Consider the following 57,671-nt stretch of genomic DNA (forward strand, 5'->3'; position numbering starts at 1 on the left):
CGTCTCTCTGATGACCGCAACGAGGAGCGATCGCGAGATCCCCGCCGGATCTCGAGCGACGATTCAGGGGTGGATGTGCTGGTCATCCCCACCAACGAAGAGCTTGAGATCGCACGCCAGACCCTCGCCGTTTTGTGATGAGGCCCGGCGCTCGCTGAGCTCGTGGTGCCGGGGTCAGGCGCCGAGGTAGCGACGTCGGGGGCACGATGGCGGAGACGCAGCTGACCGGTGCCTTGACATGAGGAATCCTCAGGGGTTAACTTGTGCGCAAATTTCGACGAAGGAGTCGTGCTCCATGTCAAAACTCACGAAGGTTCTGCTGACTTTTTTCGCGGCGTTCGCCCTGCTTTTTGCGGGCGCAGCCCCGGCGCTCGCCGACCACAACGCGGGGGCGGACCTCGATGAGGGCGGTGACTGTTATTACGGCCAGTTGCTGCCGGGCCCGCCCAAGGACATCCGCACGACGACGTACAAGCTGATCCGGCACGGGGAGTCCTTGCTCGTCGTCTGCTATTTCCCGTTGCCCCGTGAGATTCCCGCTGAGGATGACTGCATGGGCTGTGATGAAGAGGACTGGGTTGCCCCGACCCGGCCGCTCTACTACAACGTCCCGGGTGCCTGTGTGCCACCGGGTGCGATGAGCCCGGGCGGCGATTGGCCGAGCGGCGAGCCCACCGCGCGGTCGACGGATGCCAAGATCGTGTTCTACAAGACCCACGCGGTGATGACCTGCTTCTGGGCGGACGACCCGACGAACGACCCCGGCGCGCCCGGTGGCCCGCCGGTGACGCCGGTGCCGTAGGGGAGTGGTGCTCCGTGTCACGGCTCACGAAAGTTCTGCTGACGTTTTTCGCGGCGTTCGCTCTGCTCTTTGCGGGCGCAGCCCCGGCGCTCGCCGACCACAACGCGGGGGCGGACCTCGATGAGGGCGGCTCTTGTTACTACGGTCAGTTGCTGCCCGGCCCGCCCAAGGACATCCGCACGACGACGTACAAGCTGATCCGGAACGGGGACTCGCTGCTCGTCGCGTGCTATTTCCAGCTGCCCCGCGTCATACCGGCTGATGAGGACTGCCTGGGTTGCGGCAGCGATGTCGAAGACGACTGGGTTGCCCCGAGCCGGCCGGTCCAGTACATCGCACAACGTGCATGCGTGCCGCCGGGGGCCATGAGCCCTGGCGGAGAGTGGCCGAGCGGCGAGTCGGCGCGGTCCACTGACGCTCGGATTATCTTCTATCGGACCCATGCCGTTCTCACCTGCTACTGGGCGGACGATCCGACCAACGACCCCGGTGCGCCCGGCGGCCCTCCCGTCACGCCGGTGCCGTAGCGGCCTTCATTAAAGGGGAAATGCTGTGTCCAGAATGACCAAAGTTCTTGTGACGTTTTTCGCAGCTCTCGCGCTGGTCTTTGTGGGAGCTGCCCCGGCGCTCGCGGATCACAACGCGGGCGCTGACCTCGACGAGGGTGGTGACTGCTACTACGGGACCTACCTGCCCGCGGGCCCACCGGTCGACATTCACACGACGACCTACACGGTGGTGCGACACGGCGGGTCACTTCTCGTCGCCTGCTACTTCTCGCTGCCGGCGTTCATTCCTGTGCCCGACCCCTGCAGCGGGTGTCCCGGCGACCAGGAAGGGGACTGGACCGCCCCGAAGCGACCGGTGTTCGCGGTCGCTTCCAATGGGTGTCTTCCGCCCGGCACCCAGAGCGCGGGCGGAGATTGGCCGGGTGGAGACATGGCACGCACGACCGATGCGAAAATCGTGTTCTACCGCACCTCAGCAGTCCTGACCTGTTTCTGGGCGGACGATCCGACAGACGATCCGGGCGCGCCCGGCGGGCCGCCGCTCTAGCGCGTCGGCCTGGAGCGGATGCCGCCCCGCCCAGCGTGGGCGGCAATCCGCTCGATCGCGTCCGGGTGGCTGTGGCCGCACTTCGGTGGGTGCTGGTGTTTCGGGAGGTAAATCGAGGGTGCCAGCGCCCATACCGGCCAGAACCCGCGCATCCTCCGCCCGAAACACACGTGCTACGCACGCCGTTCCGATGGTTTGAGGGGTCGACGGGCTGACGTGTCGGCGGCCCGACCTGCCAGTCCGCCGTCTCAGCGCGCCAACCCCGCGCGGACGTGGCGCGCGGCCCACAGGTGCTCACGGCGGGAAACGTACTCGCCGATCACCGACTCGACCTCCGCCCATCGATACATCACCATGGCGTAGGTCACGCGAATGACGATGTAACCCAGTCGATGGAGCACCAAGTCGCGCTCGCGGTCTTTCGTCGCCGACTCGCCGGTGTGGAATTCCATGCCGTCGGTCTCGATGATGAGCCGATCTCCGACCAGGATGTCGACCCGGCCTACTCCGCGGATCCACACCTGCGTGCTGTAACGGATGCCGCGGCGTCGGAGTCTCAGCCGGACCTTCGTTTCGAGTCCTGACTCACACCTGCCATCGGCGCACTCGATCAGCGGCCAGTACCTCCGGGGTACCCGGGACCGCAGTTCGGGCAGGTCGGATCGTCCAATCAAGCGCCGATTGAGTGCTGAGTCGATCGCGACGATGGCGTTCTCGCTGCTCTGGCATCCGAACTGGTCGATGAGTGCGTCGAGGACCGAGACCATCGGCAGCCCGGCGGTCTGAGTGGCCGGGAGCGAGTAGTGGGTGACCAGCCCGTCGGCTCGATGGGGCCCGTGACCCGCGTTGACTGGAACAGCAAGATGAAGGGCATGGTCGTTTTCACACCACACCCCGAGCCTTCTGAGTGCACTGACGCAGGTGATCATGCCGCCGAGTGTGCTGGCCCGGAGGAGTAGTGGGTCGATGTCGGGGACCGCGTACCACCCGCGCCGCGGGCGGAGCAGTATCCCGGCGGTTACCATGCGCTGCAGATGCACGCGGCGGGCGCCGTCAGACTCCAGGACTGAGAGGTGCGCGAGTCCGCCCCGCCGGGCAAGGATGCTGAATTCGTCGGTCATGACCCGAGGGTGGCCCTTGCTCGCGGCTGGCCGCCGTCCCGCGACCAAACCGGTGGGGAACTTTCTCAGCGTCTGAGGGCTGTGGATAACGGATGCCGTCGTTTCGGGAGGAGAACCCTGGGGTGTGGGGCCGATTCGTCGACGGGGGCTGTGTTTCTCCTCCCGGGGCACGAGCGCCGGGCCCGGGGCGTCAAGCACGGCCACGGCGGCGGCGCCGCGTCGTGGGGTACGAGCGCCGGGCGCAGGCTCGAGCTCGGGGGACCGCGGACAACCGGGTGTCGTTGTTTCGGGAGGTGAACCCGGGGGTGGGGGGCCGATACGTCGACGGGGGCTGTGTTTCTCCTCCCGGGGCACGAGCGCCGGGCCTGAGGCCCGAGCCGCGGGGCCTGGGGGCGACCGGGTGCGATTGTTTCGGGAGGAGAACCCTGGGGTGTGGGGCCGATACGTCGACGGGGGCTGTGTTTCTCCTCCCGGGGCACGAGCGCCGGGCCTGAGGCCCGAGCCGCGGGGCCTGGGGGCGACCGGGTGCGATTGTTTCGGGAGGAGAACCCGGGGGTGTGGGGCCGATACGTCGACGGGGGCTGTGTTTCTCCTCCCGGGGCACGAGCGCCGGGCCCGGGGCCCGGGGCCCGGGGCATGAGGCATGGGGCGTTAGGCATGGGGCGTGAGGCATGGGGCGCGAGGCGTGCGCGGGTGGTGAGGCGCGCGCAAGGGTGCGGCCCACCGGATCGGGACGGCCACTGTGGAGAAGCTCGGCTTGTTGTCGGCGGCGGCGACTACGATAAGGGGGTGGTTACCGCCCTGTATCGCCGTTACCGGCCAGAGTCCTTTGCCGAGTTGATCGGTCAGTCTCAGGTGACCGATCCGCTCATGACTGCACTTCGCACCAACCGGGTCAACCACGCCTATCTCTTCAGCGGCCCGCGCGGCTGCGGCAAGACGACCTCGGCCCGGATCCTCGCTCGCTGCCTCAACTGCGTTGAGGGCCCGACCGATACCCCGTGCGGTGTCTGCCCGAGCTGTGTCGAACTCAGCCGTGATGGCGGTGGCTCGCTCGACGTCGTAGAGATTGACGCGGCAAGCCACAACGGCGTCGACGATGCCCGCGACCTTCGCGAGCGTGCGGTCTTCGCTCCGGCCCGCGACCGGTACAAGATCTTCATCCTCGACGAGGCGCACATGGTTACGCCGCAGGGCTTCAACGCCCTGCTCAAGATCGTCGAAGAGCCGCCGGAGCACATCAAGTTCATCTTCGCGACGACCGAGCCCGACAAAGTCATCGGCACCATCCGTTCGCGCACCCACCACTACCCGTTCCGCCTCATTCCGCCCGCGCAAATGCTCGAGTACGTGCAGTCCCTGTGCGAGAGCGAGGGGGTCAAGGTCGAAGCTGGCGTGCTGCCGTTGGTGGTTCGCGCCGGTGGCGGTTCAGCCCGAGACACGCTCTCGCTGCTCGACCAGCTCATGGCCGGCTCCGAGGGCGACACCGTCGGTTACGAGCGGGCCGTCGCGCTGCTCGGCTACACCCACTCGGCCCTGCTCGACGAGGTCATCGACGCACTGGCCATCCGTGACTCTGGCGCGGCGTTCACCGCCGTCGACCGGGTCATCCAGACCGGCCAGGATCCCCGGCGCTTCGTCGACGACCTGCTCGAGCGACTCCGTGACCTCATCGTCGTCGGCGCGACCGGAGCCGACGCATCTGCCGTGCTCCGCGGCATCCCGCAAGACGAACTCGACCACATGTCTGTGCAGGCGACGGGCTTCGGCCAGGCGGAACTCAGCAGGACAGCCGACATCGTCAACACCGCGCTGAGCGAGATGACGGGCGCCACCTCGCCCCGGCTCCACCTTGAGCTCATGGTGGCGCGCGTGCTCGTGCCGTCGATGGACGACACGGCGCGGGGCGCCCTCGCCCGAGTCGAGAGGCTCGAGCGTCGCGTCGGCATGGGTGACAGCGTTCTCGCTCCGCCCGCGCAACCGGCAGCGGTGGCCGCGGCGCCCGCGCCTCCCACGGCAACGCCAGCGGCACAGCGCCCGGTCGAAACAGCCGCCGAGCCGGCCGGGTCCGCGCCATCACGTCAGGCCCCTGCGGCGGAGGCCGCGACGCCCGCTCCGGCCGAACCGGTGACCGTCCGCCCCATCGGACCTGTCTCACTGCAGCAGCTCAAAGACGCCTGGCCGGAGATCCTGGATCGCGTGGCCAAGACCAAGCGCTCCTCCTGGCTCGTTGCGACAACGGCATCCATCCGCGGTTTCGGCGACGACCTCGTCCTGCGGCTGGCCTTCCCGAGCCAGACCGACGTCGATGACTTCAAGAAGCTCAACGCCGGCGAGGGCGTTTCGTCGCACGTGCGGCAAGCGATTCTCGACGTGCTCGGCGTCAGTGTGAAATTCATTGCCCAGGTGGCGCCTCCGGGCGATGGTCACGGTGGATCGTCAACAACGGATGCTCCGCCCGCGTCGCCCGCCGCACCCGGCATGTCGCCGACCGAAGATCGCCCAACCGACGCAGCACAGGCAAACGCAGCACAGGCAGATGCCGACTCGGCCAACGTCACCCAGGGGGTAGCCGCCGATCGCGAGACCGAGGGTGCGCCGGCTGCAGGTACGGGCCAGCAGGTCGCAGGGATGGTGTCCGCCACTGAGGCTTCGCAAGGAGGTTCAGTGCCCGCCGGTACAGCAGTCGCCGGTACAGCAGGTACCGGCACCGCAGTCGCCGAAGCCCGCGATGGGGCGTCGACCGATGCGTCCGGTGGAACGGACACTGTTCCTGCCGTTGCGTCGACCACGGCCGAGAGCGACGTCGCGCCGAAGACTCCACCAGCACCTCCGGCCTGGCCGACCGTCGTCGTCGGTCAGGTGGTCGGTGCAGACGCCGAGTCCCGCGCCGCCCGCGATGCGATCCCCACGGAGTGGGTGGTTCCGGGAGTTCCGCAGCGCTCGGCCGAGTCCGCCGCGCCAACGGCCCCCGCTGTGCCTGCAACCCCACCGGCACCACCGGCTTCGACGTCAGCTCCGGCAGCTCCGGCAGCTCCGGCCGCTCCGCCAACTCCGGCAGCACCGGCAACTCCGCCAGCTACACCGGGCCCCGTCCAGACCGACGCACCGGAACCGCAGGCAGCGCCGCTCAACGCTGATGGCGGCTGGGCCGTTGTCGCGATTCCTGGCTCAGGTGCTCCCGTCGAAGCACCCGCCGCGCCCGCACCCGCCGCTCAGCGCACCGCAGCGCCGTCCGTCCCAGCGCCGTCCACCGCAGCCCCGGCCACACGTCAGGCGCCAGCGCGCCCCGTCAGCACCGATCCGTCACTCCCCAGCGACGACGATGCACCTCCCGCAGACGACGAGCCGCCGTACCCGGACGGATATGGCGATCCATACGCGGAGCCGGTCGCGATCGGCGACGTCACGGCACGGATCGCCCCGACTGTCACGCGCCCGGCACCAGCTACGCCCGCGCCACAGCAAAAACCGCAGCAACGGGCAACGCAGCAGCAGACGGAGCCACAGTCGAGGGTCTTCACACCAGCGCACCCCAAAGCATCCACTCGCTACGGCGAATCGGTTGTGCGGGAAATCCTCGGGGCCAGTTTCATCGAGGAACAACCACACACCCCACCCACACGTTTCAACAGGGACTAAACACACATGTACGAAGGCATAGTCCAGGAACTCATCGATGAATTCGGCCGTCTCCCGGGAATCGGCCCGAAGTCCGCGCAGCGCATCGCGTTCCACATCCTGCAAACGGAGACATTCGACGTGTCGCGCCTGGCCGAACTCCTCGTCGAGGTGAGGGAGAAGGTCCACTTCTGCGAAATCTGCGGCAACGTCGCCGAACAGCCCACCTGTTCGATCTGCCGTGACCCCCGTCGCAACCCGGCGAGCATTTGCGTCGTCGAAGAGGCCAAAGATGTCGTCGCCATCGAGCGCACCCGCGAGTTCCGCGGCCTCTACCACGTGCTCGGCGGCGCCATCAGCCCCATCGACGGCATCGGTCCCGATGACCTCCGCATCCGCCAGCTCATGCAGCGCCTCGCAGACGGCGTCGTGCAGGAAGTAATCATCGCCACAGACCCCAACCTCGAGGGCGAAGCGACGGCGACCTACCTGAGCCGGCTGCTCACCGTCCTCGAGATTCGCGTCACGCGACTCGCGTCGGGCCTGCCCGTCGGCGGCGACCTCGAGTACGCGGACGAAGTCACCCTCGGCCGTGCGTTCGAGGGCCGCACTGTCGTCTCTCGCTGACCCTCGAGATGTCGCCCGCCCTGCCGTTGCAGAGGCGGTCTAGCGCGGTGAGGCACCAGCGCACGTACGCCGAGTGGATGCTGCACGGATTCCGTGAGGATTGCACCGGGGCATCCGTCACATAGCAAACCCGGCATGCGAGCGCCTTTAGGATGAGATATCGGTCTTGTCCGATCCACCCCCCAGGAGTACACGTGAGCCTTATCGTGCAAAAGTTCGGCGGATCATCCGTCGCGGATGCCGAGAGCATCAAGCGTGTCGCGAAGCGCGTCGTCGAGACGCACAAGGCCGGCAATGAAGTGGTCGTCGTCGTGAGCGCCATGGGCGACACGACGGATGAACTCCTCGACCTGGCCAGCGCCGTCTCTCCGCTCCCACCCGAGCCGCGCGAGATGGACATGCTGCTCTCGAGCGGCGAACGCATCTCGATGTCGCTGCTCGCCATGGCCATCAAAAACCTTGGCGTTGACTCGCGCTCGTTCACGGGCCTTCAGGCGGGCATGCGCACGGACAAGCACTACGGCTCTGCCCGCATCGTCGACGTCAACCCGGTCCGGGTCCGCCAGGCCCTCGACACGGGGGCAATTGTGATCGTCGCCGGCTTCCAGGGCTTCAACGACGAGACCGAAGACATCACCACCCTCGGCAGGGGCGGGTCAGACACCACAGCTGTCGCCCTCGCTGCCGCGCTTCACGCCGAGGTGTGCGAGATTTTCACGGATGTCGACGGCATCTTCACCTCGGACCCCCGCGTCGTTCCGCTGGCAAAGAAGATCGACACAATCACGAGTGAAGAAATGCTCGAACTCGCCGCAAACGGCGCGAAAGTGCTCTACATTCGCGCCGTCGAATACGCGCGTCGGCACGGCGTGAAACTGCACGTGCGATCATCGTTCAACAACAACGAGGGAACCCTCGTCATCAACCCGAAAGAGGGCGAAGAGATGGAACAGCCCATCGTCACCGGCGTCGCGATCGACCTCACGGAAGCCAAGATCACCGTTGTCGGGGTGCCCGACGTACCGGGCAAGGCCGCGCAGATCTTCAAGATCATCGCCTCGACCGAAGCCAACGTCGACATCATCGTGCAGAACGTCTCTGCCGCAGCGACCGGCCTGACCGATATCTCCTTCACGCTGCCGCAGGACGAAGCGCCACAGGTGATCGCCGCGCTGCTCGAGCGTAAGGACGACGTCGGATTCGAGTCGCTCCAGCACGACGACCAGATCGGCAAGCTCGTGCTCGTCGGAGCCGGCATGAAGGCGAACACCGGCGTGTCAGCTCGACTGTTCGAAGCGCTGCACCTCGCCGGCATCAACATCGAAATGATCTCGACCAGTGAGATCCGCATCTCGGTGATCACCCGCGCCGACAACGTCAAGGAGGCCGCTCGCGTCGTCCACGCGGCGTTCGGGCTCGACAGCGCCACTGAGGCGGTCGTCCACGGCGGAACCGGTCGCTGACCGTTCCCTGCACCCACCAGGCATCGCTCTTTCCGGCGCGGTTTGGGAGAATTGTCCTTTCGTCACACCCGGCTGAAGAAGCCGGCACGCACAGGAGAGAGAACCATGGCCAACGGAGTGAACCTCGGGATCGTCGGAGCCACCGGGCAGGTTGGCGCCGTGATGCGCAGGCTGCTTGAGGAGCGGGAGTTCCCGATTGCCAGCATCCGGTTCTTTGCGTCCGCGCGATCGGCCGGGAGCACGATAACGTTCCGTGGCGAAGACATCACGGTCGAGGATGCCGCAACCGCGGATCCGACCGGGCTCGATATCGCCCTCTTCTCGGCGGGAGCGACAGGCAGCCGCGCCCAGGCCCCGAGGTTCGCGGCCGCTGGCGCTACGGTGATCGATAACTCCAGTGCCTGGCGGATGGACCCGGATGTTCCGCTCGTGGTCTCCGAGGTGAACCCGCACGCCATCGATGAAGCGACCAAGGGAATCATCGCCAACCCGAACTGCACAACGATGGCAGCGATGCCCGTGCTCAAGGTGCTGCACGATGAGGCGGGACTCGAGCGTCTCATCGTGAGCACCTACCAGGCCGTCTCCGGTTCAGGCCTCGCCGGGGCACGCGAGCTCGCCACCCAGGTACGCACCGCGGTACAGGACGAAAACCTGCTCCAGCTCGTGCACGATGGCTCAGCGGTCACGATGCCCGCTCCGACGATCTATCAGCGCCCGATCGCATTCGACGTCGTCCCGCTCGCCGGCTCGATCGTCGATGACGGCAGCAACGAGACCGACGAGGAGAAGAAGCTCCGCAACGAGAGCCGCAAGATCCTCGAGCTGCCCGACCTGCTGGTCTCGGGCACCTGCGTTCGTGTGCCCGTCTTCACCGGCCACTCGCTGTCGATCAACGCCGAGTTCGCGCGCGAGATCACCCCGGAACGTGCGACCGAATTGTTGACGGATGCCGCGGGCGTCGAGCTCGCAGACATCCCGACGCCCCTCGAAGCAGCGGGCAAGGACCCCTCGTTCGTCGGCAGGATCCGCGCCGACCTCAGCGCACCGAAGAACAAGGGCATCGCCCTGTTCATCTCGAACGACAACCTCCGCAAGGGCGCCGCGCTCAACGCTGTGCAGATCGCCGAACTCGTCGCAGCAAAACTCGGGGATGCTGCCCGGGCCTGACCAACGCTGGTCGGCAGCCCAGACCAATGGCGGGGGCGCACCAGGGGTTCCGCATGTTCGTGTCGGGGAGCACCGCGGGAGCTTGCTAGTCTCAGAGCCATGTCACTGCCCCTGACGAAGGCTTCGCCGTCGAGCCGATGGCACCTCGAGCGTTCCGTTTTCCTGTGGCAACTCCTCCTCGCCGGCGCAGTCCTCCTGCTCGTCGGCATTGCTCTGACAATCCCCAGCACCGTTTCGAATCCCGAATTGTTCTTTCTCGGGGTCGCGTTTGTCTTCGTCACGACAGCGGGGGCGGGGGTGGTTCCGTGGGGCAGACTGGGCAAGAAGTGGACCGTCCTCGTGCCCCTGCTCGACATCGTTGCCATCGTCGTGCTGCGGGTGGCGGAACCCGCGCTCGGTGCAGGGCTTTTCCTGGTTTTCCCCGTGCTCTGGATGGCGACATACTTCGGCCTGGCCGGTGCGATCGCCGGACCGGCGATGTCCACGGTCCTGCTCATCGCCGGTCTTTTCGTCGTGCAGGACCCGTCGTCCGGCACGAGAGTGATCGGCGCTCTGATCATCCCTGTCGTGCTGATCTTCGTCTCAACGGCGACCTATATCGGCACGCGAAAGACCCAGGCGCAGCGGGTTCTTCTCCGGCAGCAGGCCGAACTCCTCGAGAGCGCGTTCGATCGGGCACGGCGCGACGAGCGGACCCTCGACCAGGTTATGAATACCGTGTCTTTCGGTGTTGTCGCAACCAACAGGTTCGGGCGTCACACCATAGTCAACCGGACCTACCGGCGCTGGCTCGATGATTTCGGGACGCCATCGTCGTCGTACTTCCCCGCCGTCGGCTATCGCGAGGACGGCGTCACACCACTCCCGGTCGGAGAGCGCCCCCTCGAACGGATGCTGCGTGGCGAGAGTTTTGAGAACCTGATCGTTTGGTACGGCGAGCCGGGGGAGAAGCGACTCGCGCTGGGGATGACCAGTCGCCCGTTCACCAACGCCGAGGGAAAACGCGAGGGCGCGGTGATGGTCTCCCGCGATCTCACCGCAGAGCTCGCCGCGATCCGCGCCCGAGACGACCTCGTTGCATCCGTCTCTCACGAATTGCGCACCCCGCTCACCTCGATCCTCGGCTATCTCGAGCTTGTGCTCGACGGTGATTCGCTGAAGGGGCAGGACAGGGAATACGTGGATGTCGCGCTCAACAACGCGGATCGGCTGCTGTCGATCGTGAGCGACCTTTTGCGCGCCTCACAGAACGAGAACGCCGGGTTCCTCCTGAACTTCGCGCCGACCGACCTGGCGGTTCTCGCCAAGCAGTCAATCCAATCGCTCAAGCCGATGGCGGACGAGCGGCGGATTTCGCTGCTGCTCACCTCCATCGGCTCACCGATCGTCTACGCCGACGAGTTCCGCGTCCGCCAGGTCATCGACAACCTGCTGTCGAACGCCGTCAAGTACAACCACCCGGGAGGCCGCGTGAGCGTGGCGGTCATCGGGGATGACGACGAGGTGGAGATCTTCGTGTCTGACACAGGCAGCGGGATGACGGCCGAGGAGCAGAAGAGTCTGTTCCAGCGGTTCTACCGCGCGGAGTCGGTGCGTAACTCGAGTATTCATGGAACCGGGCTCGGGCTGGCCATCAGCCAGGAAATCGTTGAGGCACACGACGGGAACATACGGATGTCTGCGTCGAGCCCTGCCGGAACCACGATGGTCATCACGCTTCCCCGCGTACCGTCGGAGGCCGAGTGATGCGCGCGTTCATGGGCGGTCCGGTCTCCCTCGACCTGCCGACGCTCCTGTTGGCGACTGGCCTCGTCGTCACACTGTGCGGCACGATCTTCATCCTCAGCACGGTGATGCAGCACAACGATGTTGCCAGCCGGTTATGGTCCGCGGCGTTCATTCTGGGCGTCACGACGATGACGTCCTACGCCGTCTGGGCGGTGGTCCCCGATGCGATGATTTCGGTCGGTATCGGAAACGGTGCCCTGGCCATGTCCATGGGGTTCGTCTGGTCGGGGAGCAGAGCTTTCAACGGCCGAAGGCCCCTGTACGTTGTGAGCATCGCCGGCGGCCTCGTCGTTGTCATCGCTGCCTGGGTCGACGCGGCCGCGGGCGGCTGGGCCGGCGGTCTGGTGTTCCTTCTCGGCGTCACGGTATTTGCCCTGCTCGCCGCTGTCGAGTCGTTCTCGGGCCGGATGCGACGGAGCCTCAACGCACGGATGCTCGCGGTGGTCATGTCGGTGGTTGGCGGTTTTTATGCCGTCCGCGCCGTCGTGTTTGCCTCGAGCGGGCCAGACAGTTTCGTGTTCCGCACGTATCTCGACTCTGATGTGACGACTTTCGTGACTATTCTCTTCGTCATCACGGCGTCGACCTCCATGGCTGTGCTCCGGACCGAAGGCACTCAAACGCGGCGAGCACACCCCGACGCCCCCCGCGAGTTGGGCAGCTTCGCGTCCCCTGACCAGTTTGCCAGCGTCGCTGATGACCGCCTCGAGCGTCTCGAGAGTCCGGGTGAAACCTGCGTGCTCGTGCGGATCGAGATCGACAACCTGGCGGAGATGAACACGGCGTTCGGGCACTCATTCACCGCCACAGCCGCACGTCTGGTCGGCTCGACGCTCCGGGCCGTCGCCCCGGCATCCGCTCTTCTCGGCCACACAACCCGTGCGGGCTTCGACGGTCTCCTGTTTGACGACCTCGACCGTTCCCTGGAGCGAGCACAGCAGATCCGTTCGTTGCTCGTCGATACTCCCATCGATGAATCCCAGGGCCTCAGAGCGAGCGTGACGATCGCGCTCGCTGTTCCGGAGCCAGGTGAGCGGTTCGCCAGTCTGGCCCGGCGAGTGTCGCTGCTCATCGACGAAGGGCGCGCGGCGGGCGGCAACGTGATCGTCGGTCACCCCGAGGAGTACTCCCGTGCATGATGCAGTAATCGTGGTCAGCGTTGCCGTTGTGCTGGCGATTGGTGCCGCGGCCATGCTCAACGTGGCTATGACCTCCAAGGTGAGGCTCATGCAGGCGTGGAGCATGATGTATGTCTTCGCCGCGTTGTGCGTTGTCGCCGCCGCGTTCGCCCCGTGGCTCAGCCCGGAGTCCGCGCTCAACATCGTGCCGAACGTGGCCGCGGTCGGTGCCGTCGGCGGACTCTGGAGCGGGTGCATGGCCTTCAACGCGCGTCGCCCCCGACTTCTCGTCGTCGGCGTGTTCTTCCTGGCGACCGGGGTCGTCACCGCCATTGAGGTCCCCGAGCTCGGCGAATGGGCCGGCGCCTCTGTGACGATGGCGGCCATCATCCTGCTGGCCATCGCCAGCGGCATCGAGAGCCTCAGGGGAGACCTGGCGAAGCGGGTGAACGGCCGTGTCATCACCATCGTGTGCTCGATCGGGGCTGCCTGGACCGCGGCGAGGCTCGCAACATTTGCGATCGCCGGCCCTGATCACCCCGTGTTCGTTGAGTACTTCAACGCGACGACGACGGCGCTCGTCTGCCTCGTCACCTACACGATCGTCGCGTTCACGACGGCCATGCTGGCGGCGGCGCGGATGGGGAATGCGGCTCTTCGAAGCGCAGTCACGACCTTCGCGATGGGGGTCCTGGACTGGCGAGCGTTCGTCCCCGGCGCTCGTGACCGCGTCGCCCGCGTGAAAAACTACGGCGAGAACTCAGCGGTGCTCGTGGTGGAGATCAACGGCCTCGAGGAGATCAACATCACCTATGGCGCCGCGTTCGGGGATGACGTCATCAGGGCACTCGCCGATTTCCTCCGAGAGCAGCTCTATCCAACGACGCTCATCGGGTACCGGGGGGCCGGACGCTTTGCGCTCGTCGGAATCTCTCCCAAGCCACAGGACGGCGAGCGACGTGCACTCGAACTGCTCGACGCTCTCGTCGGTGTGACCGTGGCGGGCAAGAAGGGATTTCGGCTTGGCGTCAGCATCGGCACGAGCGACTCCTTCTCCGAGGAGCACAATTTCGATGCGCTGCTCGAGGCTGCGACCGCTGCCTGCGCTCGAGCGCGTGCTGCCGCGGGCTCGCGGGTCGCGACCTCCGCCGCGAGCAGCGCCTCGTCGTAGCCAGCTGAGGGGGAGGCTGCTCACAAGGAAACCCGAGTGAGGATCAACCGACGTTTGCGACCCCCTCCATGATCAGGCCGGCCCCTCCGAGTATGAGGCCAGCGGCGAGAACAGCCGCCCCGATGAAGAGAAGCACGACAAACCGGTTCGGCTTCTTCGGATCATCGCCGATCGCGGAGAGGAAGAATCCGGCGGGCATCAGGATGGCCGCGGAAAGCACGAGGGTCGGGGCCCACACCACAGGTCCGCTTGCGCCGCTTCCGTCGACGAGGAGGAGCGTGACGAGCCCGAGGATCACGAGAACGCCGGCGTGAGCGTGGCCGGCCCGGTAAAAGCTCTTCTGCAGGTCGTTCGCGCGTTGTCGTCCTCCCACCACCCTGAGGAGGAACACGCCTCCGGATTCGATGGCAACCACGGTGAGGAGGACGATTCCGGCGTTAATGAGGTTTGCTGCGTGCACGGTAGACTCCAAGAGGGATAGTAGGGGTATCCATTTTTGGATACTGAAGCAATCCAACACAAGGGGGAACGTGAAAATTTCTGCTCTCGTTGAGCGAACCGGTGTGCCACGCGCGACAGTGAAGTTCTACCTCCGCGAGGGACTCCTGCCCGCCGGAATCTCCACCGGTGCTACGCAGGCTCAGTACACCGAGGACCATGTGCGGCGCCTGCGGGTGATCAAGGCACTGACCTCGGTTGCGGGTCTTCCCCTGTCCAAAGTGAAAATAGTTCTGGACCTCATCGACAACCCGGGCGACGACCTCTTTTCGTCCCTCGGTCGCGCGGTTGGCAGCCTGCCTCCCTACCGCGATCAGACGGGTCCCGATTATCCCCGGGCACGGGCCGTGCTTGAGCGCCTCGGCCAGGTCTACGACCCGGAGTACGCCGCGACGGCGCAGCTTGAGTACGCGCTCGAGGCTGCGGAAGAGGCCGGGGTAGGGCTGAGCGATGAGCGGCTCGACCTGTACGCCCGGCAGGTCAGGGGTATTGCCGAGTTCGACATGGCGGGTATGGGCGGGAGCGACCTGAGTCCGATCGAGTACGCGGTGCTCGGCACGGCGCTCCACGAACCGGTGATTATTGCCATGCGGCGGCTCGCCCACCAGGACATCGCTGCGAAGCGGTTCGGTCAGGCGCCGGAAGAATCGGGGTAAAGCGCATTCGTCGCATCCGTTCGCGTGTGCCGCGCGTGGCCAGTGGGCCCGCGCTGCCGCCTAAACTAGAAGCATGACTTCCTCCGCCTCGGTCGATGTCGCCCTCATCGGTGGCGGCATCATGAGCGCTACTCTCGCTTCCCTCATTCAGCAGATCCAGCCGGACTGGAAGGTCGTGATTTTCGAGCGACTCGGCGAGGTCGCCCAGGAGAGCTCGAACCCGTGGAACAACGCCGGTACCGGCCACGCCGCGCTGTGCGAGCTCAACTACATGCCGGAGTCGAAAGACGGCTCGATCGACCCGTCCAAGGCGATCAGCATCAACGAGCAGTTCCAGCTGAGCCGGCAGTTCTGGTCTTCGCTCGTCAGGAAGGGCGTGCTCCGGGAGCCGAAGACCTTCATCAACTCCACCCCGCACATGACCTTCGTGCGCGGTGAGAAGGACGTGAACTTCCTCCGCCGCCGCTACGAGGTACTCAAGAAGCAGCCGCTTTTCGAGGACATCGAGTACTCCGAAGACTCGCGGGTCATCCACCAGTGGGCACCCCTGCTCATGAAGAAGCGGCTCAAGGGTGAGCCGTTCGCGGCAACGCGCACGGTGTCAGGGACCGACGTCGACTTCGGAGCGCTCACGTCCCAGCTCTTCGAGTCGGTGACGGATGCCGGGGCGAGACTTCGGCTCAATACCGAGGTGCGCTCTCTGAAGAAGCAGAAGGACGGAACGTGGCTGATCCGTCACCGCGAACTCGTCGGCCGAACCCCCGGACAAACGAGCGCCCGCTTCGTCTTCGTCGGTGCCGGTGGCTGGGCGCTCAAGCTTCTGCAGAAGTCGGGGATCCCGGAAATCAAGGGCTACGGCGTCTTCCCGATCTCGGGCCAGTTCCTGCGCACGGACAACCCTGCGATCGTCGCTGAGCACAAGGCAAAGGTCTACAGCCAGGCCGCCGTCGGCGCGCCGCCGATGTCCGTGCCCCACCTCGACACGCGGGTTGTCGACGGAGACGCCAGCCTCCTCTTCGGCCCATACGCGGGATTCAGCCCGAAGTTCCTCAAGAACGGGTCCATCCTCGACATCGTCACGCAGGTTCGCCCGTCGAACCTCATCCCGATGCTCGCCGTCGCCAAAGACAACCCCAGCCTCATCAGCTACCTCGTCGGCGAGCTCGTCGCGAGCAAGTCGAAGAAGTTCCAGGCGCTGCGTACCTTCATGCCGACCGCGAACCCGAAGGACTGGTACCTCATCACGGCGGGCCAGCGGGCCCAGGTGATGAAAAAGGACGCGAAAAAGGGTGGCGTCCTCCAGTTCGGCACCGAGGTCATCGCCTCGAAAGACGGCACCATCGCCGGACTCCTCGGTGCGTCCCCCGGTGCGTCGACAGCGGTCCCGATCATGCTCGATGTGCTCAAGACCTGCTTCCCCGATGACTTCGAACGGTGGGAGCCGCAGCTCAGGTCGATGATCCCGAGCTACGGTGTCACTCTCAACGACAAGCCTGAGCGCGCGGAAGAAGTCCTCGCCGCAACGGCAGCGGTTCTCGAGCTGACCCGCTAGCCGCAGCCGGGGATCGCTTCGATGTCCTCGAGCGCGCCGGCGTAGCGCGCGTTCGCGGCGACGATGGCCTGCCTGGTCACGTCGATCGACGCACCCGCGTCATATGCGCCGAGTGCGCTGTCCATATCGTTGCGGGCGGCCGCAATCTCGGTGACGGCATCCGTTATCGCCTGCCGTGAACCCTGGCAGTCCTCGAGGGTCTGCGCCGCGGCGGCCAACTGCACGGTGAGCGCCTCGATCTCTTGTTCGAGGGCGTCCTCCCTGCTGCTGGCAGTGAAGACGGATGCCGTCACGACGCTCGCCACGATGGCCGTCGCGAGGCCAGTGACAAGGAGTGTGCCAAGGGAGAACCGCCGTGTGGTTCGGCTGCCCTCTGCGCCGCCGCGCTCCGTCGGCGCTGGCGTTGGCGTTGTCTGGCCGAGCGCATTGCGCGCGTGCGTATCTGGAGCCACCATTCGAGTTCCCCCTCTGACACCTGACAATACCGCGCAACACCGGCGACCTCACGTACCCCGGATGTTTCGGTCAGGTGAAGTTCCGACCGGAGAATGTGACAAATCCTCACTGCGCGCTATGTTGGTAGCGGGCGTGAGTTCTCATCGCCATCAGGCATTCAGAGGAGGATTGTGAACGGGTTGACTGCGCTCACGGCACTGCAGCGAATACGCGACGCTCTGTTCAGCCTCACCGTCCGCTCCGGGTTCCACAGCTTTGGGCGCCGGAGCCGTATTCTCCTGCCGTTCCGGGTGGCGCACGGTGAGAAGATCGCGATCGGTGATGGCTGCCTGATCGGCTCCAACTCGTGGTTCATGATCCCCGTCGAGGACTCGCCGTCCCCGACGATCGTCATCGGCGACAGGGTCCGCATGAACCAGACGCAGATCTCTGCCGTGTCGAGCGTCGTCATCGAGGATGGTGTGGCGATCGCGCGCGGGGTGTATATCTCCGACCACAGCCACGGCTTCGAGCTGCCCGACGTCTTCATCCGTGACCAGCCGCTCGACCGGGTCGCCCCCGTCCGCATCAAGCGGGGCGCCTGGATCGGTCAGAACGCGATAATCATGCCTGGCGTCACCATCGGAGAAGGGGCCGTCGTCGGTGCCCTCAGCGTTGTGCGCACCGACGTTCCAGCGCGAACCGTTGTCGCAGGCATCCCCGCCCGCATCATCCGCTCCCTGCCGGGGGCCGTCACGGCGACGGAGTACAGCTCGTGAGCACAGCGCCGCACGACGTCGTCTTCACCTTCAGCTATGAGACCTGGACGGATGCCGTCAGTCGCGGCATGATGCGTCCCCCCGACCGGCTGCTGTCCCGGTTGCTCGAGAGCCCGGCGGTCGACAGGCTTCTCGTAGCCAACCCGTACCGATGGTTGCCATCGCACGCGGTGAGGGCTCTGTCGCGCTCGCAGTCTCCGTTTCCCGCGACACCGAAGCGCATGCTGCAGTCCCCCGTGCGACTGCGGCGCGCCGATGGGATCTCGATCCCCAGCCTCGAGCGCGACTACCGCGCCTACGACCGGGTGCTGCGGCGTGCTTCCGCCCAGCTCGGCCAGTCGGCGCCCGTGACCATTTCAGCGAACCCCATCATCGCCGGTTTCGCGCCGCTCGAGTGGGCGTCCGGCGTCACCTTCTACGCCAGGGATGACTGGCTGAGCTCGCCGGCACGCCAGGAGTACTGGCCCGCGTACCGGGAGGCCTACCGCCGGATCGCCGAGCGCGGTCTGGGGGTGGCGGCCGTGTCGGAAGAGGTGCTCGAGCGGATCAACCCCCGAGGCCCTGGCGTCGTCGTCCCCAACGCGGTCGAGCCGGCTGAGTGGGAGGGGCCTGTTCCCCCGGAGCCGGAGTGGCTGTCCGGGATCCCCGGGCCGCGTGCACTGTACGTCGGAACGCTCGACACGCGCCTCGATGTCGAGGGTCTGGCCGCGCTGGCTCGCCGCCGCCCTGACCTGTCGATCATCCTCCTCGGGCCGTTGCCCGATCCGGGGTACCTGGCCGCGATCGATGGCATCCGTTCGATTACCGTGCGTCCGAAGGTGGGCAGAACCGAGCTCGTTGCCACCATGCGCAACGTTGACGTGTGCCTGCTCGCTCACCGCGTGACGAGGCTCACTGAAGCGATGAGCCCGCTCAAGGTGTACGAGTATTTGGCGGCAGGCAGTCCGGTGCTGGCCGTTGACTTGCCGCCGGTGCGTCACATCGACGAGCGTGTGCTGCTCACCAGCTCGGTCGCCGATTTCGCCGATCGGCTTGATGAGGCGCTGGCGCTCGGGGCCGCGTCAGCGACAGAGCGACAGCGGTTCCTCAGCGAGAACTCGTGGCAGTCGAGGCACGAAACCATCCTTACGACGGCGTGGGCGGCGGCGGGGCTGACGTACCCGGCGATCCATTTCGGCAGGTCGGGGTCTGCCTCCGCAGCGCCAAGGGGACAGCGGTGACGGTCGAGGTCGTTCACTGGAACCCGCGCCGTCCTGTCTTCCGCGGACGTTTGGGCAGGCTTGTGCCCGTGAAGCGGGCCGTGGGTAACTTTGGTGACCTGCTCGGCCCGATGGTCGTGGAACGGATGCGGGAACGCCTCGGTCTCGATATCCATGCCGGGCTTCCCGACCGCCGGTTGCTGACGGTGGGTTCGATCCTGCACTACGCGAGGAATTCCGACGTCGTGTGGGGGAGTGGGATCAACGGCAAGGTCGACCCGTCGTGGGCGACCCTCCACTCCCTCGACATCCGGGCGGTCCGTGGGCCGCGCACTCGCGCCCGGCTGCTCGAGCACGGGTTCGCCGTGCCGGAGGTGTACGGCGACCCTGCGCTGCTTCTGCCGACTCTCTTTCCCGAGTTGTCCGACTGGGCAAGCGAGCCCAGGCGGTACGGCGTCACCGTCATTCCCAACCTGCATGACCTCCGCGATCTGGCGGGGCGGGCGAACGTCGTGTCGCCCCGGGCACCCGCCTGGCGCGTTCTGGAGCGGATAGCCCGCAGCGAACTTGTTGTCGGTTCGAGCCTGCACGGCATCATCGTCGCTGAATCGCTCGGTATTCCGGCGCGGCTCGTGGCCCCGGCGAAGGAGAACCTCTTCAAGTACCGGGATTACTTCGAGGCGACGGGCCGCACTGAGCTGCCCCTGGCGCCGACGGTGGACGTCGCGATCGAAGCCGGCGGCGCCCCGGGGGCGACCTGGGACCCGCTGCCGTTGATGAACTCGTTCCCCGCCGAATTGTGGCCTCGCGTGCTCTGACGCTGCTTGATGTGCGACCCCAGATGTCGGGTTCGTAAACACGAAAGAACGTTGGGTTACACCTCCCCGAAAAAACCTGACGAAACCTCACTTTTGCGCTAGCGTGAGAAACAGTTCTCGATGCGGCCCTGAACCGCGTCATCTTTGCCCACGATGATTGGTTCTCACTCATGCGCAGTACGTTTGCGACGACTCGGAAAAGTGCGCTGGTCGCGCCGGAACGGTCGATCGACGCTGTCGCAGAAGAGGTGCGCCCCGCCGACCGGACACGGGGGGAAGTCCGGCCGGATGGGGGACCGGCTGAGGACACGGCCCCGCGCGTTTTGCCACAGCCGCTCAAGCTTCGCTGGCCGACCCGGTATCTCCTCGCGACCACTCTCACCGACGCCGTTGCGGTCCTCGCGGCACTCCTGCTCGCCCAGCTCGTGAGGTTCGGCCCCGACAGTCTCCGGATCTCCGAGGGCGGGATCGAGTACGGCGTGATCGCCGTCGTTGTGGCCCTGGTGTGGCTCATCGCCCTGTCGGCGACTCGCTCACGCGCCCCGCGCCTCATCGGTGTCGGGCTCGCTGAATACCAGCGCGTCGCCAACGCCACTCTCATCACGCTCGCCCTTCTTGCCACTGTCGCGTTCCTGTTCCAGATCGACCTGGCCCGCGGCTACCTGGCGGTCGCCCTGCCCGCTGGCCTCGTCCTGCTCCTCGCCGGGCGAAAGTTCTGGCGGGTGCGGTTGACGAAGCTGAGGCGCAGAGGCCGCTGCCTGACCGGCGCTCTCGTTGTGGGGTCGACGAGGGACGTACGCGAGGTGATCGACCAGCTCCGCGCTACCCTCACGGCTGGGTATCGACCAATCGGAGTTGTGATCACCGACAGGACGGCATCCGTTTTTGAGGGATTGCCCGTCATCCCGCTCGACGCTCTTGCGGAAACGTCCCGCTCGTCGCGCACCAAGGCGGTGATGGTCGCCGGGAACCTGCCGGGCGGCAGCGACCAGTTGCGACGGATCGGGTGGTCACTCGAGAACTCGCGCACCGAACTGATCCTCGTCTCAAGCCTCACCGACGTCGCCGGCCCGCGCATCCACATGCGCCGCGTCGAGGGACTGCCGATGGTGCACGTGCAGCTGCCCAGGTACACGGGCTTCAACCACTGGATGAAGCGCCTGATCGATGTCGTCGTTGCGGGTATCGCCACGGTGCTTCTGCTGCCGGTGTTCGCCGCAATCGCGCTCGCCGTGTACCTCGAGGACGGCGCTCCTGTGCTCTTCCGCCAGCGTCGCGTCGGTGTGGGCGGGTCGTCGTTCACAATGCTGAAGTTCCGGTCGATGGTGCCGGATGCTGACGCCAGGCGTGCCGAGATCTCGCACCTCGACGAGGGCAACGGTGTGCTCTTCAAGGTGCGAAGCGACCCGCGCGTCACCCGGGTCGGGTCGTTCATCCGACGATTTTCACTCGACGAGCTGCCCCAACTGGTCAACGTGCTGCGCGGGGAGATGAGCCTCATCGGGCCCCGCCCACCGTTGCCGGCCGAGGTGGACCGGTACGAAGACGCCGCCGCGCGTCGCCTGCTCATCAAGCCAGGGATCACTGGGCTGTGGCAGGTATCCGGGCGCTCGAACCTGAGCTGGGAGGAGAGCGTGAAGCTCGACCTCTATTACGTGGAGAACTGGTCAGTGACCGGGGATTTGATGATCCTGCTCCGCACCGTCCGTGCCGTTTTGAGGAGGGAGGGCGCGTACTAGCAATGTCCGTTTTCAGTTGTGCTCATTCGGGAGGTCGCAATGTCTCAATATCTGTTCGTCTGTTCGGGCGGAGGGCACCTTAAACAGCTCCACACCCTTGCCCGCCGTATCGGTATCCCACCGGAGGACCAGTTCTGGTTCACCTTCGATAATGGGCTCAGCCGTACTCTCACCGACGGCACCGACCGGGTCTTCGCCAGGTTCGCTGCCCCGCGTGACGGATTCAACATCCTGAGGAACGCTGTGCTCGCCGCGAAGGTCATGGCGCAGAGGGACTTCGCCGCGGTGATCAGCACCGGCTCGTCGCCCGCGGTCTCAACGTTCCCCGTTGCCCTTGCCCGCGGCATCCCGTGCCACTACATCGAGAGCGCGGCGCGAGCGGAGGGGCCATCGCTCAGTGGACGGATTGTGGCCAGGATGCCAGGGGTCAAGACGTATTCGCAGTACCCCGTCTGGGCGAGCGACAGTGAATGGGCGTACCGCGGCAGCATCTTTGACGAGTTTGCGCCTGGCCCTAACCGTCCGGAACGGCCCATCCGGAGGGCGGTGGTGTCGCTCGGCACCCAGGAGTCATACGGGTTCGACCGGTTGTTCCAGAAGCTGGTGCCGCTCCTCGACGGGTGTGAGGTGCTGTGGCAGGTCGGCGCAGCGGATGTCTCGGCGTACGGAATCGACGGGCGGGCGAGCGTGCTGCACTCGGAGCTCGCTAGGGCGGTCGCCGAGGCCGATGTAGTCGTTGCCCACGCCGGAACCGGCGCGGCGCTGACCGCTATTGAGGCGGGCAAGGTCCCGGTGCTTGTGCCGCGGCTGGCGCGCTTCGGGGAGCACGTGGACGACCACCAGATTCAGATCGCGGCCGAACTCTCGCGGCGTGGCCTCGCTATCGATTGCCCGCCCGAGCGACTTGACTTCGCGACGCTGGTCGCGGCATCCGTGCGCACGGCGCAGCGGGTGGAACCGCCGAGCTTCGACCTCGATGGACTGGTGCCGGCGGCGATGGCAGTTCTGTAGGACCAATCCTGCCGGTCGGGCGTCGTGTGCGTTCCGGCCGGAGGGGCAGGCGGCCCGGACCATCCCGAAGGCCGGGCCGCCGTCCACCCCCTCGTCCATCCTCCTTCGTCCCCCGCGCCGCGGGAGGCGGTGCCGCCTTGCCGCGCGCCGTGCTGCGGCCCGCCGACGCGATTCTGGCGCTCGGGTGACACGTGATGTGGGTGTCGCGACGGCGCACCCGCACAAACTGTCACTCCACCCAGCTCGCCGTCCGTCTGGCGGCCCTGCCGTTGCCGGTGTCGGCACTTGGGTGACACGTGATGTGGGTGTTGCGACCGCGCACCCACACGAACTGTCACTCCAACCGGCCCGTGCTTCCGGTGGCGGCACTTGGGCGACACTTGATGTGGGTGTCGCGGCCGCGCACCCACACAAACTGTCACTCCAACCGGGTTGCCCGTCCACAGCGGTGTCGGCGCTCGGGTGACACTTGACGTGGGTGTCGCGGCCGCGCACCCACAGCATCCGTCACTCCAACGGTCAGGAGCGGGACAAGCCCGAAGAGGCCGCCGCGTCCGCGGCTGTTTCTCGCCTGTGGATAACCCTCACGCGGCTGTCGCGAGTGCGCGACCATCGACGCATGACGAGAAGGCAACCACTTCCGGCGGCCGCGAGCACCGGCCCTGTCAGCGTGAAGGCGGCCCGGGAGCTCGGGGTCTCGCCAGGCAGGCTGAGGGCTTCGGACCTTGAGTCTCCCTTTCGGGGAGTGCGGGTGCCAGCGCCCATGGTCGCCGAGCCACTGGCGCGGGCGAAAGCACTAGCCACTGTCCTCGAGAACGGCCAGTTCTTCAGCCATCAGACGGCCGCTCTCATTTGGGGGATGCCGTTGCCGTGGGCTCTCGGCGCGGCTCCGGTAGTGCACGTCTCCGCGTTCAAACCGAATCGACCGACACGGCGCGCGGGCACCGTCGGGCACCACCTCAAACCAGGAACCGCAACGACGAGAGAGTGGCTCGGCCTGCCGGTGGCCTCGCCGGCAACGACCTGGACGCAACTGGCGAGCGCCTTAACCACTTACGAACTTGTCGCGGTCGGCGATTTCATCCTCCGCGGTGTGGATCCGCTCGAGAAGTACGGGTACCGACCCGTGTACACCCCGCTCGCCACCCGGGCGGAGCTCGAGACAGCCACCAGTTGGTGCCGTCGCCGCGGGGCCGCGAAGCTTCGGGAGGCACTGGATCGCATCAGAGACGGAGTCGAGTCACCGAAGGAGACGGTACTGCGCCTCACGCTCGTGGATGCCGGCCTCCCGGAGCCGGAGATCAACGCGAACATCTATACGGCCGGCGGGACGTTCCTCGGACGGGCGGACCTCGCCTATCCCGAGTACAAGGTCATCGTCGAGTTCGACGGTGAGCAGCATAGGGAGAGTCGGTACCAGTTCGATCGGGACATCGACCGCATCGACCGGTTCGTGGAGCACGGATGGCGCTTCATTCGCGTTCGGGATTCGTTGCTCGGCTCGAATCCGACAGAGGTCGTGCGCCGCGTGAGAGTCGCGCTCATCGCGCGCGGCTGGTCGCCGGATGCCTGAACCCGCCTGAGACTATCGGGCCGGCACGGATGCGTGTGGCGCGCGCTCCTGCTGTCACGCGGGCGCCGCGACGTTCGGGTGACAGTTGTGGTGGGTGCTGGGGCGGCCCACCCGCGGGAAGTGTCACTTGGGCGGCCGGCTCGGGGCGGCGGGGAGGCGGTGTCGACGTTCGAGTGACAGTTGTGGTGGGTGTCGGGGTGGCGCACCCACAGGAAGTGTCACTCGAGCGGGCGGCTCGGGGCGGAGTGGAGGCGGTGTCGCCGTTCGAGTGACAGTTGTGGTGGGTGCTGGGGCGGCGCACCCACAGGAAGTGTCACTCGAGCGGGCGGCCCGGGGTGGTGGGGTCACTTGCGCGGGCGGGCGGCTCGGGACGGAGGGGAGGCGGTGTCGACGTTCGAGTGACAGTTGTGGTGGCTGCTGGACCCGCGCACCCGCGGGAAGTGTCACTTGAGCGGGCGGCTCGGGGTGGTGGGGTCACTTGGGTGGGCGGCCGGCTCGGGGTGGTGGGGACGTGGTGTCGACGTTCGAGTGACGGTTGTTGTGGGTGCTGGGGCGGCGCACCCACAGGAAGTGTCACTCGAGCAACCCGGAACGCCGCGCTGCGAAGACTCCCGGCTACCCCGCCGCCCCCGCCACCTCAGCGGGGAGCGGTCGCCCGTCGATATCGGCCCTCGCCGGCACGTGGGGGCCGGCCGGGCTGATCGCCGCACTGCCCGCATCCCGAAGGTGCAGGTCGCCGGCTTCTTCATCCACATAGAGCACATCCCCGGTGCGGTTTCCTCCGGCGCCGACGGCATCCGGTTCTGCACACGACTTCTCATTCCACTTCTCGACAATCGAGTTCGTCATCGGGCTCGCACAGTCGGCGAGGTACGCCACAACATTGCGATCGAACACAAGCCCGGGCAGCGCGTCGAGCCGCAGCGATCCACCCGAGAACGAGTTGTTGCGCACGACCAGGTTCTTCGTCTTGGCGTAGCGCAGGTCGGCAGCAGACCCGCCCTGGCAGTCAGCGGTCTTCACGATGCACCCCTGCACAAAGTTCGACTCGATCAGGATGTTCTTCATCCCGGTGCCCTTGCCCGACGACAGGATGATGCCGGCGTTGTAGCAATTGCTGAGCTTGTTGGCCCGAAGCGTCACATTCGCGCTGTCGAAAATCTGCACGCAATCCGCGTGCAGCCCGTTGTCCTTGTTCTGGTCGAAGTCGCGCACCTCGTTGTTCTCGATCAGAACATCGGATGCTCCGCCCACCTGGATTCCATCAACGCTCGATCCACCCTCGAAGAGGCTGTCGCTGACGGTGACATGCTGCGACCGGACGAACAACCCGGTTCCAGAGAGGTGCACGTTCTCGAGCCGGGTGTCGACGGCCGGCTTGTTCACGAACATCACACCGGTGACGGTGATGCCGCGCCAGGTCACCGACGGGATCCCCACCTCGAGCCTGTCGAATGTGGGCGTCGCGCCCGCGGCAGGAGCGACGACCACAGCGGAACCGAGCGACGCGAGGTTGTCGATGCCCGTGAGGTTCTTGCTGCCGTAATTACCGTCGGCCAGGGTGATGACGCTGCCGGCGCCGGCCTTGCCAAGCGCTGTCTCGAGGGAGCACGGTGACCCGGTCGAGCACGCCGATCCCGATCCCTTCGGCGCGGCGGCCAAAGCACTCGAGCTGTCGAGCCTTCCGGTCGATGCCAGGCGCGATCCCGTCGCGCCCGGCGGGTCGAGAACGGTGCTCGACGCGTCGACCGCGCCGCCGTCGACGCCGGTGCCCGAAGACGCGGCGAGCTCACCCGAACTGGTGATCACGTCCCACGCCACGGCGGCAAGCTTCTGCTGCCCGAGCGTCGATGGGTGGAAGAAGTCGATCGACGAGACGTCGTCGCCGGTGAATTCGAGTTCGAATGCAGCGTCGCCATCCCAGATGCAATGCGGATGCGTGGCGCACGCGTCGGCGAGTACGCCGTTGAATTTCTCGATGAGGGCGGAGATCGACGCTCGGCGGTCGACGTCGGCCGGTTCGCTGCTTGTCGCGTTGAACAACAGCGAGCGGCACTGCGCGATCTTCTTCCAGGTGGCGACAGCTGTCGGGTCGTCCTTCTTGGCATCGATGAGACGGACGAGGTTCGGCAGCGAAGACACATACACGCGTGCATCGGGGAGCCCGGCGGAGAGGGTGTCGAATGCCGCCGTGACGTTCTCAGCGAACGCGGCCTCCGGTGTCATGTCGTCGTACGACGGGGCACAGACATCGTTGGCGCCGATGAGTACGGTGACCAGGTCGGGGCCCAGCTCCACGGCTCTGGCCGCCTGGTCCGGCAGGCTTTCGACGCCGGCGCCGTCACCGGCGAGAATCTCGGTGGTGGGAACGGCACCGCTGGTCTCCGCCACTCTGGAGGCGAGTGACTGCACCATCGGGTCGGTTCCCGTCGCCCACGACGCTTCCGGGCAGTGGCCGCCGCCGTCGCAGGCGTTCACGCCGAGGCTCATGGAATCGCCGAGCGACGCGATTGCCGAAATCTCGAACGGTGCGGATGCCGTGGACGGTGGCGGAGTCGGCGCTGGTGCCGGTGCCGAACATCCCGCGAGCACGAGAGCCGCTGCGATGCCGACCACCAGCATCCGAACGGCTGGAATCCTTGATGGTTGTCTCACGCTGACGTCCCCCGATCCTTCGCCGATGTCGCAGGCGTTGTAGCCTGCGCTGCCACCGGCGAAACCTGTGGTGTCCCCGCGGGTCGGCGCTCATCGTCGTCGCGGCCGGTGTCGTCAACGCTATCCGCGGACTCCGCCGGGGGCTGTGGTTTGCGGGTTTTCTTCACGAACTCGATGATCTGCGCCAGGTCGCGCCGATAGGCGGGGATGACCATGGCGAGACCGAGCGGAACCAGCCCAGCCACGCCGCCAACCAGCACCTGGAGGATCGCCGGAAGCGCGAGCAGCGTCGTCGCCCACGCCGCTCCGAAGGCGAACGGCACGAGCAGGGCGGGTCGAAGCACGGGCAGGACGACGTCCCGCCCGGTAACGAAGGTGCCGCGGATCGCCCAGGCGAACCCGGGAACGAGAACCGCGAGCGACACGAGACCGTACGCGAGGGCGAGCCCGTCGACCCCGTTCCACCACAGCCCGACGAAGAACGAGGCGATGATGATCGGCCGCGAGACGATGTAGTAGACCAGTTGCCGGTGCGCGCGACCGAGCGAGATATAGATCCAGCCCTGCACGTTGCCGATGGCCTGCGCAACGCCGGCGATGGTGAGCAGGGCGAAAATCGACGCCGTGGCATCCCACTGCGGACCGAGAAGCAGAAGGACCAGCGGATGCGCCAGCGCGGCGGCGATCGCGAACGCGGGCAGCGTGAGGTAGGCGATCACCATCAGCGAGGCGCGGACGTACCGCCGGTAGCGCGGTCCGTCATCCTGCAAACGGCTCAGCACGGGCAGCGCGACGCGGCCAAGCGGTCCGTTGAGCTGCTGGAGCGGGAGCATGAAGAGTGCATATGCCCGCGAATACTGGCCGAGTACGTCCGAGCCGAGCTGGCGGCCGATCACGACATTGTCGACGTTGCGCGCCAGGTAATTGAGCAATTGCACGCCGAAGATCGAGCCACCCGTGGTGAGGAGGGGAAGTACCTCGCGGTCGACGTGCGGTCGTCCCCAGTGGGGGCGGGCCGCGACCCACAGGGCAATCAGTCGATACACGCTCGCCGCTCCGGTGAAAACGACGAGCGACCAGACACCCCAGCCGGCGAGGGCAGCGGCGATGGAGAGTGCGACGCCAAGCGCCATGGAGATTACGTCGATGCGCGCGAGCACGCCGAACTTGAGGTCGCGCTGAACCTTCGCCTGCAACGGCATCGCGAGGCCGTTGATCAGGAGGGTCGGTGCGACGGCGATGCTCAGCAGCACGAGTCGTTGCTCGTCGTAGATCGACGCGATCAGGGGAGCCGCGAGGGCGATGAGCGCGGTGCCGATCACGCCGACTCCGGCGCTGAGCCAGAGCACACTCGACCAGGTCCTGTCGTTGAGCTTCTTCGCCTGGATGATGGCACCGGTCATGCCGAAGTCCCGGACGAGGTCGGCGATGCCGACGATGGCCATGATCATGGCGATGAGTCCGAAGTCGGACGGATCGAGGAGTCGCGCGAGGACGACGGTGGACACGGTCTGCAGGATGGTCTTCGACCAGGTTCCGCCCATCGTTACGAGGACGCCGCGGCTGGCCTGGTGGCCGAGCCGGTCATTCGCTGACGCCGATGTTCCCGAGGACGCCGGCGCCTCAACGACGGGCGCCGACGCCGGAGCCGGAGCCGTTGGTGCGCGGGGCGGCCTCATGCGCGGCTCGTTTCGTCTCGGTTCCAGCCGGGCAGCCGGCCGCGTCGTTCCGACAGCGCGGCAAGAACGAGGGGGACGCCGTAGCCGACGCAATAGACGAGGAACGACGGCCACAGGGCCGGGCGAACGGCGACCCGAGCCAGGAGGTGGCGGTAGCTCCCTGCGGCGGCGGGTTTCGGGAGGTGGATCGGGGGGTCCGGTGGGTATGGGTGGCCGGGTGCCGGGTTTTTCCTCCCGAAACGTCCTCCGGGCGCCAGGGTGGACGCCGGTGTAGCGCCGGTCTGTGCCGCGTCGGAGGCGCCCGCTGCGGCGCCCGTCTGTGTCGCGTCGGAGGCGCCCGCTGTGGCGCCGGGCACCGGGTCGGCGGCGGGTTTCGGGAGGTGGATCGGGGGGTCCGGTGGGTATGGGTGGCCGGGTGCCGGGTTTTTCCTCCCGAAACGTCCTCCGGGCGCCGCGGTGGACGCCGGTGTAGCGCCGGTCTGTGCCTGGGCGGTGGTCGGTGCAGCGCCCGTCTGTGTCGGAGCGGAGGCCGGCGCTGCGGCGCCCGGCACTCCCGCGATCCGCGCCACCTCGGCGCGGCGGCGCAACTGTCGGTTGCCCGCGGCGATGCGTGTTGCCCTGCGGATGTGAGCCCGCAGCGTTGCGGGCGCGCGAACGACGAACATCTCGTCGAGGGTCAGCCGCTCCGACGGTGCGAACAGTTGCTGGACGAACCTGTCGTCGGCGATGACATCGGGGAAGGCGCCGAAGCGCGCCCGTCCCTCGCCCGACAGGGCGTAGATGCCGGATCCGACGTGACCGGCCAGGCGGTAATCGCTGAGTTCCCAGATCCGGTAGTGGGCGCGGGCAGCCCAGCTCGCCGCCGACGTGTCGACCGTGAGCGTCGGTGCCGCGACGAGGGGACCGCCCGGGGCGCTGAGGGCAGCCGCGAGGGCGTGCAGCGTCGCGGCGGAGACGACGACGTCCGCGTCGACATAGGCACGCGGATAGTGGTCGCCGGCAATCGCGTCACCGGCGTTCAACGCAACAGTCTTCGAGGGCTCAGCGGTCTCGACCACGCGCACATCATCACCGCCTGCCGCCCGCGCCACAGCGACGGTGTCGTCGGAGCACGCATTGGCGGAGACAATGACGCGAAGGTCGGCATCCGCTCGGAGTTCGCGGAGCAGCCGGGGGAGGACCGCCGCTTCATTGTGTGCCGGGATGATGACGCTCATCCCGGCACCGGACGCCCGCGGCGCGCTCACGCGAGCTCCCGCCGCCGTCGCCGTAGCCCGTCGAGAGGGCGTGACCGGGCCGGCACCTGCCCCGATGCCGACCCGGCCACAGTGGTTCGCGTCGGTGCTTCCGTGAGCACCCACGCGCCGACCCCAAGCAGCATGAACAGCAGCATGAAGGTCTGGAAGAATCCGAACGCGTCGTAGAAGAACATCGCCGTGCCGTAGCCGGCAATCGAGATGGCGAGCGCGAGAGCGAGCGCCGCGTACTGCGGCGAGTGCGCTGGTCTGAACGCGTATGCGACAAGCCGTGACGCCGGAATGAGGAGCAGGGCCAGCACGCCGATCACACCGAGCGCTCCCACCTCCATGAGCGTTCCGAGCCACTGGTTGTCGAGGATGAACGAGTTCGCCGTGTCGCCGATGACGATCCGCGAGCCCAGTCCCGAGCCGAAGAACGGCTGTTGCGAGACGATCTCGAGCGCGGGGTCGAGGTCGGCGAGGCGGCCGGCCCCCGTGAACCCCGGCGATGTTTTTTGAGAGGCGATGAGGCTCTCCGGGTCGAGGAACCCGCCGAACATGGCTTCGAACGGTTTCGGGATGATGGCGGCCGCGACCACGACGGCGGGCAGGGCGAAGCTCGCGAGCACAATCCCGAGGATCGGCCTCGTGATCAGGATGATCAGGAACATGACCGCGAGCGTGACAACGGCGGTGCGCGAGACGGCTGCGGCGATCCCGAACAGCTGGAGCGCAACGATACCGCCGAAGAAGATCTTGCGGTTGTAGATGTTGTGTGGCCAGGCCGCGTACTTCGCCAGGTAGAGCGCGAGGGGAATGAGCATGCACAGCATGACGCTCAGCGCGATCGGATGTTGCGCTGACGCATACGCGCGAGCCCCGCCAGCGCGCAATGCCTCTCCTCCGTCACGCAGCAGCTCGAGCGGCAGGACGCTCGAGAGCTTCATGAACACGTTCTCCCTCGTGACCTTCTCGACGAGAGCGAAGAAGCCAACGATCCCCGAGAAGATGACGAGAGCGGTGAGCAGTGTGTTCACGGTCCGGGCAGAGCGCAGCAGCTGGCGGGTCAGGTAGAGCAGCGCGACGACGATCGCGTAGTTGCCGAGGGCACCGATCGCTCCGGATGCCAGGCCCTCTTCGGTCAGGATCGTCGCGTTGACGGCGACAGAAACGATCATGGTGATGAGCCAGATGAGGAGCGGAGCGCCAAAGGCGATCGGACGCCAGGTAAAGCGCGGGTCGATGAGGAGGGCGACGCCGACAGCGACGATGAGCAGCACGATCACGGCCCGATAGGGCTCGAGGGCGAACGACAGCGGGATCGGGATCGCGTACCGTCGAACGGGAATGAACAGGACAACGGCAGCGAGCACGGTGAGCGCAATTCCTGAGCGGCTCGGCCGGAAGCTCAGGACGGCGTCCCTCACACGCTCGCCGATCAGCGCCATCTGGCCCGCATCGTTCGCGGGGGTCGGCAGTTGCGGCACGCCACGATCGCCGCGCTCTGCCGGTGTCGGAGGGGCGCCTGGCCCAGGGAGGGTCGTCGTCATGACGGCCTAAACGTATGCGTGAGTGTCGTCGGACCGCTTGTGCTCGTCGTGATCCGGGTCTCCATCACCGACAGGCTGCCCGGCGCCGTCGGCGCCCGTTGGCGTCGATGTTCCCCTCGCCCCTGCGGTCACCGATGATCCCGTGTCGATCGACGACGAATCGCTGTCGTCATTCTTTCCTGCGGCGCTCACTGCCTGGGACCGGCGGGATGCTGCGCGTCGTTTCTCGCGGCTGATCCGGATGTTGTACAGCACGAAGATCAACACGACCACGAGGATCAGGACGCCGAAAGCGGTGAGCACGACCGGGATCAGCGGATTGCTACCTTCAACCTCGGTCGCTTCGCTCTCGCGCAGTGTCTGCAGCTGAACCCGCTCGCCCTCCGGCACCGCGGTGGTGTCCTGCTCGGCTCGCACGTACTCCTGGAAGACCGTATTGGCCGCCCGTGAGATCTCCTCGGCACGGCCGGGGGAATTCGCGGAGCCGACGATGTCGAGGATCGGCAGCGTGAGGCGGCCGGGGAACTGTTCGTCTCCGGCCGGCTGGGTCGTGCGTCGAACCGCTGTGACCTGTTCTTCGTCGGAAAGCGGCCCGACGACATCCTCGACCATGGCACGGATCTCCGAGCCGGACACGATATACGCGTAGACCACCGTGGTGGAGACGAGGTCGCGGGTGACATCCGGAGCGACTCCCTCCTGCACGGGGGCACCGGGAATCACCGACTGGTAGAGCGGCTGCTGCGGGCTGCCGACCAGAACCGTCGTCGATGCCCTGTAAGTCTGGACGGCGCGCGGCTGCAGCTGCCCGTCAACGTAGCTGTATCCGACGATCCCGCCCACAAAGCCGGCGACGATCAGCCCAACGAGGAGCAACCACTTGTAGCTCCAGAGGACTCGAAGGTAGAGAGGAACATCCATGCTTATCGACTTTCTGCTTGGTGGGACACGGATGTCCCGCGGGTGGGCGAACCGCTGTGTCCTCTTCCATCGTGGACGCGCGTTGTAAAATTGAGGAACCCTCAGTATTACGAGTATATTAACAATCGATCGGCCACGGTCAAACACGCCATCAGTGCTTGTAAATTTCGTGACAGATACTCACGTCCCCTCCTGGGATGCGAAGAGCGCACCTGGCCCGAGCGGGGAGGAACATGACGAGGCAGACCGATGGTCAACGCCCCGCGCCGCAACGCGGTGGTGACGCGCTCCGTGTGCTGTACAGCTTCCCGCACGCCATCGGCAGCCAGGGCATCGGTGAAACCGCGTGGAATCAGGTGAATGAACTCATTCGTGCCGGGCACCACGTCACCCTCGTGACCGCGAGCGTTGCCCGTCCCATTCTCCGGTTGACGGCGCTCGAGCAGACCCTCATCGTCGGTGGGCGGCGCGTACCGCACCGGGCAATCGGTCGAATGCGGGCGTTCGGATGGCACGATCTTCTCGCGGCGCGCCTGTTGCAGCGCGGAACCTTCGACGCCGTCCACGCCTGGCCGCTGGCATCCTCCCGTACCCTGCACGCCGCACGTGCCAAGGGCGTTGCCGGACTCAGGGAGGTGCCGAACACGCACACGGCACACGCGTACGACATCGTTGGACGCGAATACGCGAGACTCGGACTCTCCGTCCCGAACGGCTGGTCGCACCAGTTCGACGGTGAGCGGCTCGTCATCGAAGACCGCGAGTATGCCGCGGCACACGGGTTGCTCGTGCCGTCGGATGCCGTCGCAGACACCTTTCTGTCCAGGGGATTCGACGCATCGCGGCTTGTGCGCCACCGTTACGGGTTCGATCCCGCCACGATCCGGGTTCCGGCCCGTGACGAGACGGCGAGGCCATTCACCGCGGTCTTCCTCGGCAGGTGCGAACCCCGCAAGGGGCTCCACTACGCGCTCGACGCGTGGCTTTCCTCGAGGGCAAGCGAGTCGGGGAAGTTCCTCATCTTCGGCGACTTTGTGCCGGGTTATCGGGAGTTGCTCGCGCAACGACTGGCTCACCCATCGGTTGAGGTGAGGGGGTTCACCGACAGGCCGGCCAGGGCATACGCGCACGCGGATGTTCTGTTGTTGCCGTCGGTCGAGGAGGGCAGCGCGCTCGTCACTTACGAGGCGCAGGGAGCCGGGGTGATTCCGCTGGTCTCGCAGGCGAGCGGCGCGGTCGTCCAGCACGCGGTCAACGGGCTGATCCACCGGGCAGGCGACGTGAGCGCGCTCGGCTCACAGATCGACCTCGTCTATGGCAGCCAGCGCTGGCGCCGAGCGCTCCGTAGTGGCGTTCTCTCCCAGGCGCCGAGCCTCACCTGGCAGGCCGCGAACGCGGTGCTGGTCGACGGCTACCGTCGGGTGATCGACGGGCTCCGCCCCGGCGGATATCGCGGCAGGCCCTCAGAACTTCACCCGGGAACGGGCGAGTACCCCGACCTCGATGAGGGATTCACGAACACCCGTGAGGCGACCGGAACCGCGCCATGTGCGCGATCGGGATCCCCGTGGCTGCCGAGTCGAGGGGGCAGGGTGCATGGTGCTTCCGGCTGACGTCACTCTCGTTATCTGCTCGCGTCAACGGCCTGAGCTGCTGAGGGACGCGCTCGTCTCCATCGCGGCCGCGACGCCGCCCGATGTCGATGTTCTCGTTGTCGATTCAGGATCGACGACGGATGCCACGGGGCAGGTGGCAGCGGATGCCGGCGTTCGCAGCGTGCGCACCGACGTGAAGGGGCTGAGCATCGCCCGCAACCTGGGCCTCGAGGCATCCGATCGCGAAATCGTGGTCTACACGGATGACGACTGCGTTGCGACCCCCGGCTGGATCGACGCCATGCTGCAGCATTTCGATACACCAGACATCGGAGTCGTGACCGGGCGCATGCTCGATCACACCAAGGTGGGGTCGGACGAGGTGTATCGGCACAAGCTGGAGTTCTCCGACGTCGCCGGCGGTCTCGACGCGGGGCACGGTGCGCTGATGGCCTTTCGGCGGGCGTCGATTCTCGCGATCGGCGGCTTCGACGACGTCCTGGGCGCAGGGAGGGATCTCGCCGGAGCCGAAGATCTCGACGCGTTCTGCCGGATGATCGATGCGGGCTGGAAGGTCGTGCACGAGCCGGAGAGCGTCGTGCACCACACCTTCACCCGGGTGGGGGAGAACTATCGGGAGCTGCTTCACGGCTACGGCCTCGGTATGGGCGCGCTCGTCAACAAGTGGCTGAGGCTCGACAGTGCGGTGGGACTCGTGATGCTGCCCACTGTCCTCTCCCGCCAGCTCAGGAAGGCTGCTCGGGCGTTCCCGCGGAACCGGGCGAGAGCGAGGGCCGAACTGGCGATGTTCACCGGCATTCTGCGCGGGTTCGCCCTGGCGGCGCGCCTTCCGCTCGATGGGAAGCTGTTCGTCGACACCACCCGTCCAGAGCCGATCGTGCTGCCCGAGGCCGTCGCCGACGGCGGGCGCACAGACCGCTCCGTCGCGACCTCCACCGGTGTCGCCGCGTCGACCTCAGCGCAAGGAGAGATCGATGGCTCCTGACGTTGTCGTGCAACCCCTGAGGGTGCTCGACGAGAAATTTCTCGTCAACGAGGTGGCGTTCCGGCTGGCCCGACCTGCCCTCACCATGATTCTCGACGGGGCCGGGCTGCGGCGAGACGACGGCACCATCGATGCCGATCTCGTTCGCGCGATTGTCGCCGAGCGCATTCCGGCGGAGCCGGCCATGCTGCAGCGGTTGATGCGTGTGGCGTTCGGCCTGGCCACCCCGGCGTGGGTGCCGGCGGGGAGCGTCGACCTCAACTGGCACGTCACGATCCTGCCGGGGACATACCCGAGCGGACCGGACGCGAGCCTCCTCGCGGGTGCCGCCAACAGGCTCGACCTCTCCCGGCCGCTCTGGTCGTTCACGGTCGCCGACCTCGACGACGGCACGATCGCGATCGTCGGGGTCATCCACCACAGTGTCGGCGATGGAATCCAGGGCGTGCGCATGGTCTCGAGCCTGCTCGCCGACCAACCGGCAATGCCCGCCGGTGTGCGGGACGCGGACGGCACGGTATCCGGTGCCGTCGTCGGCCGGGCGCCCCGAACGCAACTCGAACTGGTGAGGGGACACTACGCCGCCTGGCGGTCCCAGCATGCAACGGTGGGCGATGCGTGGCGTGACTTCCGCCGCAAGCCGGTCGCCAAACGGCTCAAACGCACCGCCGGACGCCTGACCCGCCCGCTCAAGAATCTCTACCTGGTGCGGTCGGGACGGGCGGAGCAACTCATCCCGCCACGGCAGTTCCGTATGTTCGTGGTGCCGGCCCCGGTCGTGAAGACGCTGGCGTCCCGGTTCGGAGTGTCACCGACCGCGCTCACGGTTTCCGCGGCGTTCTCCGCGCTCGCCGCCGTCGAACCGGAGCGGGAGGGCTATGCGCTGTCCGTGCCGCTGTCGCTCCAACGGGAGGCCTCCGCACGAAACCACATCTCGATGGTGAGGATTGACGTGGGCGAGGTGACGGATTTCGCCGGTGTCGTGGCATCCGTCTCCGACTCCCTCAGCTCGGCGGTGAGGACGCCGGGGAGCACCGGCAGGACCACCGCGATGTCGCCAGTCGATGAGGCCGGGTACGCGTCCCACCTGCCGATGCACCCGCGCCGCCAGTACTTCGGCCCGGCGGAGGTGACGTCGATCACCCTCTGGCCGGTGCTCGACCTCGACGACCGGATGGCGGTATTCACCACGAGCTACGCCGCGAGCTTTGCCGTCGCCGTTGTGACGACGGCGGCAACAGACATCGATCGGGTGACGGATGCCCTGGCTCGCGTCTTCGATCCGTCCGAGGTTCCAGCCGGGGCGTCAGTTCCCGTCGAACGAACAGAGGTGGTGCCAGGTGGCGTCTAAGGGAATACGTGGTGTGTTGCGGTCCGTGCTCGACCCGCGGACCGCGCTGCATCTCATCAGGGTTGCGCATTTTTACGGGTACAGCCATGTGCAGCAGGTGCGGAAGCTGAACCGGGGAGACGCCGTGTCGTTCGCCCCGACCGTGTCGTTCCGCAACGCTGAGCGCATCTTCCTGGGTTCCGGCACGCACATCGGCGAGGGCAGCGTGATCTGGGCGGGCAACTCCCGGTCGCGCGTGATCCTCGGGGAGAAGTGCCTGCTTGCGCCGCACGTGACGATCACCGCGTCGAACTACGGCATCGTCGAGGGAACGCCGGTGATGGACCAGGCGAAAATCGAGAAGGACATCGTGATCGGGCCGGGCGCCTGGCTCGGCGCGAACGTTGTCGTCACGGCCGGCGTCACCATCGGCGCTGGCGCGATCGTCGGCGCTGGCGCGATCGTCACACGTGATCTTCCGGCGAACTGCATCGCGGGAGGCGTTCCGGCGAAAGTGCTCGGGCACCGTCCCCGGTCGGATGAGCGTGAAGCGACGGATGTCGTCCAGCCGGAAGGCGAATCGGCGCCAGCACGCCACGCCCTCAGTGCGGACCGGGCGGGGATCTCATGACCGGCCAGCCGACCGTCTCCGTGATCATCGTGAACTACAACACCCGTGATGCCACGCTCGAGTGCATCGAGTCGGTCTTCGCTGAAACCGTCGCAGCGACCGGGGCAGACCCTGCTCTTCCACCCCCACTCGACGGGCTCACGGTGATTGTCGTCGACAACGGCTCCGTTGACGGCAGCGCTGATGCGATCAGGGAGCGGTTTCCCGCAACGGTCGTCATCGAAGCGGGGGAGAACCTGGGCTTCGCCCGCGGCGTCAACCGCGGAGTCGCCGCGTCGACGGATGACTACGTGTTGCTGCTCAACCCCGATACCGTCGTTCTTCCCGGTTCCCTTCGCGCGCTCGTGTCGTTCGCCGTCGAGCATCCGGAGTACGGACTTTTCGGCGGGCGCACACTCCGAACGGATGGGGTCGTCGACCCCAGTTCCTGCTGGGGTGAACCGACCCTGTGGTCGCTGACCTCGTTCGCGCTCGGGCTGTCGACGGCGTTCAAGCACTCGCTCCTCTTCGATCCGGAATCGCTCGGGACGTGGAAGCGTGACAGCGTTCGCGAAGTGCCCATCGTCACCGGGTGTCTCGCCCTGATCCTCAGGGAGCAGTTCCTGGCGATCGGCGGGATGGACGAACGGTTCTTCCTCTACGGCGAAGACGCCGAGTTCTCGGTGCGCGCACGCCGGGCCGGCCTCCGCCCGGTGATCGTCCCGACGGCCGTCATCGTGCACGACGTCGGCGGGTCGACCGGCGACTCCGGCCGAAAAATGAGCCTCGTCATGGCGGGCAAAGCGACACTGCTGCGCACCTCCTGGACGCCGGCCCGCGCTCGGGCTGGAATCGCGCTGCTGCAGGTCGGGGCCCTCGTTCGCGGAGCGCTCGAGGTAGTGACCCGGAGCCCCAAAAAAACCTGGCTCACCGTGTGGCGGTCGCGGACGAAATGGCGCCAGGGCTACCCGGAGGCCGAGGCGACCCTGTTCGGACGGACACCGCAGGACAACGTCGGGGCAATGCCCGATACCGCGTCCGCTGGCACGCCCGCTGGCACGCCTCCTGGCACGGCCCGTTCCCGGTGGCGCGCCGACCGTCCGCTGCGGGTCGAAGCTGAACCCGCGTTCCGGACTCGGCACGCCAACCCGTACAACGCGGCGCTCTACTCGGCCATGTCACCGGACGATGCCGAGGTGCGCGATCTCAGCTACCTGCGTCTGCTGGTCGGCAGGACCGACATCGTGCACCTGCACTGGCCCGATCTCACCTTCCTTTCCGGTCCCCGCCGGTGGCGGCAGGTCGCCAGGCTCGTGCTCTTCTTCACTTTTCTCCGGGTCGCGCGGCTGCGTGGCACCAAGCTGGTCTGGACCGTGCACAACGTGTCGTCGCACGAGAGCCGGTCCACCCCGCGTATCCGTGCCTGGTACTCGAGGCTGCTGGTCGGGAACGTCGACGGGATCATCGCCCTGACGAGCGAGGGCATCAGCGCGGCGAGGAACGGCTACCCCGAACTCGGTCGCGTTCCGGCGTTCGTCACACCGCACGGGCACTACCGCGACAGCTACGACCTGTCGGCGACCCGGGAAGAGGCCCGCGCGGCGCTCGGTCTGCCGCCCGAGTCGATCGACGCCACCGTGTTGCTCAGTGTCGGTCAGATCCGGCACTACAAGAACGTGCCGCATCTCGTCGACGTGTTCTCCCGCCGCGGTGTCCGGGTTCTGGCCGGCGCGGAGTCCGACGCCAGCCAGAGGGAGATCCTCGCCATCGCGGGGAAACCGGCGGATGACGCGTTGCGGGCCGCGATCACGGCATCCGCCTCGAACGACGTGGTTCTCGATCTCGAGTTCCTCCGGGACGACCGCCTTGCGACCTGGCTGCGCGCCGCCGATGTGGTTGTGCTGCCGTACTCGAAGATTCAGAACTCGGGTTCGGCGATTCTTGCGCTCAGTGCGGACCGACCGGTCGTTGTTCCCGCGCTCGGGGGGATGGCTGAGCTGCGGGACCAGGTCGGCACCGACTGGGTCTATACCTTTGAGGGCGAGCTCACCGCTGACGTACTCGACGATGTCTTTCTCTGGCTGCGCGACACCGACCGCGGCGAGAGCCCTGACCTGTCAGCCCTGGACTGGTCCGCCGTCGCCGGCCAGACCCTCGCGGCCTATCGCGCGGTGCGGGGCGCATCCGCCCGGCACCGCCCACCCACCCGATTCGGCCCACCCTTTCCGACAAAGACCACCCTCACTGACGAACACCACCCTCACTGACGAAGGACCAGCTCTCATGTCACGTTCACAACCGGCTGGAGGTACCAGGTCGCGCCGTGCGGCATCCGTTGCCATCGGCATTCTTGCGCTCAGCATCCCACTCACCGTCGCTACGCCCGCGTGGGGTGCTGAGACGATCCCTTCCGTGATCGCGTCCCACGAGGCGGACAAGCCACCCGTCTCGGCGGGGTCGGCGAACCGGCCCTGGGATGGACCAGCCGTCGCCGTGATCGACAGCGGCGTGAGCGTGCATACCGACCTCAACGTCGCCGCGCAGATCAACTGCACGGGGTCGGGAACGGCGGCGGATGCCAACGGCCATGGAACAGGCGTGTCCGGGTTCATCGGCGCCATCGACGACGACAAGGGGATCGTCGGCGTCGCTCCCGGGGTACCGATCTACTCGATCCGGATTCTCGACGCGAAGAACAGGGGGACGCCAGACATGTTCGTCTGCGCGACCAACTGGCTGAAGGCGAACGCGGCGCGGTACAACATCCGGGTGGCGAACCTCAGCATCGGGTTCCCTGGTTCGGATGACGGCAACTGCGGCCGCACCAACAACGACGTTGCACACCAGGAGATCTGCGACCTTACCGCGGCGGGGATTGTCGTGGTCGCCGGTGCCGGCAACAGCGCAACCGACCTTGCATCGACCATCCCTGCCGCGTACGACGAGGTGCTTGCGGCGACAAACGTCGTTAATTACGACGGCAAGCCCGGCGGCCTCGGCTCACCTCCCTGCTCGGGAGTGACCGCGCCCGACGATAAACCCGCCTCGAAGAGCAACTACGCCGTCTCCACCGCAGACAGGGCGCACACGATAGCGGCCAACGGCACCTGCCCGTATACGACGAAAAAGGGCAACGGATACGACTTCATCCAGTCGGGCACGAGCATGTCGAGCGCAGCGGTGACCGGCGTTGTGCTCAATTGCCTCAGGCCCGGCGGCGCCTGTGTCGGAAAGTCAGTGCCTGAGGTGCGACAGACGGTCATCGCACAGGCGCGGGCCGCCGCGGTCAATCGTGGGCGGGTATTCGCCGGCGATCCGCTGAGCCAGGTGGGCAACAAGTACTTCGGATACTTCGCATCGACAGTGCCCGCCGGATCTGTGCCGACACCCACGCCGACACCCACGCCGACGCCGACACCGACCCCAACCCCGACACCGACTCCAACACCCACGCCGACGCCGACGCCGACACCGAGTCCGACGCCCACGCCGACGCCGGACACGACCAAACCCTCCGTGACCATCACGTCGCCGGCATCCGGTGCGACAGTCTCGGGCACGGTTCTCGTCAGGGCGCAGGCCAGTGACAACGTCCGCGTGACGGGCGTCACCTTCTGGGTCGGTACGGTGCGGGTGGCCACCGGAGTGCAGGTCGCCCCCGGTATCTGGGAAGCCACGATCTCCTCGGGAGCGTACGCCAACGGAAGCTACAAGGCGACCGCGAAGGCAACGGATGCCGCAGGCAATGTCGGTGTCAGCCCGGCCCTGTCCTTCAAGGTGGTGAACTGACGCAGTGCGCCCGCCGGCCCCACGGCATCCGGGACCGTCGCCGACCTCTCGCCACTAAACTGAGGCCGTGGCAAAACTCTACTTCCGGTACGGCGCGATGAACTCGGGCAAAAGCACGGCTCTCCTTCAGGCGGCGTTCAACTACGAAGAGCGCGGCCACCAGGTCCTCCTCGCCAAGCCCGCCGTCGACACCAAGGGCAACAACAACATTGAGAGCCGGCTCGGCGTCGCTCGTCCCGTCGACTTCATCATCGAACCGGATGCTGACGCGTACGCCCTGTTCGCGCTGCACCGGGCGCGCGCGCTGGCCGAGTCGGCCACCGACATTTCCTGCCTGCTCGTCGACGAAGCACAGTTCCTCAGCGACGCACAGGTGGACGATCTCCTCCGCATCGCGCTGCTCGAGGGGATACCGGTGATGGCTTACGGCATCCGTACCGACTTTCTGACCATGGCGTTTCCTGGAAGCCGCCGCCTGCTCGAGGTCGCACACAGCCTCGAGGAGCTCAAGACGATCTGCCGCTGTGGCCGAAAGGCGATCTTCAACGGCCGACGGGTCGGTGACCGGTTCATCTTCTCGGGTGACCAGGTTGCGATCGACGGCGTTGAGGTGGAGTACGAGTCGCTCTGCGGTGCGTGCTACCTGCAGGAGTCCGGCGGAAAGCTCGCGCCGCGCCCGTCACGGTAACGCGCGAGCGGGTTTTCGCGCCACAAAGTGTTCGTGGGCCGTGCACCGGATCAGCGGTGCACGGCCCACGCGTCTGTCTGAGACCGCGGTCGACCGAGAGCTAGACGTGAACGCTCGACGGCGACTGTGCGCCGCTGTTGAACCGCGGCTCCTTGCCCCGAAGCCGACCGATCAGCAGGATCAGGCCGACAATGACCAGGCCAAGCACGAGGCCGGCGATGAAGGAGACGAGGGTGTCGCCGAGCCAGACGACCACGGCGCCGAGGGGTGCGAGGGCATGCTCGATGCCGTGGATGAAGTCACCGATGAGGGGGACGCCAACCTCGCTGAGGTTCTCGAGGATCAGGTGGCCTCCGACCCAGAGCATGGCGACGGTCCCGACGATGCTGATGATGCGGAACACGGCGGGCATCGAGCGGACGATCCGGACACCGGTGTGCCTGACGCGCTTGTCCTGGTTCTTCACCATGCTCAAGCCGATGTCGTCGATCTTCACCAGCAGGGCAACGGCGCCGTAGACGACGGCGGTCATCATGAGCGCGATCACGGCGAGGACGCCGAGGGTCGCCCAGATTCCCATGTCGGGGTCGAGGCTCGCGAGCGAGATCAGCATGATCTCGGTGGAGAGGATCAGGTCGGTGCGCACAGCGCCGCCGACCAGCTTCTTCTCGTCGCGCGCACCCTCGTCGGCATGGCCGTGGTGCAGGCCGAACCACTCGAGCACCTTCTCAGCGCCTTCAAAGCAGAGGTATGCGCCGCCGATGATCAGCAGATACGGCAGGACCCAGGGCGCGAACGCCGTCAGCAGGAGGGCGATCGGGATGATGATGATGAACTTGTTCCGCAGGGACCCAAGCGCGATCTTCCCGACGACCGGCAGCTCTCGCGCTGGCGTGAGTCCCTGCACGTACTGGGGGGTCACGGCGGCGTCATCGATCACAACGCCGGCCGTTTTTGCTGACGCCTTGAGTGCGGCGGTCAGAATGTCATCGACGACGGCGAGCAAGCCTACCGACATGGGTCTCCTTCAAATGGTGGGAGGACAACTCTACCGACCGTTATCCGGCGTTTCCTGCAAGGGCAGGGGGCTCCCGCGCCGCTACCTCTGTGTGATAGCGGCGACAGCGTCGCGCCCGGGCAGAGGAATCGCCGCGGTGTGTCAAGTCCCTGCCGGCGTCCTCTTTCTCGGCGTAACTTTCTTCGGACATTTCACCTTCGAAGGAGACACTTCCATGCCAAGTCGCAACACTGTAGTCCGCAGCATGCACGACATCGGCCTCGCCGCGTGGTTCGGCGGGTCGCTGATGGGGGCCGTCGGCCTCAACGGCGCCACGGCGAAAGCCAGTTCGTCGGCCGAGGGCCTGAGGCTCGCTTCCATCGGCTGGGCGCGTTGGGCTCCCGTCGAGATCGCCGCGATAGTGATGCACGGCATCGGCGGCATCGGTCTCATCGGCGGCAACAAGGAACGCCTCAAGAACCAGGAGGAGAGCCGGACCAACACGGCGGTGAAGCTGGGAATCACGATTGCCGCCGGTGCGGCATCCGTGATCTCCGGGATTCTGGGCGGCATTATCGCGAAGCACGCAGACGAGGGCGCCGAGGGGATCACCGAACCGGCGCCGGAGGCATCCGACAGCCTGCAGACCGCGCAGCGGGTGCAGAAGGTATTGCAGTGGGTGACGCCGGCCCTCACGCTCGTGATGATCGTGCTCGGTGCCCAGCAGGGGGAGCAGCAGCGACCGGTGAAGGGTCTCTACGAGACGACCGCGAGGATGTTCCGGCGCTAGGCGTCGCGGGGCGCTCAGGTCGTCGGGCGTGGCGGCCGACTCATCGCTCGCCACGCCCGGGGCTACCTCGACGTCGAATAAAGCTGGACATTAGATAGGTTAGGCATGCCATACTTAGGCAATGCTTACCACCACGGATGTCCCGGTCGCCGCGTCGGCCCGTGTCGCACCTTCACGGGTGCGGACCAGCGCGACGACGGCGGCGGGTGGCGTCCCGGTGCGCGCGGTGAAGCCGGCCGCGCGCCCGTATGCCGTCACCGTCACCGGCATCGAGGAACTCACGCCAACGTTCCGCCGGGTGACGTTCACCGGGGCGCAACTCCACGAGTTCGGCACTGACGGCCTCGACCAGAGGGTCAAGGTCATGCTGCCTCTCCCCGGGATCGGTTTCACCCCGCTGGACGCGAACAACTGGTACGGCGCCTGGCGCGAACTGCCCGACGAGAAGCGCAACCCGCTCCGTACATACACGGTCCGCGCCGTTCGCCCCGAACTCCGCGAGATCGACATCGACTTCGTCGCGCACGGCGATTCGGGTCCGGCCTCCCGCTGGGTCACTCACGCCCAGCCCGGTGACGAGCTCATCGTCGTCGGCCCCACCGTGCGTACAGACGGACTGGTTTCCGGCGTCGAATGGAAGCCCGGCGACGCCACGAGCGTCCTGCTCGCCGGTGATGAGACCGCCGCGCCCGCCATCTGCTCGATCGTCTCGTCCCTTCCGCGCGACGCCAGAGGTTGTGCCTTCATCGAGGTGCCGACGATTGCGGATGCTCTCCCGATCGACGCCCCCGACGGCATCCACGTGACCTGGCTGGCCCGCGGCGACGCTGCCCACGGCTCGGCACTCGACCCGGCCGTCCGGGCCTGGACCGACAACTTCATTACAGACGGTCATCGGGGCGAACGCCTCGCCGATGTCGACATCGATAACGGGATCCTCTGGGAGGTCCCTGATCCGGCAAGCCACTCCGGTGGACTGTACGCCTGGCTCGCCGGTGAAGCCGGCGTGATCAAGACACTCCGCCGGTTCCTGGTCTCCGAGACCGGACTCGACAGGCACCAGGTCGCCTTCATGGGCTACTGGCGCGTCGGGCGGGCCGAAAGCTAACCACAGCTGACCAGCGCGCAGCGCCCACTCAGCTCCATCAACCCCCCTTTCCTGACGGTCCTGCCGCACGGCATCCGTCTCGATTCCACCCGCATCTTTCGAAAGGAAACACCGATGCGCACCACCCCATTCACGCGAGGCGCAGCCGTTCTCGCAGCGGCAACCGCGAGCGTGCTTGTACTCTCCGGCTGTGCGACAGGCGGAGACGAGAAGAAGGATGCCACTGCATCCGACAGTTCAGCCTTCCCCGTCACGATCGAAAGCGCGCTCGGCGACGCTGTCATCGAAAGCGCACCAGAGAACGTGGTCACCATCGGCTGGGGTTCCGCCGACACTGCGATCGCTCTCGGCACGACACCGGTGGGTGTCGAGGCCGCTACCTGGGGTGGCGACGAGGACCTGTACTTCCCGTGGGTTCGTGAAGCGATCGAGGAAAAGGGCGACGAGCTGCCGGCGACGTTCAACGTCTACCCGGAGATCGACGTCGAGGCAGTGCTCGAACTCGCTCCCGACCTGATTCTCGCGCCGCAGTCCGGCATCTCCGAGGACGAGTTCGCGACGCTCAGTGAGATCGCTCCTGTCGTGGCATACCCGGACGCCGCGTGGCGCACCACCTGGGATGAGCAGATCGAGATCATCGGCAAGGCGCTCGGCAAGAGCGACGAGGCAGCCGACCTCATCACCGGTATCGAAGACGACATCGCCGAGGCCGCCGCTGAGCACCCCGAGTTCGCCGACGTGAGCTTCGCCTACGTCTACACCGCCGAGCCCGGCGCACTCTCGCTCTACCAGGCGGGCGACTCGCGCGTCGACCTCATTTCCGGCCTCGGCCTGACGATGGACGAGACGGTCGCCGAGGTTCCGCTCACGGAGGGCAGCTTCAGCTCCACCGTCGGCCTCGAACGCGCCGACCTGCTCGACAACGTCGACGTGCTCTTCACCTGGTTCAACGACGAGGAGAACCAGAAGCTCATCGAGGCGCAGCCGCTCTTCGCGCAGATTCCCGCTTTCCAGAGCGGTGCATACGTGCCGAGCGTCGACAACCAGCTGGGCATGGCGTCGAGCATGATCACGCCGCTGAGCGTGCCGTGGGCTCTCGACAAGTACATTCCCTTCATTGAGGATGCTGTCACCAAGGTCGCCAAGTAACCTCACGTTGCTCCTGAGATGACCGCGACGGTTGCGCCGACGAGCGCCGGGCTGACCCCCGGCGCTCGTCGGCGTACACCGAAGCTCGCAACCGGGCTGGTCATCGCTCTCGTCGCGCTCGTGCTCATCGCCATGCTGAGCCTCGCCGTCGGCAACAAGTACGTTCCGCTGCCCGACGTCTGGGACGCCCTGTTCGCGCCGGGCGACACCTACGCAGACACCGTCGTCGCCAGCCGGATTCCGCGCACGATCCTCGGCCTGCTCGTCGGCGCCGCTCTCGCGGTTGCCGGCGGTGTGATGCAGGGCCTCACCCGCAACCCGCTTGCGGACCCCGGGCTGTTCGGCGTCAACACCGGTGCCGCAGCGGCCATCGTCACCGCGACTGCTCTCGGTGTGAGCGGTGCGATGAGCGTGTGGATCGCTCTGCCGGGCGCGTTCATCGCCGTCGTCATCGTCTACCTCATCGGCACCGGCCGTGGCCGTGGGACACCGGTACGGCTCGTACTCGCCGGAGTGGTCGTGTCGAGCGTGCTGGCCGCGTACATCCAGGCGGTGTCGCTCAGCCTCCCCCGGGTATTCGACACCTACCGCTTCTGGGTGATCGGCTCGCTCGCCGGTCGCGATCCCGATGTCATTTTGGATGTCCTGCCGTTCATCGTCGTCGGGCTCGTCCTCGCGATCGCACTGTGCGGCTCGCTCAACGCGCTCGCTCTCGGCGATGACACCGCGCGGGCGCTCGGCGCCCACGTCGGGCGGACCCGGCTCCTCGGCGCTGTCGCGACGACGCTGCTGTGCGCGGCGGCGACGGCGGCGGTCGGCCCGATCTCGTTCGTCGGACTCGCCGTGCCGCACATCGTTCGCAGCTTCACGGGGGCCGACCACCGCTGGCTGCTGCCGTACTGCCTCGTCGCCGGCCCAGCGCTGCTGCTCGCCGCCGACATCCTCGGCCGCATCATCGTCAGTCCTGCCGAGTTGATGGTCGGCGTGATTACCGCGTTCGTCGGCGGGCCGATCTTGCTGCTCGCGGTGCGCCGGATGAAGGCCGCCGTATGACCCGGGCGTGGGCGGCCGGTCGCCGCGACACTTCGGCTTCAGGTGACACTTCGGGTGGGTCGCGGGGCGCGGCACCCGCAGCAAGTGTCACTCGAGCCGCCACCCGAGCGGATGCCGCACCCAGCGCCTGCGCGAGCGTCACGGCAAGCGCGACCAGCGCCGCGCGCGGAGCCCGCTCTTCGGGTGACACTTTGTGTGGGTCGCGGGGCGCGGCACCCGCAGCAAGTGTCACTCGAGCCAGCGCTGCGCGCCGGCCCCGGAATTCAGGTGACACTTCGTGTGGGTCGCGGGGCACAACACCCGCAGCAATTGCCACTCGAGCCGTCACCCGAGCGGATGCCGCACCCCGCGCACGTGCCACCGACCCGGCGCGCCCGCACGCGGAGGTGACCGCATGACCGGGGCGTCGCTCACCGGTGAGGCACGGGTCGCGACCCGCAGCACGCCCTTGCCGGCGCTCCGGGTGGGCACCTGGCTGAGCCTCGCGGTGCGGCCGCGCTCTCTCGCGCTTGGCGGCATCCTGATCGTGGCGATTCTCGTCACCGGGCTGCTCACGCTCACCCTTGGCAAACTCGGGATCGCGTTCGGCGACCTCGTGCCGACGCTGCTCGGCGAGGGCGAGCGGCGCGATGAGGTCGTGCTCACCGCATTCCGCGGGCCACGGCTGATCGTCGGCATCGCCGCCGGCGCGGCCCTCGCCGTTTCGGGCGCGCTGTTCCAGACCGTCACGCGCAACCCGCTCGGCAGCCCCGACGTGATCGGACTCACCGCGGGCGCCTCCGCGGGCGCCGCCGCCTTCGGCCTGCTCTGGCAAGGCATCCTGCCGCTGCCCGTCGGCGCCCTCGTCGGTGCCTTCGCCGCGATGGCCCTCGTCTTCTTCGGCACGGGCACCGGCTTCTCCTCACCCTCGAGGATGCTCCTGATCGGCATCGGCGTCTCCGCCATGTCGCTCGCGTTCGTGCAATGGGTGCTCGTCCGTGCCGGCCGTGAGCAGGCGACGGTGCTCGCCACCTACCTCAACGGGAGCCTCGCAGCCCGCGACTGGGACCACGCCGCGACCATCTGGGTCGCCATCGTCGTGCTGATCCCGTGCGCGCTCCTGCTCAGCCGCCGACTGCAGCTGGTCGAGATGGGCGATGAGCAGGCGGATGCCCTCGGCGCACGTTCCACCTCTGCGAGAGCGCTGTCGATCCTGGTCGCCATCGGCCTCGCGACAGCGGCGGTCAGTGTCGCAGGACCGATCTCCTTCATCGCACTGGTCGCTCCGCAGATCGCCAGGCGGCTCAGCCGCAGCGCCGGCCCGAACATTCTCGCGAGCGCGCTCATGGGCGCGTTCCTGCTGAGTCTCGCCGACCTGCTGACGCAGCAGCTGCCCATCCCCGTGACCCTGCCGGTCGGGGTGCTCACGGCGGTTCTCGGCGGTATCTATCTCGGCTACCTCCTGGTGGCACAGTGGCGGAAGGGAACGATCTGATGCGGATGCTGGTGCGTCGTGCTGAGAGAGAATCCGGACAGATTGCAAACGTGGACAAGGGGACAGGCTGATGGCATCCGCTGCACTGATTAACGCGCGGGAGGGCGAAAGCCGACTTGCCGCGCGGAACCTTCGCCTCGCGTACGACAAGCGGGTCGTCGTCGAGGATCTCTCGATCGACCTGCCCGACGGCGGGTTCACGATCATCGTCGGGCCCAACGCCTGTGGAAAGTCGACGCTGCTCAAGGCGCTCGCGAGGACACTGGCTCCGGAGTCAGGCACGGTGTTGCTCGGCGGCAAGCCGATTACCTCGTATCGGAGCAAGGCCGTCGCGCGTGAACTCGCGATGCTGCCGCAGAGCCCGATCGCGCCTGAGGCGATCACCGTGCGCGACCTCGTCGGGCGCGGGCGCTACCCGCACCAGGGGTTGCTTCAGCAGTGGTCGCACGCCGACGAGCGTGCCGTGGCCGATGCGCTCGAATCGACAGGGTGTGCCGACCTGGCGGAGCGCTACGTATCCGAGCTCTCCGGTGGTCAGCGGCAGCGGGTCTGGATCGCGATGGTGCTTGCCCAGCAGGCTGAACTGTTGCTGCTCGATGAGCCGACGACGTTCCTCGACATCGCACACCAGTACGAGGTGCTCGAGCTGTGCGCGGCGCTCCACAGCGAGGGACGCACCCTCGTCGCCGTGCTGCACGATCTGAACCAGGCCGCCCGGTACGCCACCAATCTCGTGGTGATGAAGGACGGCGGCATTGTGGCGTCCGGCGATCCCGGCGAGATCCTGACGGCGGAGCTCGTGCACGACGTGTTCGGTCTCTCCTGTGTCATCATCGCCGACCCGGTGACCGGCACCCCCATGGTGGTGCCACAGGCGGGACGCGCCCAGGCGTAACCCCCGGACCGGTGTCTGCCCGGCCGGTTCCGGTCGCGGTAGTCTGGCTCGGTGAGCGCACCTCGGCGTCGCTCGCGCTCGACGGGGGAGGGGACCGGTGACCGGCATATTCGATGGCGACAGGCCACAGCCTGCACGCGGCGAACCACGGCAGACCCCGCGCGGAGAAGCGCAGCGACCGCTCGCAGGTGACGCGGCGGCATTCGCGCGACCGCTCGAACCCCGGCTTCCGTCGACGCTCGCCACCAGGGAGGCCCGTCGCGCGAACGCCGAACTCAGCCCGACGCGGCCGCACGGAGTGACCGGAAAGAAGCCAAAGCCGGCCAGGCCGGCGAAGGCTCCGAAGCAGGCTCGGCCGGGGAAGGCGTCGAGAGCGTCCGCCGCCGCGGCGTCTCCGAAACCGTCCAGGTCCGAGAAACCGTCGAAGCTCGGGAAAGCGTCGAGGCCCGCTGCCGGGAGCGGGAGCGGAATCGGCACCGGTAAACGGCCCACGGGCAGGAAGAGCCGCGGGCCCGGCCGGTTCGACGGGAACCGCGCGTTGACCGTGAGCGTCGCGAGCCTCGCCGTCCTCTCGCTGATCGTGGTCGGCATCCTGCTGTGGACGAAGAACCAGAACCCGACTCTCGAGCGATCGATGTTCGAGGCATACCAGTCCCAGCAGCGCGAGCTGGATTCGATTGCCGGCGCTGCGGCATCCGATATCGAATCGTTCGCCGAACTCCATGGCGAGGCTTCCGCTCTCAACGCGGCGGCCACAACCGCCCTGACCGCCGTGACGGGATTCGCGGACGAGCCAGCGCGACTCACCGCCGAGACGGCCCGGGTTGCGTTCGAGTCGAGCATCGCAGCCCAGTCGCCGACGCGGCAGGCAGGCGACACCGACACCGATGCCGACGAGGCACTCGACGCCGAATCGAGTGTGGAGGACCTGGCCCGCGGCATCAACACGCTCAACGCCGAGGCCTTGCTTCTCGAGTCAGAGGCCGAGACCGCTGCCACGGCGCTCACGAGCCTCACCACAGCCCGCGACACGTTCGTCGCGGCGATGACCGCCTTCGGTTCGACCATTCCCGAGGCCGCCGACGGCGTCATCGACGCGAATGCGGATGCTGATTCCGCCCTCGCGGATGCCGTCACCACGGCGGTCACCGCATTGACCGCGGCACTGGAAGCCGGGCAACCCGGTGTGGCGGAGCTGCAGGCGTACGCGAACGCGGCGACCGCGCTGCAGGCCGAGCAGGTTCGTCTCGATTCGGAGGCGGTGACCGAGGAGGTGGACCCGGACGCCGAGGTTGATGCCGAACCCACTCCTCGCGTCGCCCCGCGAACGCCGAGCCGCCCCCGGTCGACGACGCCTCCCGTAACTCCGCCGCCCGCAACCGCGCCACCGGTCGACGACTCGACCCCTCCCGCTGACGAGGGTGGGACCGGCGGGGACCCAGCCCCAGACCCAGACCCGAGCGAACCACAAGCCTGACCGGGCAGCATCCCCGCTTATACCACCACCAGCGCAATCAATCAACGGTGCTCGACCGGCGCGATCGAGGAGTAAGCAGGGGTAACAGGCGCAGGTTGGGGGTGGATGTCATGGACCGGTCACGTTCCTCCGCATTCATCGATCTGATGCCTGCTCGCTTCGACGGGTCGCGCGGCATACGTGGTCTGTCCTGGCGGGGTGGCATCCAATTCGGCCAGAGCGGATGAGAAGAACAGGCTGCTCGGCGGAGTGGTTGATGGCGTGATATTCCACCGTTGACTCTCCGCTGGGCGGTAGCGACAGGGCGGCATCCGTTGCGCTTTCGTGTGTATCGCGCCGGGCGTCGTATGGATTCCGTGAGAGTCGACGTCTGCCGCCTCGGCGCGGGCTACTACTGAGTCATGACCACTTTTACCGGCCCGTTAACCGGGCCAATCGAACACCCCGCCGCTGCAGGCGTCGCATGACCCTCACCTCGATTCTCCCGACCCTGCGGCGGTCCATTCCCGACCCGCTGAGGGTCGACGCATGGCCGCAGCACACCAGCGCAACCGTCACCGACCTTACGGTCGCCGGGGTGTCGATGGTCCGCCTCGTCGAACTCTGCCAGACGCCCTGCGTGCACACCGGGGTTGCTGTGCTTCCCGGCACGAACGGTAAGGCCAACCCGAAACGGGATGCCGCCGTGATCGTCGTGCGCGTCACCGCAGTCCTGACGAACTGGGACGCAGAACGCGTTGTGCTTATCGACGCCTGCCTCGATTCGGTCCCCGTCCTGTGGGCGGAGATGCGGCTGATCGGCCGGGTGTCGACCGTGAAGGATGCCTCGGCTGTGGTGCTGGCCGGTGAGGCGCACCAGAGTCCCTGCCTTGGCCGCAGAGTGATCGCACTGCCCGGCGACCTCCGGGAAGGCGACCTGCTCGCTGTGCCGTGCGCTGGCATCCTGACCCGTCGTGACATCCGTCCGGTCGAGGGGGCCGAGGCGGAGTTCGGTGACCGGCCGGACTGGCTGGCGGCGCTGGAATGAGCGGGCGGGCGGCATTGATGGGGCGGGCAGCGTTGACGGGGCGGGCGACGACGGGCTGGGGCGTGGATGGGGACGGGCAGGGGTGACACTCATGCAGAGCATCTCAGCGAGCTGGAGCCTCGCCCGTCGATCGGCCGTGCTCGCGTGCTGGCCCGAGGGCACAGTTCATACCGTGACGGATGTGATCGTCAACAGGTCGTCCCTCGTCCACGCTGCGGCGTGCGCTCCCACTCCGCTCGTGAGGATCGGAGCGGCAGGAGGGTGGGGGCCAGCACCGGGAACGCCGCAACGCTTTGTCACTGTGCTGCTCACACGGGTCGAGCAGTTCGATCTGACCCACGGTAACCGGCGACTCGCGATCCGGGTCGACGCTGACCTCGATCGGTGTCACCCGAACTTCGGGGCAGCTCGCCTGCTCGGCCGAGAGACCGCGGTGCGCCGACGGCGTGTGGCCGTGTATTCCGCTTCGTCTGTCGAACTCGGATGCGTTCGACTTCCGGTCGACCTCGACGTTGGCGACCTGCTCGCCCTGCCGTGTGAGGGCGCATTCCCCCTGAGCGATGCGCGGCATCCCGCATTCTCCACTGACGAGACCTTCTCCAGCGACACGTCAGACGAGGAGCGGCGGCTTCGTCCGGGAGACGAAGATCCTGGCGTGCCTCCCTGCCTGAAGTGATACCGGTCACCGGGGAAACCTGCAGGCCGGCACCGTGGGGGAGCACTGACTACCGGCCTGCAGGTGCGGCCATTACAGCTCGGCGGCCTGCTCAGCGTGGTGGCAGGCGACCGCCCGGTCCGCCCCGTGGGGGAAGACGCGGCGTTCCGGGTATTCGACGCGGCACTCGTCGGTCGCGAGCCAGCAGCGCGGGTTGAACCGGCAGCCGGTGGGCGGGTTGAGTGGCGATGGGGGCTCGCCGCCGAGCACGCGGCGTCGGCCAAGTCGACCGCGTTCGGCCCGATCGACGGTGGGTGAGGCGGAGAGCAGGGCCTGCGTGTACGGGTGCGCCGGGTTGTCGTAGACGGTCGTCGTCTCACCGTTCTCGACGATCCGGCCGAGGTACATGACGGCGACCTGGTCGGCAATGTGCCGCACGACCGAGAGGTCGTGCGCGATGAAGAGTATTGAGACGCCGAGGCGCTTCTGCAGGTCGCGGAGGAGGTTGATCACCTGCGCCTGGACCGAAACGTCGAGGGCAGACACAGGCTCATCGCAGACCAGCACCTCAGGATCGAGGGCGAGTGCCCGGGCGATCCCGATCCGCTGGCGCTGGCCGCCGGAGAACTGGTGCGGGTAGCGACCCATCATCTGCGGCGAGAGACCCACCATTTCGAGCAGCTCTGCCACCCGGGCGCGACGCTCAGCCGCTGTGCCGGTTCGGGTCGCTGCGAGCGGCTCGGCGATGAGATCGGCCACGGTCATTCGCGGGTCGAGCGACGTGTAGGGATCCTGGAAGATCATCTGCACCCCACGGCGCAGGAGACGGCGATCACGGGCCCGGCCGGCGGTGACATCCTCACCGTGGTAGGACAGGGTGCCTGAGTCCGGGCGTTCGAGGCCGACAAGCATGCGGGCGAGGGTTGATTTGCCGCAACCCGATTCGCCGACGATGCCGAGGGTTTCTCCCGCGCGGAGCGTGAGGCTTACCCGGTCGACCGCGGAGACGGTCTTCGGTTTGAGCCTCGACCCGCCGGTGAAGGTGCGGACGAGGTCGCGCGCTTCGAGCACGACCTTCGCTTCGGTGCGGGTGGGGCCGAGTGTGAGCGGTGTGGTCATGAGATGGCTCCGGTGAGGACCTCGTGTGCGCGGTGGCACGCAGCCTGGCGCTCAGGCGCAACGAGCTCGAGTGGGGGGCGTTCCGTCCGGCAGATATCGATGGCGAACTGGCAGCGGGTGTGGAAGGAGCAGCCCGGCGGAACCTGGCCGGGGCTGGGTGGCGAGCCGGGAATTGTCAGCAACTCGCCACCCCGGAGGCTCGCCTGCGGCACAGACCTGAGCAGGGCGCGGGTATACGGGTGGGCCGGGTTGGCCAGGACCGTGTCTGCGTCGCCGCGCTCGACGATGCGGCCGGCGTACATCACGGCCAGGCGGTCGGCCACCTCGGTCACGACTCCGAGGTCGTGGGTGATCAGAAGGATGCCCATGCCTAGTTGTGACCGGAGTCCGTCGAGCAGCTCGAGGATCTGCGCCTGAACCGTGACGTCGAGAGCGGTGGTTGGTTCGTCAGCGATGAGGAACTCGGGTTCGAGCGCGATGGCCATGGCGATGAGGATGCGCTGGCGCATGCCGCCCGAGAACTGGTGCGGGTAGTCGTTCACCCGGTTCTTCGGGTCGGGGATGCCGACGAGCGCCAACAGCTCTGCGGCCTGTGCGAGAGCATCCTTGCGTTTGGCACCGCGGTGAACCCTGAACAGTTCTCCGATCTGGTCACCGATCGACAGCACGGGGTTGAGCGCAGACAGGGCGTCCTGCAGCACGAGGCTCATCCGCTCGCCGCGAAGGCGTCGCTTCGCGTCGTCGCTGAGGGAGAGGAGGTCGGTATCGCCGAGTGCCAGGGCGTTCGCCGTGATCGTCGTGTACTCATCGGTGAGGCCCATGAGGGCGCGCGCGGTGACCGACTTGCCTGAGCCGGACTCGCCGAGGAGCGCGACTACTTCGCCGCGCTTGACGTCGAAGCTCACGTCGCGGACGGCGGGAATCGGAGCTTCGCCACCCGTGAAGGTGACGGATAGCCCTGAGACGCGCATGGCGGGCATGGGCTCGGAGGATCGTTCGGTGTTCACAGAAACATCCTTGCACGCAATTCGCGCCGATATGTTTCAAATTTGTAAACATCCTGCCGAAATTATCTATTTGGTTTGACATGGGCACCGATCATCCGCGAGATTGTGATGTATCGCGCCGCCGAAGGCTGGTGCGCACCGCGCACTGCGGTGACGGAACGACGAAGGAGATCACGCGTGCTTGAACCCGCAGAGCGCTACACCGGCTACAAGGCATATGACTACCTCGAGGCAGGCAAGGACTATCGAGAGTTCGCCTACTCGGAGCAGATCGGGCGGGTTCCCGCCTATGCCGGACTCGACCTCAGCGACGCAGAGGAGGAGCGCACGCGGCGCCTGCTCAGTCAGGAGACCGTCATCTCCCTGCATGACCACGTCCAGGTGTTCCCCGAAGACATGACCCAGCTGCGCGACCACATCCGCCAGGGTCGCGAACCAACGGGCTACGAGGGGCTTTCCCGCTCGGGCCTCACCGCCGTCTTCGACAACGGAATGGACGGCACCTGCTGCATCTCGAGCGACGCAGGCTGGAAGTACCAGGACGTGCTCTTCGACCTCGGTGTGCGCATGGCAGACCTCGCTCACCAGGACTTCGTCATCAAGGGCGAGACCGTGAAGGACATCGAGTACGCGGCAGAGACGGGCCGCATCGCCCACATCTTCGCGCTCGAGGCAGCCACGATGATCGAGAATGAGGTCGACCGGCTCGACGTCCTCTACGGATTCGGTGTTCGCCAGATGGGCATCGCGTACTCCGAGGCCAACACCCTCGGCTCCGGGCTCAAGGAGCGCGGCGACGGTGGACTCACCTACTTCGGCGAGCGCGCCGTCGAGCGGATGAACAAGCTCGGCATCGCCATTGACGTGTCGCACTCGGGTGACCGCACCTCGGTCGACGTGATCAAGGCATCCACGAAGCCCGTCTTCATCACCCACGCGGGAGCCCGCGCGGTCTGGCCCACCAACCGGATGAAGACCGACGAGACGATCGTCGAGTGCGCGAAGCGTGGCGGAGTGATCGGCCTCGAGGCCGCACCGCACACGACCCTGTCGCCGAAGCACCCCCGTCACTCGCTCGAGTCCGTGATGGACCACTTCGAGTACTGCGTCGACCTGGTTGGCCTCGAGCACGTCAGCTTCGGCCCCGACACCCTCTTCGGTGACCACGTCGGGCTGCACGACGCCTTCAGCTCAAACCTCTCACTCGGCCAGGCCCACGGCACCGTCGAGTACGAAAAGGTCGAGTACGTCGACGGCCTCGAGAACCCCGCAGAGGAGTTCTTCAACATCATTGGCTGGCTCGTGAAGCACGGCTATTCCGACGACGAAATCCGCGCCGTTGTCGGCGGAAACACCCTGCGCGTCCTGAAAGAGGTATGGGTTTAATGTTACGGAAACGACTCGCAGCGGTAGGCATAGTCCTCACCGCCGGGCTCGCACTCAGCGCCTGCGCTCCGAGTGCCCCCGCCGAAACCGAAGCGACGGCCGGCAGCGAAACGCTGACCATCGCGACGACCACTGACGTGGTGAATTTCAATCCGGTCATCGGCAACAGCCGGAGCGACCGCTGGATCACCAGTCTCATGTACCCGAACCTGCTGTCGATCGCGAACGACGGCTCCAAGGAAGCCCACGTCGCGACGGACTGGGGCTACGTCGACGACATGACAGGCTTCTACGAGATTCGTGATGACCTTGAGTGGAGCGACGGCGAGAAGCTCACGGCAGAAGACGTCGCCTGGACTATGAACGCGGTCAAGAAGGACCAGCCGTCAGGCACCTTCTATGGGCAGCTCGCGAACTTCGAGTCGGCCGAAGCGGTGTCAGACACCCGTGTCGAGATCGCCCTCGCGACGAGCGATTCCTCGATCGTTGACGAGATCGGATTCTGGGGCAACGTCCTGCCGAAGCACATCTTCGAGAAGGCGGATTCCGTCGCGAACTTCCCGAACGACGGATCGGACGGCGGCTGGGTCAGCGCAGGGCCGTACGTCCTCACCGACGTTCAGGTCGGCCAGAGCTACACGATGGAACGCGTGGAGGACTACCCACTCGTCGACGGTGGAACACCGTTCGCGGCGAAGGTCGTGTACCGGGTGTTCCCCGACGTGAACACCGAGATCCTCGCGCTGCAGAGCGGCGAGGTCGATGTGATCGCGAACGCACTGCCGCCAGCGCAGGTCGAGACGCTCCGAAACACCCCGGGCATTGAGGTCGCTGAGTCTGTCGGTCTCGGCTACGCGCACATGACGTACAACATGACCAAGCCGGACCTGGCCAAGCTCGAGGTGCGCCAGGCGCTTGCCCACGCTGTCGATTACGAGACCATCCGTGAAGTCGTTCTTCAGGGCCAGGCAGTGTCGACGGGGTCAAGCCCGCTCATGCCCGTGCTCGAGAAGTACTACGACGAGTCGATCGAAGAGTACGAGTTCGACACCGACCTGTCACGGTCGCTGATGGAGAAGGCCGGATACACGGCAGGGGCCGACGGTATGTTCCCCGTCAGCTTCCGTCTCATCTACTCGCTCCAGGACTCGGTGACGAGCCAGTGGGCGACACTCGTGAAGGACAGTGCCGCTGAGGCCGGAATCACCATCGAGCTGCAGGGCACGGAGCGCAACACCTACCTGGCTCAGACGGACGCCGGTGACTTCGACATCTACGCGGGCAACTTCGCCATCATGGACGACCCGGTCACCAACATGGCCCTGTCGTACCTGCCCGACGGAGCGATCAACTACACCTACGTCGATGACCCCGAGCTGAACGAGACCATCATGGCCGCGATGGGAACCACCGATGAGGACACCAAGATCGACCTCATGCGGGATGCCGCGGCGATCGTGAACGAGAACGTGTACGACAACATCATGTACACGCAGAACCTCTACTTCGCCCACAGCGACAAGTGGACGGGCTTCGAGAGCAAACCAAGTGAGCTGCTCTCGATCGTCCATCCCGTGTCGGTCGCAAGCGCCCACCTCAAGTAGAAAGAAAAGGGCCGCGCGTGTCTCTCTCTTCATTCATTGTTCGTCGCCTCGGGCGGGGAATACTCACGATCTGGTTCGCCGTGACCGTGACGTTCCTCCTGCTGCGCCTGCTTCCCGGTGACCCGGCGCTCGCGGTGGCGAGCCCGAACATGACGGAAGAGGCCCGCGCGGCCCTGCTCGTCCAGTACGGCCTTGATCAGCCACTCTTCGTCCAGTACGGGCTGTATCTCTGGCAACTGGTCCAGGGCAACCTCGGTGTATCTTTCACACAGTCAATCCCCGTGCTTGACGTGCTGATGCAGCGGTTGCCCTGGACCCTCCTCCTCACCGGAACTGCCCTCGTCTTCACGGTGATCGTCGGCGTCCCGCTCGGCGTTCTCGCAGCGGCCAAACGAGGCAGGTTCGCAGACCGACTGGTACAGGTCATCGGGGTCACCGGCCAGTCCCTCTTTGTGCCGAGCGTCGGCGTTCTGCTCCTCTACACCTTCGGTCTCGTGCTCGGCTGGTTCCCGATCGGTGGCGCGTACACGAACGGTACATACGGTGGCGAGTGGTACCTCAGCGTGCTCAGCCACCTGGTGCTTCCCGCCGTCTCGCTCGTTCTCATCCAGCTCGGCTCCTACGTGCTGACCATGCGCTCGACCCTGATCGAAGCCCTCGGCGAGGATTACA

At 66.8% G+C, this 57,671-nt stretch carries 49 protein-coding genes (2 of these 49 running past the window's edge); 38 read left to right on the forward strand and 11 right to left on the reverse strand.

The window, feature by feature from the left end:
* From AC1X6S_RS08540 to AC1X6S_RS08555, 4 genes are all read left to right on the forward strand, one after another.
* A protein-coding gene (locus tag AC1X6S_RS08540) for an acetate/propionate family kinase (RefSeq protein ID WP_483405323.1) crosses the window boundary here: on the forward strand, positions 1–138 show its final stretch. The gene continues 1,083 nt to the left of window position 1, outside the view; the window shows 138 of its 1,221 coding nt (coding positions 1,084–1,221); its start codon lies off the left edge, out of view; the stop codon is at positions 136–138.
* A gap of 157 nt (positions 139–295) precedes the next feature.
* Positions 296–802 carry a hypothetical protein gene (locus tag AC1X6S_RS08545; protein ID WP_483405324.1) on the forward strand — a complete coding sequence of 169 codons (507 nt, stop codon included), beginning with the start codon at positions 296–298 and terminating at the stop codon, positions 800–802.
* Between the two features lie 14 nt (positions 803–816).
* Entirely contained in the window at positions 817–1,329 is a 513-nt protein-coding gene (locus tag AC1X6S_RS08550; RefSeq protein WP_483405325.1) for a hypothetical protein, read from the forward strand.
* A gap of 34 nt (positions 1,330–1,363) precedes the next feature.
* On the forward strand, positions 1,364–1,858 hold the full coding sequence (locus tag AC1X6S_RS08555; RefSeq protein WP_483405326.1) for a hypothetical protein: 495 nt from the start codon (positions 1,364–1,366) through the stop codon (positions 1,856–1,858).
* A 248-nt stretch (positions 1,859–2,106) separates the two neighbouring features.
* On the opposite strand, the gene AC1X6S_RS08560 is transcribed toward AC1X6S_RS08555, so the two are convergent.
* Positions 2,107–2,979 (reverse strand): endonuclease domain-containing protein, encoded by an 873-nt coding sequence (locus tag AC1X6S_RS08560; RefSeq protein WP_483405327.1) that lies wholly within the window; start codon positions 2,977–2,979, stop codon positions 2,107–2,109.
* Positions 2,980–3,768: 789 nt separating this feature from the next.
* On the opposite strand from AC1X6S_RS08560, the gene AC1X6S_RS08565 reads away from it, so the two are divergent.
* From AC1X6S_RS08565 to AC1X6S_RS08595, 7 genes are all read left to right on the forward strand, one after another.
* A complete protein-coding gene (locus AC1X6S_RS08565) occupies positions 3,769–6,621 on the forward strand; it encodes a DNA polymerase III subunit gamma and tau (protein WP_483405328.1) in 2,853 nt (950 codons plus the stop codon).
* A gap of 6 nt (positions 6,622–6,627) precedes the next feature.
* A complete protein-coding gene (recR, locus tag AC1X6S_RS08570; RefSeq protein ID WP_108390211.1) occupies positions 6,628–7,227 on the forward strand; it encodes a recombination mediator RecR in 600 nt (199 codons plus the stop codon).
* A 194-nt stretch (positions 7,228–7,421) separates the two neighbouring features.
* Entirely contained in the window at positions 7,422–8,690 is a 1,269-nt protein-coding gene (locus tag AC1X6S_RS08575) for an aspartate kinase (RefSeq protein ID WP_483405329.1), read from the forward strand.
* 105 nt (positions 8,691–8,795) lie between these two features.
* Positions 8,796–9,860, forward strand: a complete 1,065-nt coding sequence (locus tag AC1X6S_RS08580) for an aspartate-semialdehyde dehydrogenase (protein WP_483405330.1) — start codon at positions 8,796–8,798, stop codon at positions 9,858–9,860.
* Positions 9,861–9,959: 99 nt separating this feature from the next.
* Positions 9,960–11,606, forward strand: a complete 1,647-nt coding sequence (locus AC1X6S_RS08585) for a sensor histidine kinase (protein ID WP_483405331.1) — start codon at positions 9,960–9,962, stop codon at positions 11,604–11,606.
* A complete protein-coding gene (locus tag AC1X6S_RS08590) occupies positions 11,603–12,787 on the forward strand; it encodes a GGDEF domain-containing protein (RefSeq protein WP_483405332.1) in 1,185 nt (394 codons plus the stop codon). Before AC1X6S_RS08585 ends, AC1X6S_RS08590 begins: the two co-directional genes overlap by 4 nt.
* On the forward strand, positions 12,780–13,937 hold the full coding sequence (locus AC1X6S_RS08595; RefSeq protein ID WP_483405333.1) for a GGDEF domain-containing protein: 1,158 nt from the start codon (positions 12,780–12,782) through the stop codon (positions 13,935–13,937). The genes AC1X6S_RS08590 and AC1X6S_RS08595 overlap by 8 nt, the downstream gene beginning before the upstream one ends.
* Before the next feature lie 43 nt (positions 13,938–13,980).
* Here the strand turns inward: AC1X6S_RS08595 and AC1X6S_RS08600 are convergent, their stop codons facing one another.
* A complete protein-coding gene (locus tag AC1X6S_RS08600) occupies positions 13,981–14,397 on the reverse strand; it encodes a hypothetical protein (RefSeq protein ID WP_483405334.1) in 417 nt (138 codons plus the stop codon).
* Between the two features lie 70 nt (positions 14,398–14,467).
* Here AC1X6S_RS08600 and AC1X6S_RS08605 point away from each other — a divergent pair, with 70 nt between their 5' ends.
* On the forward strand, positions 14,468–15,091 hold the full coding sequence (locus tag AC1X6S_RS08605) for a MerR family transcriptional regulator (protein WP_483405335.1): 624 nt from the start codon (positions 14,468–14,470) through the stop codon (positions 15,089–15,091).
* A gap of 73 nt (positions 15,092–15,164) precedes the next feature.
* Positions 15,165–16,643, forward strand: a complete 1,479-nt coding sequence (locus AC1X6S_RS08610) for a malate:quinone oxidoreductase (protein WP_483405336.1) — start codon at positions 15,165–15,167, stop codon at positions 16,641–16,643.
* Here AC1X6S_RS08610 and AC1X6S_RS08615 read toward each other — a convergent pair.
* Complete coding sequence (locus AC1X6S_RS08615; RefSeq protein WP_483405337.1) at positions 16,640–17,098, reverse strand: hypothetical protein; 459 nt, start codon at positions 17,096–17,098, stop codon at positions 16,640–16,642. The two genes, AC1X6S_RS08610 and AC1X6S_RS08615, sit on opposite strands and share 4 nt — an antisense overlap.
* A gap of 171 nt (positions 17,099–17,269) precedes the next feature.
* Here AC1X6S_RS08615 and AC1X6S_RS08620 point away from each other — a divergent pair, with 171 nt between their 5' ends.
* From AC1X6S_RS08620 to AC1X6S_RS08645, 6 genes are all read left to right on the forward strand, one after another.
* On the forward strand, positions 17,270–17,857 hold the full coding sequence (locus AC1X6S_RS08620; protein WP_483405338.1) for an acyltransferase: 588 nt from the start codon (positions 17,270–17,272) through the stop codon (positions 17,855–17,857).
* Positions 17,854–19,077 carry a glycosyltransferase family protein gene (locus AC1X6S_RS08625; protein WP_483405339.1) on the forward strand — a complete coding sequence of 408 codons (1,224 nt, stop codon included), beginning with the start codon at positions 17,854–17,856 and terminating at the stop codon, positions 19,075–19,077. The genes AC1X6S_RS08620 and AC1X6S_RS08625 overlap by 4 nt, the downstream gene beginning before the upstream one ends.
* A gap of 68 nt (positions 19,078–19,145) precedes the next feature.
* Positions 19,146–19,874: a polysaccharide pyruvyl transferase family protein gene (locus AC1X6S_RS08630; RefSeq protein ID WP_483405340.1), complete on the forward strand. Its 729-nt coding sequence runs from the start codon at positions 19,146–19,148 to the stop codon at positions 19,872–19,874.
* Between the two features lie 170 nt (positions 19,875–20,044).
* Entirely contained in the window at positions 20,045–21,613 is a 1,569-nt protein-coding gene (locus AC1X6S_RS08635; RefSeq protein ID WP_483405341.1) for a sugar transferase, read from the forward strand.
* A gap of 39 nt (positions 21,614–21,652) precedes the next feature.
* Positions 21,653–22,624, forward strand: coding sequence for a glycosyltransferase (locus AC1X6S_RS08640; protein WP_483405342.1), 972 nt, complete (start codon positions 21,653–21,655; stop codon positions 22,622–22,624).
* Between the two features lie 751 nt (positions 22,625–23,375).
* Positions 23,376–24,197, forward strand: a complete 822-nt coding sequence (locus AC1X6S_RS08645) for an endonuclease domain-containing protein (protein ID WP_483405343.1) — start codon at positions 23,376–23,378, stop codon at positions 24,195–24,197.
* Between the two features lie 615 nt (positions 24,198–24,812).
* Here AC1X6S_RS08645 and AC1X6S_RS08650 read toward each other — a convergent pair.
* The 5 genes from AC1X6S_RS08650 to AC1X6S_RS08670 are packed head-to-tail and all read right to left on the reverse strand — an operon-like array spanning position 24,813 to position 32,240.
* Entirely contained in the window at positions 24,813–26,852 is a 2,040-nt protein-coding gene (locus AC1X6S_RS08650) for a GDSL-type esterase/lipase family protein (RefSeq protein WP_483405344.1), read from the reverse strand.
* Positions 26,849–28,531, reverse strand: a complete 1,683-nt coding sequence (locus AC1X6S_RS08655; RefSeq protein ID WP_483405345.1) for a lipopolysaccharide biosynthesis protein — start codon at positions 28,529–28,531, stop codon at positions 26,849–26,851. Before AC1X6S_RS08655 ends, AC1X6S_RS08650 begins: the two co-directional genes overlap by 4 nt.
* A complete protein-coding gene (locus tag AC1X6S_RS08660; RefSeq protein ID WP_483405346.1) occupies positions 28,528–29,778 on the reverse strand; it encodes a glycosyltransferase family 2 protein in 1,251 nt (416 codons plus the stop codon). Before AC1X6S_RS08660 ends, AC1X6S_RS08655 begins: the two co-directional genes overlap by 4 nt.
* On the reverse strand, positions 29,775–31,319 hold the full coding sequence (locus AC1X6S_RS08665) for an O-antigen ligase family protein (RefSeq protein ID WP_483405347.1): 1,545 nt from the start codon (positions 31,317–31,319) through the stop codon (positions 29,775–29,777). Before AC1X6S_RS08665 ends, AC1X6S_RS08660 begins: the two co-directional genes overlap by 4 nt.
* Positions 31,320–31,325: 6 nt before the next feature.
* On the reverse strand, positions 31,326–32,240 hold the full coding sequence (locus AC1X6S_RS08670) for a YveK family protein (RefSeq protein ID WP_483405348.1): 915 nt from the start codon (positions 32,238–32,240) through the stop codon (positions 31,326–31,328).
* Between the two features lie 233 nt (positions 32,241–32,473).
* Between AC1X6S_RS08670 and AC1X6S_RS08675 the strand changes: the two genes are divergently transcribed.
* The 7 genes from AC1X6S_RS08675 (at position 32,474) to AC1X6S_RS08705 (ending at position 41,258) form a co-directional block, all read left to right on the forward strand.
* Entirely contained in the window at positions 32,474–33,853 is a 1,380-nt protein-coding gene (locus AC1X6S_RS08675) for a glycosyltransferase family 4 protein (RefSeq protein ID WP_483405349.1), read from the forward strand.
* Positions 33,837–34,841, forward strand: coding sequence for a glycosyltransferase family 2 protein (locus AC1X6S_RS08680; RefSeq protein WP_483405350.1), 1,005 nt, complete (start codon positions 33,837–33,839; stop codon positions 34,839–34,841). Before AC1X6S_RS08675 ends, AC1X6S_RS08680 begins: the two co-directional genes overlap by 17 nt.
* The gene (locus AC1X6S_RS08685; RefSeq protein ID WP_483405351.1) at positions 34,831–36,192 is read left to right on the forward strand and encodes a wax ester/triacylglycerol synthase domain-containing protein; all 1,362 of its coding nucleotides are present in this window, start codon (positions 34,831–34,833) and stop codon (positions 36,190–36,192) included. Before AC1X6S_RS08680 ends, AC1X6S_RS08685 begins: the two co-directional genes overlap by 11 nt.
* A gap of 124 nt (positions 36,193–36,316) precedes the next feature.
* Entirely contained in the window at positions 36,317–36,802 is a 486-nt protein-coding gene (locus AC1X6S_RS08690) for an acyltransferase (protein WP_483405352.1), read from the forward strand.
* The gene (locus AC1X6S_RS08695) at positions 36,799–39,048 is read left to right on the forward strand and encodes a glycosyltransferase (protein WP_483405353.1); all 2,250 of its coding nucleotides are present in this window, start codon (positions 36,799–36,801) and stop codon (positions 39,046–39,048) included. The genes AC1X6S_RS08690 and AC1X6S_RS08695 overlap by 4 nt, the downstream gene beginning before the upstream one ends.
* 16 nt (positions 39,049–39,064) lie before the next feature.
* The gene (locus AC1X6S_RS08700) at positions 39,065–40,570 is read left to right on the forward strand and encodes an Ig-like domain-containing protein (RefSeq protein WP_483405354.1); all 1,506 of its coding nucleotides are present in this window, start codon (positions 39,065–39,067) and stop codon (positions 40,568–40,570) included.
* Between the two features lie 67 nt (positions 40,571–40,637).
* Positions 40,638–41,258, forward strand: a complete 621-nt coding sequence (locus AC1X6S_RS08705) for a thymidine kinase (RefSeq protein ID WP_483405355.1) — start codon at positions 40,638–40,640, stop codon at positions 41,256–41,258.
* 100 nt (positions 41,259–41,358) lie between these two features.
* Here the strand turns inward: AC1X6S_RS08705 and AC1X6S_RS08710 are convergent, their stop codons facing one another.
* On the reverse strand, positions 41,359–42,276 hold the full coding sequence (locus AC1X6S_RS08710; RefSeq protein WP_483405356.1) for a DUF808 domain-containing protein: 918 nt from the start codon (positions 42,274–42,276) through the stop codon (positions 41,359–41,361).
* Positions 42,277–42,490: 214 nt separating this feature from the next.
* Here AC1X6S_RS08710 and AC1X6S_RS08715 point away from each other — a divergent pair, with 214 nt between their 5' ends.
* The 9 genes from AC1X6S_RS08715 to AC1X6S_RS08755 all read left to right on the forward strand — a co-directional run bounded on the left by AC1X6S_RS08715 (position 42,491) and on the right by AC1X6S_RS08755 (position 51,904).
* The gene (locus tag AC1X6S_RS08715; protein ID WP_483405357.1) at positions 42,491–43,045 is read left to right on the forward strand and encodes a hypothetical protein; all 555 of its coding nucleotides are present in this window, start codon (positions 42,491–42,493) and stop codon (positions 43,043–43,045) included.
* A 121-nt stretch (positions 43,046–43,166) separates the two neighbouring features.
* On the forward strand, positions 43,167–44,153 hold the full coding sequence (locus AC1X6S_RS08720) for a siderophore-interacting protein (protein ID WP_483405358.1): 987 nt from the start codon (positions 43,167–43,169) through the stop codon (positions 44,151–44,153).
* Positions 44,154–44,267: 114 nt separating this feature from the next.
* Positions 44,268–45,302: an iron-siderophore ABC transporter substrate-binding protein gene (locus AC1X6S_RS08725; RefSeq protein ID WP_483405359.1), complete on the forward strand. Its 1,035-nt coding sequence runs from the start codon at positions 44,268–44,270 to the stop codon at positions 45,300–45,302.
* An 18-nt stretch (positions 45,303–45,320) separates the two neighbouring features.
* Positions 45,321–46,355, forward strand: coding sequence for a FecCD family ABC transporter permease (locus AC1X6S_RS08730; RefSeq protein ID WP_483405360.1), 1,035 nt, complete (start codon positions 45,321–45,323; stop codon positions 46,353–46,355).
* Between the two features lie 394 nt (positions 46,356–46,749).
* On the forward strand, positions 46,750–47,829 hold the full coding sequence (locus AC1X6S_RS08735) for a FecCD family ABC transporter permease (protein WP_483405361.1): 1,080 nt from the start codon (positions 46,750–46,752) through the stop codon (positions 47,827–47,829).
* 70 nt (positions 47,830–47,899) lie between these two features.
* Positions 47,900–48,724 (forward strand): ABC transporter ATP-binding protein, encoded by an 825-nt coding sequence (locus AC1X6S_RS08740; protein ID WP_483405362.1) that lies wholly within the window; start codon positions 47,900–47,902, stop codon positions 48,722–48,724.
* Between the two features lie 97 nt (positions 48,725–48,821).
* The gene (locus AC1X6S_RS08745) at positions 48,822–50,201 is read left to right on the forward strand and encodes a hypothetical protein (protein ID WP_483405363.1); all 1,380 of its coding nucleotides are present in this window, start codon (positions 48,822–48,824) and stop codon (positions 50,199–50,201) included.
* Positions 50,202–50,664: 463 nt separating this feature from the next.
* The gene (locus AC1X6S_RS08750) at positions 50,665–51,228 is read left to right on the forward strand and encodes a hypothetical protein (protein WP_483405364.1); all 564 of its coding nucleotides are present in this window, start codon (positions 50,665–50,667) and stop codon (positions 51,226–51,228) included.
* A gap of 91 nt (positions 51,229–51,319) precedes the next feature.
* Positions 51,320–51,904 (forward strand): hypothetical protein, encoded by a 585-nt coding sequence (locus AC1X6S_RS08755; RefSeq protein ID WP_483405365.1) that lies wholly within the window; start codon positions 51,320–51,322, stop codon positions 51,902–51,904.
* Positions 51,905–51,976: 72 nt separating this feature from the next.
* Here the strand turns inward: AC1X6S_RS08755 and AC1X6S_RS08760 are convergent, their stop codons facing one another.
* Both AC1X6S_RS08760 and AC1X6S_RS08765 read right to left on the reverse strand, forming a co-directional pair.
* Positions 51,977–53,002, reverse strand: a complete 1,026-nt coding sequence (locus tag AC1X6S_RS08760) for an ABC transporter ATP-binding protein (protein WP_483405366.1) — start codon at positions 53,000–53,002, stop codon at positions 51,977–51,979.
* Entirely contained in the window at positions 52,999–54,009 is a 1,011-nt protein-coding gene (locus AC1X6S_RS08765; protein ID WP_483405367.1) for an ABC transporter ATP-binding protein, read from the reverse strand. Before AC1X6S_RS08765 ends, AC1X6S_RS08760 begins: the two co-directional genes overlap by 4 nt.
* A 177-nt stretch (positions 54,010–54,186) precedes the next feature.
* Between AC1X6S_RS08765 and AC1X6S_RS08770 the strand changes: the two genes are divergently transcribed.
* The 3 genes in view from AC1X6S_RS08770 to AC1X6S_RS08780 are tightly spaced (at most 17 nt apart) and all read left to right on the forward strand, a layout consistent with a single transcriptional unit that may run on beyond the window.
* Positions 54,187–55,395 (forward strand): dipeptidase, encoded by a 1,209-nt coding sequence (locus AC1X6S_RS08770; protein WP_483405368.1) that lies wholly within the window; start codon positions 54,187–54,189, stop codon positions 55,393–55,395.
* Positions 55,395–56,999: an ABC transporter substrate-binding protein gene (locus AC1X6S_RS08775; RefSeq protein ID WP_483405369.1), complete on the forward strand. Its 1,605-nt coding sequence runs from the start codon at positions 55,395–55,397 to the stop codon at positions 56,997–56,999. The genes AC1X6S_RS08770 and AC1X6S_RS08775 overlap by 1 nt, the downstream gene beginning before the upstream one ends.
* 17 nt (positions 57,000–57,016) lie before the next feature.
* Positions 57,017–57,671, forward strand: partial view of an ABC transporter permease gene (locus AC1X6S_RS08780; RefSeq protein ID WP_108962439.1) — the 5' portion only. 308 nt of this gene lie beyond the right edge of the window; only the first 655 of its 963 coding nucleotides appear in the window; the start codon lies at positions 57,017–57,019; its stop codon lies off the right edge, out of view.

The sequence above is a fragment of the Mycetocola sp. Y442 genome (genome assembly GCF_056898615.1).

What these genes read in the sequence shown, in the direction of transcription:
- AC1X6S_RS08655 (WP_483405345.1), bottom strand. Translation starts at nt 28,531, where the DNA reads ATGAGGCCGCCCCGCGCACCAACGGCTCCGGCTCCGGCGTCGGCGCCC.
- AC1X6S_RS08615 (WP_483405337.1), bottom strand. Translation starts at nt 17,098, where the DNA reads ATGGTGGCTCCAGATACGCACGCGCGCAATGCGCTCGGCCAGACAACG.
- AC1X6S_RS08670 (WP_483405348.1), bottom strand. Translation starts at nt 32,240, where the DNA reads ATGGATGTTCCTCTCTACCTTCGAGTCCTCTGGAGCTACAAGTGGTTG.
- AC1X6S_RS08685 (WP_483405351.1), top strand. Translation starts at nt 34,831, where the DNA reads ATGGCTCCTGACGTTGTCGTGCAACCCCTGAGGGTGCTCGACGAGAAA.
- AC1X6S_RS08665 (WP_483405347.1), bottom strand. Translation starts at nt 31,319, where the DNA reads ATGACGACGACCCTCCCTGGGCCAGGCGCCCCTCCGACACCGGCAGAG.
- AC1X6S_RS08755 (WP_483405365.1), top strand. Translation starts at nt 51,320, where the DNA reads ATGCAGAGCATCTCAGCGAGCTGGAGCCTCGCCCGTCGATCGGCCGTG.
- AC1X6S_RS08640 (WP_483405342.1), top strand. Translation starts at nt 21,653, where the DNA reads ATGTCTCAATATCTGTTCGTCTGTTCGGGCGGAGGGCACCTTAAACAG.
- AC1X6S_RS08730 (WP_483405360.1), top strand. Translation starts at nt 45,321, where the DNA reads ATGACCGCGACGGTTGCGCCGACGAGCGCCGGGCTGACCCCCGGCGCT.
- AC1X6S_RS08680 (WP_483405350.1), top strand. Translation starts at nt 33,837, where the DNA reads ATGGTGCTTCCGGCTGACGTCACTCTCGTTATCTGCTCGCGTCAACGG.
- AC1X6S_RS08760 (WP_483405366.1), bottom strand. Translation starts at nt 53,002, where the DNA reads ATGACCACACCGCTCACACTCGGCCCCACCCGCACCGAAGCGAAGGTC.
- AC1X6S_RS08710 (WP_483405356.1), bottom strand. Translation starts at nt 42,276, where the DNA reads ATGTCGGTAGGCTTGCTCGCCGTCGTCGATGACATTCTGACCGCCGCA.
- AC1X6S_RS08725 (WP_483405359.1), top strand. Translation starts at nt 44,268, where the DNA reads ATGCGCACCACCCCATTCACGCGAGGCGCAGCCGTTCTCGCAGCGGCA.
- AC1X6S_RS08775 (WP_483405369.1), top strand. Translation starts at nt 55,395, where the DNA reads ATGTTACGGAAACGACTCGCAGCGGTAGGCATAGTCCTCACCGCCGGG.
- AC1X6S_RS08675 (WP_483405349.1), top strand. Translation starts at nt 32,474, where the DNA reads ATGACGAGGCAGACCGATGGTCAACGCCCCGCGCCGCAACGCGGTGGT.
- AC1X6S_RS08585 (WP_483405331.1), top strand. Translation starts at nt 9,960, where the DNA reads ATGTCACTGCCCCTGACGAAGGCTTCGCCGTCGAGCCGATGGCACCTC.
- recR (WP_108390211.1), top strand. Translation starts at nt 6,628, where the DNA reads ATGTACGAAGGCATAGTCCAGGAACTCATCGATGAATTCGGCCGTCTC.
- AC1X6S_RS08545 (WP_483405324.1), top strand. Translation starts at nt 296, where the DNA reads ATGTCAAAACTCACGAAGGTTCTGCTGACTTTTTTCGCGGCGTTCGCC.
- AC1X6S_RS08555 (WP_483405326.1), top strand. Translation starts at nt 1,364, where the DNA reads ATGACCAAAGTTCTTGTGACGTTTTTCGCAGCTCTCGCGCTGGTCTTT.
- AC1X6S_RS08715 (WP_483405357.1), top strand. Translation starts at nt 42,491, where the DNA reads ATGCCAAGTCGCAACACTGTAGTCCGCAGCATGCACGACATCGGCCTC.
- AC1X6S_RS08695 (WP_483405353.1), top strand. Translation starts at nt 36,799, where the DNA reads ATGACCGGCCAGCCGACCGTCTCCGTGATCATCGTGAACTACAACACC.
- AC1X6S_RS08580 (WP_483405330.1), top strand. Translation starts at nt 8,796, where the DNA reads ATGGCCAACGGAGTGAACCTCGGGATCGTCGGAGCCACCGGGCAGGTT.
- AC1X6S_RS08735 (WP_483405361.1), top strand. Translation starts at nt 46,750, where the DNA reads ATGACCGGGGCGTCGCTCACCGGTGAGGCACGGGTCGCGACCCGCAGC.
- AC1X6S_RS08560 (WP_483405327.1), bottom strand. Translation starts at nt 2,979, where the DNA reads ATGACCGACGAATTCAGCATCCTTGCCCGGCGGGGCGGACTCGCGCAC.
- AC1X6S_RS08740 (WP_483405362.1), top strand. Translation starts at nt 47,900, where the DNA reads ATGGCATCCGCTGCACTGATTAACGCGCGGGAGGGCGAAAGCCGACTT.
- AC1X6S_RS08700 (WP_483405354.1), top strand. Translation starts at nt 39,065, where the DNA reads ATGTCACGTTCACAACCGGCTGGAGGTACCAGGTCGCGCCGTGCGGCA.
- AC1X6S_RS08635 (WP_483405341.1), top strand. Translation starts at nt 20,045, where the DNA reads ATGCGCAGTACGTTTGCGACGACTCGGAAAAGTGCGCTGGTCGCGCCG.
- AC1X6S_RS08750 (WP_483405364.1), top strand. Translation starts at nt 50,665, where the DNA reads ATGACCCTCACCTCGATTCTCCCGACCCTGCGGCGGTCCATTCCCGAC.
- AC1X6S_RS08720 (WP_483405358.1), top strand. Translation starts at nt 43,167, where the DNA reads ATGCTTACCACCACGGATGTCCCGGTCGCCGCGTCGGCCCGTGTCGCA.
- AC1X6S_RS08610 (WP_483405336.1), top strand. Translation starts at nt 15,165, where the DNA reads ATGACTTCCTCCGCCTCGGTCGATGTCGCCCTCATCGGTGGCGGCATC.